Here is a 57,671-nt window from a genome sequence, read left to right as displayed (position 1 = left end):
GACCCCAATGCGAAAGTTCATTAACTTCATGGTCTGTTATTGCATTTTGAAATGGAGGAGTAAATACTAAGGAGGTAATTTCAGTAAGTTCAATTGTAATTGTTTGATTTGCATCTTCTGAAGTGAGCGAATATTCTAAAGGTTCATAACCATCTTTTGTAAGATAAATAGAAATATTACCTTCTATATTATCTATTGTACTAGGTGTTGTCCCAATAATTGTACCTTCTGGGCTTGAAAGATGAATTTCTGCCCCACTAGGGTTTGAATTGATAGTAACGGAATAACTTGTTGCAGTTGTGAAATTTAGATTTGAAACATTATCACCGCTACTTGAGAAATTTTTATAAGTTGGAGAAAAATTATGGTTCTCAAGAACTGGAGTTACTCTGTATGTTGTGTTTACATCGAATCCATCTTGTTCCCAATCACCTGTTGCACTTGTATAAACTGAATTTGGAATACTTCCTGACCCACTTACTCTGCTAAAATCCATTCTCACCGATTGAACTCCGTAACCATCCGTTGTTGAAGTAACATTTCCATTGGCAGAAAATGTACCTTCTGTGTAATTTATTTCTAAACGTGGCTTGTTAGAAGAATTTTCACTAGAATTAAACATTATAATCCCTGAGTTACTTTTCTCTAAATAAAATCCATTGTTTGATTCTCCAAAAGTTACCCACTCCTTTACAATATCTGTAACATCTATCTCCCACCACTGATTCGTTGATTGGGGTTTAGATAATTTAACCGGAGAATCTGAACCCGGTCTATTATTCCAGTTTACACTGCACTCGCCCCATCCTTCTGAAATTCTACTAATTGCTACATTACTATTTTCTGTTATCGTAGTACAATATAATTTTAATGTTGCATTATCTATAGTTGAACCAGAAGGAATATCATCAATTCCAATAAAAAAATAAATTAATCCAATAATGTCCTGATGAGTGCCAATAGCTACAGATTGTTCATTGCAATAATTAGTTCCCGGAGTATCAGATGCAACATAAGTGTCAGAATGAACACTAAATGTTTTTTCTTTTGCAGAGGTATAAAATGTAAAAAATGAAATGCAAAAGACTAAGATAAAAAGCTTTTTAAAGTCAGATTTAGTTGGGTCATAACAAGTTTTCATTTTGTTTGAGTTTTTGGTTTTTAAAAGATAATTTAAATCATATAATTAAACCTCACTTATAGTGGGTCTGAACTTGTTTATTTATTACTATTTTTTGTAAGTTTTGTTTCAAAATAATATTGTATTGCTGAGTCTTTCACAATGAACGCCAACGGTGGCGGTATGGTTAGTTGCCGATTTCGAAGCACTTTCCTGTCAAGTTACCACGAACTTTGATTCGAGCTGTGCCGCTCGAATACCCACTGCACCGGCAATTAACTATACCGCGTGTTATGTGGCGTTTTTTATTGATTATCAGTATTTTGGTCATCTTTTTTATCTTTATCTTTTTTAAAAATCATTGGAATTGCTCCAATAATTAAAAATACAATAATCCAACCGATTAAACCTAAACCAGCTTGTTGAGTTACAATTGTTTCCATGATTCTTTATTTTATGTTTGTAATTCTGAAAGATTTTAAAGTATTATTCAAAATCGAAGACCAATATTCTTTTTCCGAAATACGGTATGAAATTGTTAACGATATAATCCTATCATAATTCAAAAACCTATACAAGTCAACAATTACGAAAGGTTGGTCTTTAAATTGTCGTTTATAACTTGCATGAATACAAGGCATTCCGTTTATTTCATTAATTCTTAATGGATACCATTCAATAAGTTTTAAAGGTGTATTATAAAATCCTTGTTGAACTTGGTTTTTAAATTCAATATTAAGTTCTGATAATTCAGAAGATGTTATGTCAATTTTTTCATTAAGACGTTGAAATTCATCAGGATTTCCTGGGATTGTCTCAATAATTACTCTACAATATTTACTTAGTGATGTTTCGTCAAATTGATTTATCCCTTTTGGTTGAATAACTAATTTTGGTTCATCAAATTTAAGACCCCAAATTTCTTGAGCTTTATCCTTTATTTGAAGTTTCATTTCTTTGTATTTTCCAGATTGAATTTCAAGTTTTGGAGAAAGGTCAATAGTTCCAATATCACTGATTTCTATCCGCTTCCAATCTTTTAATGGCATTCCAATAGAAATTGGTAATTTATTCTTTATTAGAGCAATTTCCTTTGTTTTATTAAAAGTTGTCAAGAAAGAACCTGTATAAAGAGTAACATCAATTATTGTGTCATTTCGCAATTTAACAGAAAAATCACCTTTATAAGTTCTATACTTAAGTTCATTAGGAGATTTATCAAATGTAACTGTTCTTATTGTAAAATCTTCATTTTCAACCTGTCCGTCAATATTCATTTCAACTTTTATTGAGTTTTTATTGAAAATTATTTTGCCAAATACATCTTTATTTCCTGAATCTTCACTCTTTTTGTATTCTATATACATTACAGAGCCAAATTTATACTCCTGTTCTAATCTATCTTCGTTTTTTACTTGATTTGCACAGCTTCCCAGAATAAAGGCAAGCATTATTAAAAGATAATTTGATTTCATGATTTATAACGTTTAGAAGTGAAACTAAAACCCAATATTGAAAGCCCTAAAAAAATTAGTGACAAAACTATTTGAGGAATATCTCCGTAGTTGATACCTGAAATAAAAGAAAAAATTGCCGAAGCTCCAACTACTCCTGAAATTGCGTATATAACTGCCGTGCCTCCTTGTTTACCTGTTTCAACTATGATTTCGCCAATTAGTTTAGTAAAATCAGAAAATGACATTGACGCATATTTTTCTGCTTGTTTATTTGCTGTTGAAGTCCAATTATTTAAATCAGGGTCTTTGTAACTTGCTTTTTGTTTGTATGAACCATTACTGTTAGTGGATTGATATTCACCAAAAATTTGTTCTTCTTTTATTTCTGTTTTTGCAGCAAAATATAAATCATATTCAATGTTGTATTTATTTCTTACTTCGTCATCTGATAAAATTAGATAAGCCTCGTTTATTTCAATGAATTTATCATGAGCTTTTGGACTTTTATTCTTATCAGGATGCCATTGTAAAGCAAGTTTCCTATATGCTTTCTTTATTTCTTCTTTAGAAGCATATCGGTCAACTTGCAAAATATTATAAAGGTTAGGAATCATTGTTTTGTTATGTTGTTTTCACTATCATTATTTTGGGTTTTGTCAAGTTTAATTTCAGTCGATTCATCAATTTTCGGTTTCTTCCACATTTCTCGTATTCCGAAGAATAATCCTAATGCTAATAAGCCTGTAAATGTTTTACTTGCACCTGCTGCCGATAATAATATTCCGATAATAAAAAATCCTACAATTAACAGAATTGTAACCGCAATTTTTCCACCTTTATTCATGTTGTTTTGTTTTTAAAATTATTGAATAGTTTAAATTTGTTCGTGTCTGTAAGCCAATTGTATTCAGTATAAAATTTCGTTCCGCTTTCATCTTCATATTTTACTATAATTTTGGCATCCTCCATTAAAGTCTTAATATTTGTTTTTAGGTAGTCGTCTGCTTCTAAATGAGTTCCTGTCGTATTTTGAACAATTTTAATTTTAAAATCTCTCCTTTCGTTTGGTAATAAAGGTTCTATTTTTCCAATTTCTCCATTTATATAAGTTTTGGGAGGTGTATTTATGTATTTTATATCAATAGAATAAGCAGTCTGTGATGAATTATTCCTTATTTCCAAAATATGATTCCAGAAAAGTTCCCAATATTGATTTGGTATGTCAACGCCAAGTCTTATTATTTGAGGATTATTTGAAGTATAACCTTTGGTAAGTCTACCCCAATCAGTTTTTTTATGATGTAATACTATTTTGGGTCTTACAAACCATTTAGAAATCAAACTCGTTAACAGTCCAACACCACTAATAATCATTGCAATTAATGGTTCGTATTCATAAGTCTTAATATACCATAATGTCGAAAGAATCAAGACTATTATTTCAGCAAGAATTGTAATCGTGTTTTTTATTATTCTCATACCGTGTCAGATTGTTGTCTTTTAAAATGCCACATAACGTTTCACTTATAAGTTTATACTGTGGTTTGCGTGGCAGTTTCCAGTCCGCATACGTACAAAATTGAAGCGGGCTGAAAGGCTGAAATTAAGCACTGACCCCACAGTTAAATTTATAAAATGTTGGCGGTATGTTGTTTTTATGTCCTATCAATTCGTAAATCTTTTTTTTGATTTTTCACCCTCCCTTGATAAGAACGCCCTTTATTATTCTCCTTTCTCACAATTCTCAGGTTAGCTTTTTCCATATGGTAATCTCTGAATTTGCTTTCCAAGTCTTTATCGGCTAATAATGATTTATTGTCTTTGTCCGTTTCATACTCAATGTTTTTTAAATCAACTTTATGAAGTTCAATGAACCTGTCAATAATTATTGATAAGGTATTTGGTTGTCTATGGTCAACATTCAATTCTGTCCACGAACTTAATATACCAGTCTCCTGACATTTTACTTTTCCTTTAACAGAATTCTGGTCAAAATATTTTTGTTTTACATCATGTAAATCTTTATGTATCGCATTTCTGCAAGCATTGCTAAATTTTGTAAAAGGTTTAAGGTCTCCATTTATGCAATATACATATGAAAAATTTTCTATTGTTAAATCATACCTTATAATTTGGAAGCATTTCGTTCCAAATTGCACTTTACCAATCCGAATTTCCTTTATTCCGCAACCAATTTTATCTCTTCTTGTTTCATTTTCAAGTAGCAATGCTGTTACATCTGCAGTATCTTCTGCATTCAAAGTTTCTCCGAATTCATATGAGTTAAGTATCGACTTAAAATAAAAAAGAGCATCCTTTTTATATTTAAAAATCTTGTCTCTTATGATTATTGGTGTTTTCATTGATTGTTTTATCTATTCAATTTTATCTATATGCCGTGTCGTCTCTTACAATTACCGCCAACGGTTAGTATAAGAATAGTAGCCGACTGCGTGGCACTTTTCTGTCAAATTACATGGAAGTTGAAGCGGGCTACAACCCTTGAATTTACTACTATCTCGGCTATTATTTTTATACATTGTTACCTGCTGTTTTTCTATTTTTTCGATGCATATATAAATCTCAATCCGTGATATAAACTCTGAAAAGGAACATGTCCCTCGTCCTCATAGATTTTTAATTTGCAAACTATATTTTCTTTTGATTTAATCCGTTGACTAAAATCTATAAGTTGTTTCTTTATTACTCCTTCTGGGTCTAAAAAATCAGTCATACCGTGTGTCAAAAAAATATTTGTTGGCTTGATTTGCTCACCTTTTAGAAAATCATTTGTTAGGTCAATGAAATATTCTTCACATTCAGGAAATCCTCCACTACAAGCAATATATGAATCAAATGAGTTCGGACTTGTCAAAAAATAATATATTGTAAATATTGCACTTAAAGATTGTCCACATAGGAGTTTCTCATTTGTTGTCCTATAAGTACTATTTATATGTGAAACTAATTCATTTTCTATGAAATTTTTAAAATTGTCAGCACCAGGAACTGATGCGAAAAAGCTTGTTGTTGTAGGCATCATGTCACGATTCCTGTTTGTATTTTCAATCATAACCACTATCATGTCTGGTGTTGATTCATCCAAATAGACCAAGCGATTGATTGTTCCTACGGTTTCAGTGTACATGTCTAAATCTCCGTCTAGTCGATAAAGAACAGGATAGGTTTTTTCAGAGTTATTATAATCTCTTGGAAGCTTTACGATAAACTTTCTGGTCTCATTTAGTGCCTTTGATTGAATCGAATCTTTAAATCCAATTTTAATGTCTTGTCCGTATAATATTGCGGTCGATAAAAACAAAAGGGTTAAAAACAGTGTAGTTTTCATATCAATATTTATTGTTTATTATAGATTTATAGTTTGTCATTTAAAATAGCAGGTAACGGTTGGTACATGTTGTCGGGGCGGATTTCGAAGAGCGTTCCTGTCCGAAGGACACGGAACTGCGAAACGAGAATCCGCAGTTGGCGTACCACCGAACCCCGCCCTGCAATATGTACTTTGTTGTGTGGTCGTTTTTTAATATCCGCCGCCATCTAACATTTCATGCAATATTTTTTCAATGTCGCTGTGGGAATTAACAGGTTTTATTTGTCCAATATTTGTTTTGCCAGGTTCTATTAATAACCAAACGAATCCTTGTTCATCAATCTCGTATTCATATCTTTTGGAGTTATGAATTATGAAACCACGTTTTTTCATAATATTCTATTTTAAATTATAACTTACTCTTATTTTCATTTATTTTATCTTTTGTTTCATTTTCTTGTTTAATTTTCTCTTGCTTATATTGTTCTGCGTTCTTTTCTCGTAATCTCTCTCTATCTAAATATGTATCAAGCATTTCATATATTATTTGAAATTCACCTGATGCAACTTTATCTCTTTTTTTTCTGTCATCTGGTTCAAATCTTAATTTTCCACCATTCGCAAAAATATGTTCTCCATAGGGTTCTCTTGTCTTGGCATTATTAGCATAATACCAATACTTAACTTCCAATGTTATTGTTTTATAATTTTCGTCATTGATTTTTGTTTTCCATACGTTTGATTCATGTTCAATTCGTTCATATTTTTCATCAAAGGTATTTATAAGGTAATTTTCAATTTCCTCATAAAAACGACCTTGAGTTTTAGCTTGACTTCCCCAAACATAGTCTTCTGTTTCCAGTATGTCTATGTCTTTTCGATTAACCCAATGGTCGTCATTGTATTGAAGCAAAATTGATTTGTCTTTTCTGATAACGGCAAAAGGAACTTCCTTAAATGAAGAATTTCCTTCTGGGAGCATAAGAATAAAATCACCGTTCTTTAAATTTCCATTTTTTGTTTCTAAATCTTTTATTGATTCAAATTCATTTTCGTTTATGCCAGACCAAAAATTAAGGAATAAAATCTTGTTCTTATTTTTATTAATAAGGTCATCTGTATTATTAATAACTTGATTTGAATTTTTTCTTGAATTCGATTCTGAATAATTGCAACCCTGAAATATTAGAATTATGAGGAAGTAAATAGCTATATTTTTCATAGTTGTTTTTTAAATTTCAGTTTCAAGGTCTTCATTCCCATACCTATTGATTATGTCATTTTCTAATCGCTCGGCACTCCTATAATAAATTGTTTTTTGATTTCCATTAGTTATTTCAACACCAAGATATTTGTTGCGTTCTTTAGGAGTTTTTTTTATATAAAACTCACTCTCAATGTCAATTGCATTTGCAAAATAGAACAGCTCTCCATTTATTTCTTTTTCTCTTATTGTAAATTTTCCTTTTGTGCCGTCGGGCAAAATATGAACGAATGTTTTTATTATCATGATGTAAAAATTTAAGTTTTTAGCTCTTTTTTAAAATGCCACACAACGTTCAAGTGTAAGATTAGGCGCGGTTTTCGGGCATCGTTCCAGTCCGCATACACACCGGGGTTGAAGCGGGGCAGGAGGCTGAAATTACGCACTTCACCCGCGATTAATTTTACACATTGTTAGCGCCTGGCTATTTTTCATTAATCTTTACTTTAAATTGTGTTGGAAAATCACAAAGGTTCTCCAAATTACCTTGTAATATTTTCAAACTTGCCGTATTATCTTTCTCGTTAAACTCGTAAACTCTATAAAGATAGTATTTAGCACCATCACTTTTACTTCTCTCAAGTTCATTTCTCGAAATATAAAAGGCTTGATTAAAATTTCCAGTGGTCGTTTTTACCTCAATAAAAATTTCATTCCCTTTTTCATCAAAAGATTTTATATCAAATCCTGTCCCGTCACCTTCCTCTACTGAGATATGTTTTATTTTATCAATCTTGTTCTGTAATCCCGCATTAATTAATTTGTTTCGTTCTCTTTGAATCACCCATTTTTCTCCTAAATCACCAATTCGTTTATTTTCTTTTTCTATCTGCTCATAATTAACAATACGTCCTTTAAAATTTATCCCATGCGAAGAATTTTCAGGACTTAAGATTCTACCCTCTCCAATAATACGAAATCTTGTTCGTGGGATTTGTTCATCAACATCTAAATATCTATCCACGGCGTAAATAAAGTCTTGTGTCAGTATATTTAAATTTTCATCATAGAAACAATCATTTGTAAGACGGTCTTTATGAAGTTTTAAAATTTCTTGGTCTTTTATCAGTTCATGTTTGATATGTACACACAATTTTTGATATTGACCAATGTTTTCAAATCGACCTTTAACAGGAATGTAGTCATAATCAATCTTTTCTGCAAAATTCTTAAACATCGTGAATTTGTATAAAAAATATCTTTCAGGATATCTAAGTACTAAATAAACGATTATTGCTCTGGGGTCTTGATAATCAAGTCGACCTGCAAAATTTTTACTGTTTATTTTTGAAAAGTCGGTTTGAAATTGTCTAATCCTTTCAATTAAATCTTTTTGTTCATCAAATAAGTCAATAAATAAGGGCTTAATTAATTCAGGGTTAATTTTTGAATTATTGATTATCATCCTTTTGGGGAAATAATTACCCGAATCAAGTAAGTTTTTGGTCTGCAATAAGGATTTATCAATCATTGCTGTAAAATCAATAGCATTTATGTCCCAGTTCTCCTGAAAACATTTTACAGCTTGCCATTTATAAATCTCCTGTCGATGAACTGTTTTGAAGTTCAATTTATATTGGTCAATGTAATATTTGATTTTATCAATGTTCATTTTATGCAGGATGTATTTTTAGCTTGGCGCTAACGTATGTGCAACCCAACAAGTTGGGTTATTTCTCTATTGTTTGGTTGGGATACAATGCTTTTTAGGGTGTGTAACCCAACTTTCTTGCTAAAGTAGTTCATCCAGTGGATTTTTAAAGTTTTTAAAATTATGTTCTGAAACATGTGTGTAGCGTTGAGTCGTTTTCAAACTCTCATGCCCGAGCCATGCCTGAATATACCTTATATCCACACCCTGTTCCAACTGATGAGTGGCAAAGCTGTGCCTCAGCATGTGCGGATAAACACGCCTTTTAATTCCGGCTTTATAGGCTGCAGCCTTCAGCAACTTCGATATACTTTCTGTTCCATATTTTCCTCCTTTCTGCCCTTCAAATAACCAAATTTTTGGCTTATGTTCACTATAGTACTGACGCAATAGGTTTAATAATCCTTCTGATAACTGTACATAACGGTCTTTTTTACCTTTTGCACCATTTATTTTTATCATCATCCGTTTCGAATCCACATCAGTTATCTTAATATTTATGGCTTCACTTCTCCGTAATCCACACGAATAAATAACAGAAATTATAGTTTTGTGTTTCAGGTTATTGGTAGCATTTAAAATTTTTCCTACCTCTTCTTTGCTTAATATTCCAGGTAACAATTTTTCTTTACGGGGCCTTTCAATTTCATAAACATGTTTTTCTTTTCGCAGTACTTTTTCGAAGTAAAACTTAATGGCATTTATTCGTTGATTTTGTTCGCTGATTGATATGTCCCATTTCCTGATTAAATTTAAAAGGTAGTCGTTTATTTCTTCACTCGTAATCTTTTCAAGATTCGATTCGCTGAAATAATGAATAAAATCCTTAAAATAAGCCGAGTATGTTTTTATTGTGCTGTTGCTATATCGTTTCTGATGAAGCAATTCTAAATATCCTTTCGGCAGTTCAATATTACGGCGGTAAGTATAATCGCGCTTTTTTGGTTTGGGAATTTCCGGCTCGTCAACAATTTTTACCGCCGAATAATCAATCCACGCCAGCGGTTTCATGGCGTTAAAAAATTCGCCCAATACAAAGTTGTCTTTCGGTATGTACCAGCAGTTCATGGTGGCGCTCCAACGAGCGTTGGTGCGGGTTTTCAATGCGTCAATCAGTTCGCGGTTGTAAGAAAATTCGACTGTAATTACCGTTTGCTGGTGGTGTGTTGCAGTGCTGAGTGTTATTTTCGGTTTTTCGTTCAATTGCAGTTTTTTGGTTTTCGGCTTTTAAAACTACTAATCATTTGCTAAAAAACAATGCCTGCGGGCGGGTTTTTTCGGAAATATCCGGCACCAGGTCATTTTCACATTGAGGGAACCAAACAGGTAATTAATGGAACTGCTGTTCTTAGTACTTCCACCGGTTGGCCAAAGCCACCAGCGACAACATCACCGGGACTTCAACTAAAACGCCCACTACCGTTACCAATGCCGCCGGTGAGTTTAATCCGAAAAGGGCAATGGCCACGGCCACGGCCAGTTCGAAAAAGTTGCTGGCGCCAATCATGGCTGCAGGAGCACAAGTTTGGTGCGGAAGTTTCAGCTTTTTTCCACCAAACCATGCCAGGAAAAAGATGAAGTACGTTTGAATGACCAGCGGCACGGCAGCAAGTAAAATAATGAGCGGGTTATTCAGGATATTTTGTCCCTGGAAGGCGAAAAGCAACACCAGTGTAACCAAAAGCGCCACAATGCTTACCGGTTTCAGTTTGGGTAAAAATTCTTTTTTGAACCATTCTTCTCCACGGTGTTTTATCAAAATTCGCTGTGTAATGACTCCAGCAACCAGCGGAACCACCACAAAAATAATTACGCTGGCTACCAGTGTTTCATAAGGAATGGTAATATTGGTAATTCCGAGCAATAAACCAACAATTGGCACAAATGCTACCAAAATAATCAAGTCGTTGACCGAAACCTGTACCAGCGTATAATTGGGGTCGCCATCGGTGAGGTAACTCCACACAAAAACCATGGCCGTACAGGGTGCCGCCCCCAAAATAATAGCCCCTGCAATGTATTCGCCGGCCAGTGCCGGGTCAATCCAGGCGGCGTAGATTTTTGAGAAAAACACCCAGGCGAAAAAGGCCATGGAAAAGGGTTTGATGGCCCAGTTGATTATCAGCGTCCAGACAACTCCGCGCGGTTTTTTACCTACCTGTTTAATACTGCTGAAATCTACCTGGAGCATCATCGGGTAAATCATCAGCCAGATTAAAATGGCAACCGGAATGTTTACACGGGCAACTTCAAGGCTGCTGATAAATTCAATTCCATCGCCAAACAGATAGCCAAGGCCGATTCCACCAAGGATTCCGAGCGCCACCCAGATAGTCAAATATTTTTCGAAGAACCCGATGCTCCTTTTTTGCTTTTCCATACCGGTTATTTGTTTGCAGTTACGGTAATACTGAATACTCCGGTGCCGGAATGTTTGAATTGTTCAGCATCTTTTTCCCCTAAATACTTGTCAAGAATGGAGTCTGGAATTACAATTGGTTTTTCTTTTTGAATTTCAACCTGGGAAAATCCCTGTTTTTCTATAATTTTCAGGTATTTCTGCTTTTCGGTTGCACCCGATACGCAGCCGGCGTACATTTCCGCAGCTTCCTTCAGTCCCTCCGGTAATTCACCGCTGGTTACCACATCCGAAATGCAAAAATGGCCACCCGGTTTCAGCACCCGGTAAATTTCTGAAAAAGCCTTTTGCTTATCAGGAACCAGGTTGAGTACGCAGTTGCTGAGTATCACATCGAAAGTGGAGTCGGGCAGGGGCATTTTTTCAATATCGCCCTGAATGAATTCGATGTTTTTGAAACCGGTTTTGGCTAAGTTTTTTCGGGCTTTCTGAACCATTTCTTCGGTAAAATCGAGACCGGTCACTTTTCCCGTTTCACCCACGAGAGAGCGGGTCACAAAGCAATCATTTCCGGCTCCGGAGCCTAAATCGAGTACGCTGTCGCCTGGTTTTATCCCGGCAAATTCGGTGGGCAAGCCGCAGCCCAAACCCAAATCTGCATCCGGGTTGTAGCCTGGCACACTGGTATATTCGTCGCCAATCATGCTGAACTCCAATTCACCGCAACAACCCGACGAACCGCAGCATCCCTGTTGTTGTTCCAGTAAGTTGCTCTGGCCGGCAATGGAACCGTACTTTTCTTTTACTACCAATTTTAAATCATCTGCTTTCATTGTAATTGTGGTTTAATTTTTTCGATGTATAATTTCCAAAAAGCCTCTTTAATTTCGTCGCGCACCCGGTAATATTCAGTTTGAATAAATTCCGGGGTTCCGGTGGCAAACGACGGGTCGTCGAATCCGATGTGCAGCCGGTGTTTTACTTTACCCAAAAAAGCCGGGCAGTTTTCATTGGCACCGCCGCAAACGGTAATCACATAGTCCCATTCTTTGTCGAGGTATAAATCAACTGAATCCGAAGTGTGGTGACTGATGTCGATGTCAATTTCTTTCATCACTTCTACGGCTTTGTGATTCAGCTTTCCCGAAGCTTCCGTTCCGGCGGATTCAACTTCCAAACGATTGTCGAACGACTTTAAAAAACCGTGTGCCATCTGGCTGCGGCAACTGTTGCCGGTGCAAAGAATTAAAATTTTCATGGTGAAATTATTAAGCTGTTAAATTGCAAAAGTGTTGGATTTTTCTATTTCTGCTCGTTTCAAAAATTAATGTCTCATCCCAATTACGCAATCATTTTTTATTTCATGAATTTATAATGTACATCTGCAAACGCTTTGTGTGCAACCGATTCTGTATGGCAGGATGTGCAGCTCATTTTAACCGAGGTGTTTTTGATTTTTCCCTCATTTCCGTGGCAGGCCACACAGGTGTTTGCCGCTTCGTTGCTGTGCGTATTTGTTACATAAGCGTGGGTGAAAATTTCGTTAAGCGAATTTGAGACTTTTTGCGCCACGTCGGCGGTTAACCTGCGGCATCGTTCTTTTCGCTCTGCACTGCCAACACTGAATCCTGATGCTTTGCACCAGTTGGTGTTTGACGCATGGCACAACACCGAATTGGAAACGCTTTTCTCAGGCGTAAAATCTTCCACTGCATTTTTTGGTTTGAAAGCCGGCATGGATTCGCTTTCATACCACTGAAAAATATCGGCAATCATTTTATCCTGCACACTTTTGTCGGTAATAAGCAAGCCTATAAGCGCTGCTGCGCCGTTCAGTGTTCCGCAAATCGTACCATAGCCTCCAATCCCGCCATGTCCGTATTTGAACATGTGAAGGGGAAATGACGTAAACGGCTCTCCAAACTTTTCAGCCAGTTGTAACACCACACTGCTTACCGTGGCATACATACAACTTCCTTCGCTGTATTTATCGTAGGCCAGTTGCGCTGTCTCGTCAGGGGCCAGATGGAAATATTCCCAATTGGTTTCTGTTGGATTGTACTCCAGGTTCTGAGCTTCCGGAACCAATTGTTTTTCCGGTTTAAAAGCAGTGGTAAGTGTAGCCAGACCGGCTCCTCCTGCAGCAATAGCACCGGCAGCTATTTTCATTGCATTTCTTCTGTTCATTTAATGTTATTTTTTGTATTCTTCAAGTTTTTAAAAGAATGTTCCATATATTAATCCTGAAATGGTAGCCATTACAACCACCAGCAAAATATAAATCAATGTTTTTTGTGTGCCTATAACACCACGGATTACAAGCATGTTTGGCAATGACAGTGACGGACCTGCGAGTAACAGTGCCAGGGCCGGGCCTTTTCCCATTCCGGCGGCAATCAATCCCTGCAAAATGGGCACTTCAGTCAGCGTGGCAAAATACATGAATGCACCTACAATGGAGGCGAAGAAATTGGAAAAAACCGAATTTCCGCCTACCAGGTTGGCCACCCATTCGTTGGGGATAATGCCTGCCATCGCTGTGTCGCCGTGGGTTGAACCGAGCAGAAAACCGGCGGCAAGCACACCAATGGCCAGCAGCGGCATAATTTGCTTGGTGAAATCCCATGCCGAAATGGTCCACTCTTTATTATCCTGGTCCCGTTTATCGATTAATGTAATCACGCTTAGCCCTGCAATGGCAACCACCATAGGTATTTGAGGAGATGAACTTATAAAGGCAGAAGCTGCAGTGGCAACTGCTGCAAGCAGCACATGCTGCCATTTGATTTTCAGAATGGCAATTAAGGAATAAACAAGTACCAGCCCGAATGCCGATGTAAAGTACCATTTGTTGGCCCAAATCCAGTACCAGGCGCCATCAGTTACACCATCGCCCGGTTTTCCCCAGTTAGCAAAAACCAGAATCAGCACCAGCGTGAAAAAGTGAAGCGATGTTTGCCACATGGGGCGCTTTTCCGGAACATCAGGGAAACTCAGTTGCTCTTCATTTTTTGCTTTTTCCTCTTTTCGGTAAATGAGCGACATAACGGAGCCAATGACCACGGCAAAAACCACGGCACCAATTACACGTGCAACGCCCATCTCAAAACCCAGAATGCGTGCGGTGAGAATTATAGCCAGAATATTGATAGCCGGTCCGCTGTACAAAAAGGCAATGGCCGGTCCGAGGCCTGCACCGCGTTTGTGAATGCTCGAAAACAGCGGCAAAATGGTGCAACTGCACACTGCCAGGATTGTTCCCGAAACGGATGCCACTGAGTAGGCAACCCATTTTTTTGCCTTGGCGCCAAAGTATTTCATTACGGCGCCCTGGCTCACAAAAACGGCAATTACACCAGCTATAAAAAAGGCAGGCAGCAGGCACAAAATAACATGTTCCTGTGCATACCATTTGGCCAAATCGAACATGGCCATAATAGCTTCAGTGAATCGCGCGCTTTCGAGGGGCATAAAAAAAGCAAATACAAAAACGGCAACAATCCACCCCAGAATTTTAAATTCTTTTTTCCAGTCCATAATCTGTTTCAGGGTTTAATCTTCTCAAATAATCCCAGCAATTTGGAATTTAATGTGTTTTTAATTTCTTCTTCGTTTTCGCCGATGGGTTTTACCGGGATTAAATCCATTACTTCTTCTGGTGTCAAGCCTGATTTGTAATACAATTTGATGGCATTTTTCAACGTTGTCCTGATGATTTTCGCAGCTTCTTCTTTTGAGAGACCGGTTTTTTCTCCGATTGTCTCCAACTCCTGCCACTGAAACCAGAAATACGTGGGCAACATTCCTGAAATAATGGCATAACCTTCCAGTTTGTGCTCTTCGGTTTCGAAGGTTTTACCCAGCGGTTTAAATAGTTTTTTTATCTGCTTTTTCTCTTTTTTCAGCATGGCCGGGTGAAACGCCAGCGGATTGTAGCCTTCGTTGATGTATGAAGTTGCGTTTGGAATCATCCGCACAATGTTGGCAGTTTTTACTTTCGAAGCTATTTTTTCGATGGTGATTTTGGGCGCGAGCGAAACCACAAACGTTTCGTCGTTTACCACCCCTGCAATTTTTTCGAGCGTTTCCATAACCACCGGCGGGTGAACAGCAATTACCACTACTTTTGCCTGCGCTGCCTCTTCGGGTGTTCCGGCTTTTTTTACTGCCGGAAAGTCACTCGCCAGCGCATCGAGTGTTTCGTTGTTGGGGTCGTAAACCTTTACCGATTCAAATTCAACATTCTTGTTTTTAAAACCTTCGAGGAAAATTTTTGTAATTCTTCCTCCGCCGATAAATCCTATTGTTGTCTTCATATCTATTGATTTTTTATTGGGTTAATATTTAAAAGCTCTCGCAAAGGCGCTAAGGCGCCAAGAATATTCCAATAAGTTAAAACTGTTAAGAAAATCATTATTAATCCTTTTACAACTTTTAATCTGATTAATTATCAGAACTTTGCGTCTCCGCGTCTTTGCGTGAAATATTAGTTGTTTTTAACTGTTTTGCGATCATTTTCACAGATGGAACATATCCGCGGGCTGCCACTTTCCCGTTTATTACCAGTGTGGGCAAAATCCAGGTGGGGTATTTTATCATTTCGTCCATCGAATCTATTTTTTCAATTTTCCACGACTGACCTGAAATTTTTATGGCCTCCTCCACCCGGACAAAAAGTCGCGTGCATTTTCCGCATTTCTTTTTCGGACAAAATATTTTTATTCCCTTTTCCAAATCTTCTTCATTTTATTCTGTCAGTTGAAAACTTTTCACAGTTTCGAGTTGAGCTTTGTTTATCGAATTTTTACACCTGATTTTTTCTTTCGCAAGTAAATTTACCGCATCGCCAAACGATTCCATTTGCTGAATTACTTCGTTCAGCCGGTTTTCATTCAGCTTGTAATTCTGGCAAATACCAGCAGGACTGCACGAAATGAGTCCGGCTTCGCGCAGTTTGGCCATGTGCTGCGACACGGTTGATTTACTTAACGGCAGTTCGCTACTGATTGCCCCGGCCGGGCATTCGTGGTATTTGGCGAGATGCTCCACAATTTGCAGCCGCGCCGGGTGAGCCAGCGCCTGCAAAGCAGCAGCCAGTTCAATAAATGATTCGTTGTATTTTTCTGATGTGTTCATTTGCAATTTTAAAAAAATATGGTGACCACATAATAAATTCCAACACCGATAAACAACACCGCAATTACACGCCGGAACCATTTTTCAAATGTTTTCATCCGATTATAGAGTTGGCCGATTTTACCTACACTGAATGCAATCAGCCAGGCAAAAATGATGACCGGAATTCCGGTGGCCAGCGCAAACACAACAGGCAGGTAAAGTCCCCCTGCACTGCTGATAGTCATGGGAATGAGCATCCCGAAATAGAGCACTCCGCTGTATGGGCAAAAGGCCAGGGCAAAAACAATTCCCAAAAGGAACACTCCCCAAAAACCTCCTTTGGAATTGTTCTCCATTTTTTCGGTTAACGAACCAATTCCCGGGATTTTTAGTTTGATAACACCCAGCATAAAAAGTCCGATGATAATGAGCAGCGGGCCAATGATTTTTTCGCCCCAAATCTGGAAAAATCCGGATAACTGAAACTGGCTGGCGCTGAAAAAGAAAATTAATCCGATGACTGTATAAGAAATACCACGACCCAGGGTATAAATCAACCCGTTGTAAAAAACACGACGCTGACTTTGAATATCTTTGCTGATGTACCCGATGGCGGTAATGTTGGTTGCCAAAGGGCAGGGGCTTATGGCTGTCATAAGCCCCAGAATAAATGCCGAGAACAGCGGCAGTTGCGTATTTTCAAGAAAATTGTGCAGTACTTCCATTACAGCATTTTACTTCAGCGATTCAACGGTTTCCTTAATTTTTGCTTTGAGTTTCTCCGGGTTTCTCACCGCATTCATAAAACCGTCGGTAGTGATATCGATTTTTTTATTTCCGTTTACAAACAAAAGCGACTGTCCGCCTACTTCGAGGCTTTCAGCCAGTTCTTCGTTCTCTTTGTTGTCGAGATTTACCGATTTTAACTGTATTTTATCACCGTACAATTCCTTAAGCGATTCAGCCGAAACTTTTTCAACGGTTTTACAGGTCATACACCGCCGCGAAGTATGAAAATAGTAGGCTTTTACTGCCGATTCATTTTCCTCTTCGGCTAATGCCAGCGCCTCGGCTGAATTATCGGCTTGAGCGGTTTTGTTGCAGCACTGGGCATTCGATGTAAAAATGCCAATGGCAAAAATTAAGCTGATTAGTGCATATGCTTTTTTCATGGTTTTGATTTTTTTATTTGGTTATAAAATTCTTGATTTCGTCAATACCCGGAACGCGGCCTTTTACCACAACTTTCCCGTCAACTACCAGGGCAGGTGTAGTCATCACACCAAACTGCATGATTTGCATAATATCTTCCACTTTCGATACGGTGGCATCCACACCGGCAGCAGTAACCGCATCGTTGGCCGCTTTCTCCAATGCCTTGCATTTGGGGCAGCCTGTTCCTAAAACTTTTATGTCCATTTTTTTTAAATTAATAGTTCGTTGTTCGCAAAAATACGAACATATTTTTAACCAACAATAGAAGTGCAAATATTTTTTGAATTTCTTAAAAAAATGATGGGGAGAATCGAAAAAAATCAATCAGAAAGGGAAATCTGCATCATCATTAATTACTTTTTTCTCTCCAAAATCAGGCTTTTCGGCCAATTGATGCACAGCATTTCCGTTTACGTAGATAGCTTTGAACGGCGCGTCAACCGGACAGGCGTGTTCGCAGGCACCGCAGCCAATACAAATTGAATCGTCCACTTTAGGAATTAGCAATCCGTTTTTATAGGGAACCATATTCACTGCTTTTGTAGGGCAATGTTCCGAACAGGCGCCGCAATCGGTCCCGTCGGTATAAACCACACAATTTTGTTCCACAAAAACCGCTTTTCCCAATTGGGTTAAATGTTTTTCTTCCTTTGTCAGCGGCAATATTGCACCGGTTGGGCAAACTTCGCCGCATTTCACACAATCGAAATTGCAGAAATTGGTGATGTAATCCATGTGTGGTTGCATAAATCCACGTAAGCCGTATTCGGTGAGTGCGGGTTGTAAAACGTCAGTGGGGCAGGCGGTTACACAAAGCGAACAGCCGGTACAAATGGCATTGAAACGGTCAATGCTTTTGGCGCCGGGCGGGGCTACAGGATGGTCCTTCTCATTTAGCAGTAAATTTTTTTGCTGATCGGGCATTTTATTTTTTTTGAGGGCGTAAATACGTTTTCCTGCCAGCAGAGCCAGGAGGGTTACCAGAATTTTCCTCCGGTTTTTGTCGTGCCGGTGCGTTGAAACTGCGTATCCCGGAGCAGGTTCCGGTGTGCTTTTAAGGGGTTGTTTTAGTTTTACCGGACTGAATGAAAGTGCTGATTCAGGACACACATCGAGGCAGTTGAAGCAGGCAACACAGCGTGTGTAGTCTACTTTTTGGTTTTTTGTATCGATGCATTCGCTTTTGCAAACCGCTGCACACTTTCCGCAACGTGTGCAGGTGCTGTAATTGAACCTGACTTTAAACAGTGAAAACCTGGAAACTTCGCCAAGCAAGGTTCCTACCGGGCATATAGTGTTACAGAAAAGTCTTCCTCTTTTCCAGGCAAGATAGCCAATTGCAACTATCACTGCAAAAGATAAAATGAATGGCAGAACAGAAGGTTGCATCAGATTTTTATGAGAAGCTGAATACAAACCCGCATTGTTTAAAATGGGTGTTACGGTATTGTTTAGCCACACTGTCGCAGGTTTGAATAAATAGGTGAATGTCCTTCCGGCAATGCTGTACGGGTCGAGCCATGTGACAATAAAGCCTGCCCCAAAAATAATGGCCACCACCATAATTCCCAGAAAAATATACCGCAAAACAGGATGTGCTTTTTTAAATTTGAAAAAACGTTTTTTGCGCGATCTCCACCTGGAAATCCGGTTCACCACATCCTGCAAAATTCCCAAAGGGCAAATTACCGAACAATATATGCGGCCTGTAAGCAAAGTCAGCAATAGCACTGCAACAAATCCTCCTGCTGTTAAAAGAGAAAATACGGCAATGAAGTGTAACACTGAAGGCACAAACTGGAGATAAATTACGCTGTCGAACCATTTTTCAGGAAACCATTCGTAGATATCGGCAAATAAAATAAACGTCATTGCCAGCATTGCTGCTGCAATAATTATTCTTCCTCTTCTGAGAAATTTATACACCTTCATAAATGAATTTCTGATCTAAAAGGGTTTAGCCCATTTTAATTCTCTTGATTGCCAGATTATCGAGATCGGTAGTTCCTATGCCCATTTCATTGGCTATCCGGATATGGTTAATGTCGTTCGGTTTGCTTCCAAACATCAGGGTAGCAGCAGAATCAACAGCTACAATGTCCTTCCCGGCAATCAGAGCCTTCAAATCAGCAACATCATCTTCAGAAACTCCTTTGGGGCCATTGCGTGTCAGCATGCGGTAACCATCCACAATGTTGAGGTCGGGTTTGCGATAGGTGAGAAAATCGGCAATGCATTGGCTGAGGTCGTTGGCATGATAATACCTGCGGTCCCAAACCACTCCCATCAGGTTTTTCATGGAGAGAGTTACTGTGGTCGAGCTATGATGTTTGAGTATGGGCACATTAATAAAAACATCGGCGCTGGCCAAATCCTGATGTATTTTTGTCGTTTTTAAGCTTCTTCCACCCGGTACTGAAACTTCCTGAAAAAATGATTCATTGCTTCCGGTAACCACCTTTGCACCGGCATCGCGTGCAGCTTTCTCTATTCCGCTGTTTTGGTAACACCTGTCACCCTGGTCGCAGGTATGATCGAATACCACCACCTCGGAAGCACCGGCTCTCAAACAGTCTTTTATGATATGTGCCACCAGCTGCGGGTTGGTATTGGCTGCCCTTTCGGGAGGTGCGTCCCAGCCAATGTTTGGTTTTACCAACACTTTTTGCCCCGTTTTCACAAAACTTTCAATCCCTCCAAGTGCTTCCAATGCCTTGTCATACATGGCAGTAACTTCACCACCCCTTACGGCAGCCAAATCGTATTCTCCATTATTGGCCGGTAACCCTATGGCATTAAGTCCTCCAAAATTGGGCAGCAATGTTCCGCCTACTCCCAGTACAGTTCCTGTAACAAGAAAATCCCTTCTTTTCATGATAATCGGTTTTTTATTGTTTTTATTCAGAACGAGCCAATGTTCGTAATGAATTTATTCAAAATTAAGAAAAATGTGGGATATTTGGTAGTTATTTTTGTGTTATTGGTTTGCCATTATCCTGAATTGTGATTTAGGCAGGTGCTTTATTTTGGTACTATCCGCCAGATAATTTGCATCTCTGCCGTGAGTTCTTCAGATTTTCAACAGAATTTTAAAAAGACTCCTGGCTTTTTCCCAGTTCTCCGTGTTCACGCAGTATTTAATTTTTGGTGCTTCAATTTCGCCCTGGATTAAACCTGCTTCTTTCAGCTCTTTTAAATGTTGCGAAAGTGTGGATTTGGCAATGGGCAGATCTTCGGAAAGATCGCCACTGTAGCAGCACGACTGTTTCGACAGCAGTTCCATAATATAAATCCGGACCGGGTGCCCCAGTGCTCTTGCAAACCTGGCCAGCTGTTTTTGTTCACTTGAAAAAAATTCTGATAGCATGCTTTTAAATTTGACAACAAATATAACACAAATTACTTTTGAGTTAATTCCGGTTTTTTTGCCACTTTTGCACCTTCGAATTTTTTAATGGTAATGGAAAAATATATTGAACTGCTCAGAAACCTTATCGCAACCCCGTCGTTCAGTAAAGACGAAGCGAAAGCTGCTGCGCTAATCCGGAATTTTTTGGATAAAGAAAATATTCCTTATAAAACCCGGCAAAACAATACCTGGGCTTTTAATAAGCATAACAAACCCGGTAAACCCGTAATTATGCTGAATTCGCATATCGATACGGTGCGGCCGGCAAAAGGATATGAACTTAATCCGTTTAAGGCAATTGATGAGGGTGACAAACTTTACGGGCTTGGAAGCAACGATGCCGGCGGCCCGTTGGTTGCACTGCTGGCTGTTTTTATTCATTTTTATGAACGCGCGGATTTGCCTTACAACCTGGTTTTTGCCGCCACTGCCGAGGAAGAAATTTCGGGCAGGCACGGGCTGGAAATAACATTACCTGAAATTGCACCCGTCAGCTTTGCCATTGTGGGTGAACCTACCCGCATGGAACTGGCCATTGCTGAAAAAGGTTTGCTGGTACTCGATTGCTATGCTTATGGAAAATCGGGGCATGCTGCCCGCGAAGAGGGCGAAAACGCACTTTACAAGGCGCTGGATGATATTCAGAAAATAAGGGATTTTAAATTTGAAAAAATATCGGAAGTGCTGGGAGAAGTTAAGATGAGTGTCACCCAAATTGAGGCAGGTACCCAGCATAACGTGGTGCCCGATGTTTGCCATTTTGTGGTGGATGTGCGCACCAACGAGCATTACCCGAACAAAAAAGCAGCAAAAATTATTAAAGATTTGATCAGTTCTGAAGTAAAACCCCGCTCTTTCCGGCTCAATTCTTCGGGCGTGAGTTTAAGTCATCCGTTTGCCCGCAAAGCCGAAAAATTGGGCATTAAGGTTTACGGTTCACCTACCACTTCAGATCAGGCAATTATTCCTTTTCCCTCGGTGAAAATGGGACCGGGCGATTCGGCGCGTTCGCATTCGGCTGACGAATTTATATATAAAAGTGAAATACTGGCCGGAATTGATTTGTACATCAAACTGATTGAAGGACTTAAGGTTTGAAATGGATAACAGGCAGTAGGCAAAGAAACAGTTGGCAAAAAAAAATCAATTTCACAGTTCTACAATTTAACAATTTTTCAATATGTCACAGCCAAATAATCCGCTTCACGGAAAAACACTCGAGGCCATTGTTGTTTACCTGGTCAGTTTTTATGGCTGGGAAGAGTTGGGCAACCGTATTCGCATTAACTGTTTCCGGATTGATCCAAGCATTAAATCGAGCCTGAAGTTTTTACGCCGCACGCCGTGGGCACGCCAAAAAGTTGAAGAACTTTATCTCGAAACCATTCGAAAATCAGAAGCCTGAAAATTTGAATGATTTTTGCATACCCCAAAGTGTAGCTTGCAGTTGTTAATCAATCAAATACTTATTGTTGATAAATAAAGTAATTTCTGAATAAAAAACACTTCCGTTAACGTTAACGGTAAATAATAATTATTAGATTTGCGGGTAAATTCATCTAAATCAAACAAAATATGATTCTTGGATTATTAAAAGAACAAAGCAATGAAAACCGCGTAGCTTTGCTCCCTGAAATTGTTCAGAGCCTTTCCGATCTGAAAGTGGAGGTTTGGGTAGAGCAGGATGCGGGTGCAAATGCCCTGGCTACCGATGCCGATTACGAGAACGCCGGCGCAAAAGTAGTTTCGCGGAAAGAGGTTTTCGAAAAATCGGATGTGCTTTTACAGATTCAGTCACCGGTTGCTGAGGATATCAAAAAAATCGCGAAAAATCAGGTGTGGATTAGTGCTTTTAACCCGCTCTGGGACACGGAACTGGTTAAAACTTTTCTTGAAAAAGGAATTACCACTTTCAGCCTCGATTCCATTCCGCGCACCACACGTGCCCAAGCCATGGACATTCTGTCGTCGATGGCAACCGTGGCCGGTTACAAAGCAGTGCTCGAAGCGGCTATAAAACTTCCCACATTTTTCCCGATGTTTATGACAGCTGCCGGAACCATTCGCCCCGCCAACGTGCTGATTTTGGGTGCCGGTGTTGCAGGATTGCAGGGCATAGCCACAGCTCGAAAACTTGGTGCCCAGGTGCAGGTATTCGATGTGCGCTCGGCGGTGAAGGAAGAGGTGATGAGCCTCGGAGGAAAATTTGTAGAAGTAGAAGGCGCAACCGAAGACAAAGAAGCCGGAGGTTACGCTGTGGAGCAAACCGAGGAATACAAAAAGAAACAGCAGCAGGCTGTTAATGACCATGCTGCCAAAGCAAATGTCATTATTTGTACCGCACAAATCCCCGGCAAAAAAGCACCGGTGCTCATTTCAAAAGAAACCGTTGAAACCATGAAACCGGGCTCGGTGATTATCGACCTTGCTGCTTCAACAGGTGGCAACTGCGAACTCACCGAAAATGACAAAACGATTGAGCACAAAGGTGTGACGATTGTAGGCGAGTCGAACTACCCGTCGCAAATGCCGGTAGATGCCAGCCGCATGTTTGGTAAAAACGTACTCAATTTTCTGAAACTTATTATCGGAGAAGAAGGCGCTTTAAACCTCAATTTTGAAGACGATATTGTAAAAGGAACCTGTATTACGAATAAAGGAGAAATTTACAACGAGCGTGTAAAATCTGTAATCGAAAACAAATAAAAAAACCAGATATGGAACAAGTATTACAATTTTTCTTTGAATACAAAGAAGCCATTTTTATAATCGCATTATCCATCTTTCTGGGTATTGAAGTGATTTCCAATGTGCCCGCGGTATTGCACACCCCGCTTATGTCAGGCGCAAATGCCATCAGTGGTGTAATTATCATCGGGGGAATAATTTTAGTCGGTCATGCCGATCTTTCCCGTTTTTCGGTGGATCTCGTTCTTGGGATTCTGGCACTGATATTTGGTACATTAAACGTGGTGGGTGGCTTTGCCGTCACCGACAGAATGCTCGAAATGTTTAAAAAGAAAAAAAAGTAGGGAATCATGGATAAAGTTTTAGGAACATTCAACGGAATGCCATATACCGTAGGAGAATCAATACTCGAATTAAGTTATTTAATTGCAGCCCTGCTTTTTGTTTACGGGCTGAAATTATTGTCGCATCCCGAAACAGCCCGGCGCGGAAATCTTTGGGCTGCCGGCGGTATGGGACTGGCAATGATTACCACATTATTGCTCCATAAAGCCAACGGCGAAGGAATTTCATTAACCAACATCTGGATAATTCTGGCAGCAATTGGAGTGGGTGCCGCTATTGGATGGATGGTTGCCCGCAAAGTAAAAATGACTGCGATGCCTCAGCTGGTATCAATTTATAATGCTACCGGTGGTGGTGCCTCCATGCTGGTTGCACTGCTGGAGTATCCGGCCGCAGCGGCAGGTGATGTCGGCTCCATACTGGTAACCGTTTTAGGGTTAATTATCGGTGCCATCGCTTTTAGCGGAAGTTTAATCGCTTTCGGAAAACTGGATGGTCGAGTTGGTGATATCATGAAACCATTCATGACTTATCTGAACCTGGTTTTATTGGTTGCAACGATTGCACTGGGTATTTTCATCATCGTTTCGCCCAACCCGCCAACTGAAATGCTTTGGGCTATTTATGCATTAACGGCAATCTCGCTTGTTTACGGTGTGATGTTTGTAATGCCCATTGGCGGAGCCGATATGCCGGTGGTAATATCACTGCTGAACTCATTTACAGGTATTGCAGCCGCCATGGCCGGTTTTATTTACGGAAACCAGGCAATGATTCTGGGTGGTATTTTTGTAGGTGCAGCCGGTATGATTCTTACCATTCTGATGTGTAAAGCAATGAATCGCTCACTGATAAATGTAATCATTGGTGCTTTTGGTGGTGGTGGTGCTGCTGCTGCCGACCGCGAGCAGGGAAATATTAAAGAAATTAGCCTGAGTGATGCTGCGGTGCTGATGAGCTATTCACGAAAAATTGTGGTGATTCCCGGTTACGGACTGGCAGTTGCCCAGGCGCAGCACATTGCGCACGAACTGGACAACCTGCTCGAAGGAAAAGGCGTGGAGGTGAAATATGCCATTCACCCGGTTGCAGGAAGAATGCCAGGGCACATGAACGTGTTGCTGGCCGAAGCGGATGTGCCTTACGAAAAGCTGGTTGAAATGGACGACATCAACCCGGATATGCCCAACGTGGATGTGGCCATTGTGGTAGGAGCCAACGATGTGGTGAACCCCGCGGCATACGACGATCCGTCGAGCCCGATTTACGGAATGCCAATTATAAACGCCCACGAAGCCAAAAACATCATCATTATGAAACGCGGAATGGGTAAAGGATATGCCGGAATCGAGAACGAATTGTTCTTCAATGATAAAACCCGCATGCTGTTTGGCGATGCCAAAAATTCAATAACCAAACTGGTAAACGAAATAAAAAACATGTAAAAGTTGAAAAAATGCAAAATAAAAATGAGGCTGTCTTTTAAAGGCAGCCTCATTTTTTTTAGTTGATTTTGCAATGCTATTTTTCCGGGCGAAGTTTCCGGACTTCAGCACCTGCTTTCCACATTTCTGATTCACGCAGTTCTTTTAACTCAGCTTCCAGTTTCGGACGGTAGTCGGGTTGACTGTTGGAATCAATGGAACGTTGAGCTTCGCGGCCGGCGGCCACTTCTTCGTAAAGATTTTCAAAAACCGGCTTGGTGGCATCCCTGAATTTTTTCCACCAGTCGAGTGCCCCGCGCTGTGCGGTGGTCGAGCAGTTGGCATACATCCAGTCCATTCCGTTTTCGGCTACCAGCGGCATCAGCGACTGGGTGAGCTCTTCCACGGTTTCATTAAAAGCTTCGGAAGGGGAGTGGCCATTTTCACGCAGCGTTTCATACTGGGCGGCAAAAATGCCCTGAATGGCTCCCATCAGCGTTCCGCGCTCGCCGGTTAAATCGCTGTAAACTTCTTTTCTGAAATCGGTGGGAAATAAATAACCGGAGCCAACGCCAATACCCAAAGCAATTACACGGTCTTTGGCTTTTTCTGTGGCATCCTGGAACACGGCAAAGCTGGAATTCAGTCCGCGGCCTTCCAAAAACATTCTGCGCAACGAGGTGCCGGAACCTTTTGGTGCTACCAGAATGACATCCACATTTTCAGGTGGGATAATTCCGGTGCGTTCTTTATAAGTTATTCCAAATCCGTGCGAAAAATAGAGCGCATCGCCGGGGTTCAGTGCTTTTTTAACCGTGGGCCAGATTGCGATTTGCCCGGCATCGGAAAGCAGAAACTGGATAATGGTTCCTTTTTGAGCCGCTTCCTCGATTTCAAACAGTGTTTCGCCGGGAACCCAGCCGTCTTTCACGGCTTTGTCCCAGGTAGTTGAATTTTTGCGCTGGCCAACAATTACGTTAAATCCGTTGTCTTTCAGGTTTAGTGCCTGTCCGGGGCCCTGAACGCCGTAGCCCAATACCGCAATGGTTTCATCTTTGAGTACTTCACGCGCTTTTTCAATTGGAAATTCCTGTCGGGTTACTACTTCTTCTTCAACTCCGCCAAAATTTATTTTTGCCATAACTTTTTTATTATTGTTTTAATTTTATTCTTTTTGAATGCAGTTGATGCAAATTTATTAATTTTTAATCAGTTTTTGTGTTGAATTGATATTCAATGATGTTGTTAATAAGAAGTTAATCTATTTGCTCGAGCACCGCATCTCGTTCTTTCAGGAATTCGGATAAGCGCTCGATGGGGTCGCGTGTTAGTGCCACTCTTCCCGAACGAATAAACTGCATCACTTTAAATTTGTTCAGCTCAAAGAACAATTCCTGCGTTTCGGTTTTGTGTCCTGTTTTTTCAATCACCGTGTATTCCCGGGTAATTTCGAGAATGCGGGCCCCGGCATTTCGCACAATTTTTTCAATGGTGTCGTTTTCATAAAGTGCCTCGGTTGCTACTTTGTAGAGCGCAATTTCCTGGTAAATCATTTCATCGTTGGTATGATAAAATGCTTTCAGTACATCAATCTGTTTTTCAATCTGTCCAACCACTTTCACAATTAAATCAGGAGTAGATTTAATAACAATGGTGAATTTGAAAATTCCTTCGATTGCTGATTCTGAAACTGTAAGACTATCGATGTTGATTTTTCGGCGTGTGAAAACCAAAGTAATCCGCGAGAGCATTCCAATGTGGTTTTCAGAATAAACCGTTATTATATATTCCTGTTTCATTTTATTTCTTTTTTTATTGATTTAAATCCTTTGTCTTGTTATTTTACTACAGTTCGAGCATTATGTCGGATACTGATGCGCCGGATGGAACCATCGGAAATACATTGTCTTCTTTTTCAATTACCACTTCGAGCATGTAAGGCCCCGGGTGGTCAATCATTGTTTGGATGCTGCTTTCAAGGTCGTCCCTCACTTCCACCTTATGGGCATCAATGCCAAAACCTTTTGCAATGGCAATAAAATCAGGGTTTTGCAGCTCGGTGAATGAGTACCTTTTTTCGAAAAATAGTTGTTGCCACTGGCGTACCATGCCCAGGAAATTATTGTTCAGCACCACAATTTTTACCGGTAGTTTATTCTGGGCAATGGTTCCCAGTTCCTGGATGGTCATTTGAAAACCGCCGTCGCCGATAAATGCAATGACTTTTCGGTCGGGTGCGCCAATTTGAGCCCCCATTGCTGCGGGTAAGCCAAATCCCATGGTTCCCAGTCCGCCGGAAGTGACATTGCTGCGGGGATGCCTGAATTTGAAATAGCGCGATGCAACCATCTGGTGCTGACCAACGTCGGTGACCAACACTGCTTCATGATTTGTTTTGTCTCCTGCAATGCGGACTACCTCGCCCATTGTGAGGCCTGGTTTTTCGGGGAATAACTCTTTCTGAATAATTTTTTCCTGTTCGGTTTTGTCGCTCTCCCTGAAACGGGCGAGCCATTCATCGTGCCTGTTTTCTTTTACCTGGTCGGTAAGGAGTTTCAACGATTTTTTCGAGTTGCCTAAAATCGGCACATCGGCCCTGATTATTTTATGAATTTCTGCCGGATCAATTTCAAGGTGAATAATTTTGGCTTCGGTAGCATACGAACTGACTTTTCCGGTTACCCTGTCATCGAAACGCATTCCCACAGAAATGATTACATCGGCATGGTTGGTCAGTTGGTTGGGACCGTAATTTCCATGCATTCCCAGCATTCCCACATTCAGCGGATGGTCGGTGGGCAATGCCGACAGGCCAAGGAGGGTCCATGCGGCAGGAATTCCTGTTTTCTCCACAAAAGCTTTCAGTTCCTCTTCTGCCCGGCCAATTATTACGCCCTGCCCGAACAGAAGTAGCGGGCGTTCAGCATTGTCGATTATGTCGGCAGCTTCCTTGATTTTGAACTTATTGATGGGCTGTTCAGGCAAATAGCTTCTGATTTTAGTGCATTTTTTATATTCAAAATCAAATTCGCCAAACTGGGCATCTTTGGTTATGTCGATGAGTACCGGTCCCGGTCTTCCGGAGTTGGCAATGTAAAATGCTTTTGCAATGGTTTCCGGAATTTCTTCGGGAGTTGTAATCTGGTAATTCCATTTGGTAACCGGCATTGAAATACCTACCACATCCGATTCCTGAAATGCGTCGGTTCCCAGCAGCGGCGAGGCCACCTGGCCAATAATACAAACCAGCGGAACGGAGTCGAGCATGGCATCGGCAATGCCGGTAATAAGATTAGTGGCTCCCGGGCCTGAAGTGGCGAAACAAACTCCTGGTTTTCCGGTTACCCGTGCATATCCTTCGGCAGCATGAATGGCTCCCTGCTCGTGGCGTGTCAAAATGTGTTTCACATGGTCGTTGTGATCATACAAGGCATCATAAATGGGCATAATGGCGCCGCCCGGATAACCAAAAATGGTATCAACCTCTTCTTCCAGTAACGAAAGGATTACGGCTTGTGAACCGGTAACTTTTTTTGTTGTCATATTCTGAATTTTTAACTGTTTATATCTTTTTTTTAATCTATCAATCTTACTGCTCCGCGGTCGGCAGAAGAAACGATGCTGGCATAGGCTTTCAGTGCTTTCGATACATTTCTTTCCCGTCCATCCGGGGTAAAAGCTTTTTTGCCTTTGGCTTCTTCTTTTTTCCGGCGGGTTTGAAGTTCTTCTTTTGAAACCAACAGGTTGATGGAGCGGTTAATAATATCGATTTCAATTTTATCGTTGTTTTCAATCAGTCCAATGGCACCGCCGGCACCTGCTTCGGGCGAAACATGTCCAATTGAAAGACCTGATGTTCCTCCTGAGAATCGTCCATCGGTAATTAAAGCGCACTCTTTATCGAGTTGCATCGATTTCAGGTACGAAGTAGGGTAGAGCATCTCCTGCATTCCCGGTCCTCCTTTGGGGCCTTCGTAACGGATAACCACCACATCGCTTTTTTGAACGGTGTCGCCCAAAATGCCGTTTACGGCTTCATCCTGCGAGTTAAAAACTTTTGCTGTTCCGGTAAATTTAAAAATGGAGGGATCCACTCCCGCTGTTTTTACAATACATCCGGCTTCTGCAATATTTCCATAAAGCACGGCCAGTCCGCCGTCTTTGTTATATGCATTTTCCAAATTCCGGATGCAGCCGTTTTCGCGGTCGGTATCCAGTTCGGTGTAATAATTTTCCTGGGAGCCGAGTTTCAGGTTGCGGGTTCCGTCGCCCGGCGAGGAGAGGAACCTTGTTTTAGCATCGCTGGTTGCCGAGTCGAGTGTGATGTCGTATTCTGAAATGGCTTGTTTCAGGGTTCTTCCGTCAATCCGGCTCACGGAAGTATCTATCAGTCCTGCCCGGTTGAGTTCTCCCATGATAGAAAGAATTCCACCGGCCCGGTTTACATCCTGAACATGATAATGTGAACTGGGTGCAACTTTGCAGAGGTTGGGCGTTTCTCGTGAGAGTTTGTCGATATCTTCCATCGTAAAATCAACACCGGCTTCGTGGGCAATGGCCAGCAAATGTAAAACCGTGTTGGTGGAGCCGCCCATGGCAATATCGAGTTTCATGGCATTCAGGAAAGCATGGCGGTTGGCAATTTTACGTGGCAATACTGAATCATCGCCTTCGAAATAGTATTTTTTTGTGGCCGCCACAATTTTTTCCACTGCCTCTTCAAACAGCTTTTTACGGTTGGTGTGCGTTGCAACAATCGTCCCGTTTCCGGGCAGTGCCAGCCCGATTGCCTCGGCCAGGCAGTTCATGGAATTGGCGGTGAACATTCCGGAACACGATCCGCATGTGGGGCAGGCGTTTTGTTCGATAACCGAAAGTTCCTGGTCGGAAACCGACTGGTCGGCCGCCATTACCATTGCATCAACCAGGTCGAAATGTTTTCCGCCGATTTCTCCGGCTTCCATTGGGCCTCCCGAAACAAACATGGCTGGAATATTCATTCGCATGGCCCCCATGAGCATTCCCGGTGTAATTTTATCGCAGTTTGAAATGCAAATCATTGCATCCACTTTGTGGCCGTTGCACATGTACTCCACACTGTCGGCAATCACATCGCGCGAGGGAAGGGAGTAAAGCATTCCGTCGTGGCCCATGGCAATTCCGTCGTCGATGGCAATGGTGTTGAATTCTGCGGCAAAAAAGCCATGCTTTTCAACCAACCCTTTCAGGTATTGACCAATATCGTGCAGGTGAGCGTGGCCGGGTACAAACTGGGTAAAGGAATTTACAATGGCAATTACGGGTTTCCCAAAATGTTCTTCTTTCATGCCATTGGCACGCCAAAGACTGCGTGCTCCGGCCATTCTCCGGCCCTGGGTTGTGGTGTTGCTTCGCAATGGAATTTGCATACTTCTTTGTCTTTTATTTTAAATTTTCAATTAAAAAAGCCTTCCCCGTTTTCCGGGAAAGGCTTGTCAATATTTTACAATTACATATACTATTAACCCTCCCCGGTGAATCCTGGAATGACTACGAGAATGACTAGAATATATGCAGCAAATAATTTCATTGTTTACTTTTCTGTAATTTTGATGGAGCAAATGTAAAAATTATATCGAAACTGAAAAACGATTTGAAAGTATTTGTGCTTTTTTTATACGAAAGTTAAATTTTATTCCTTGTTTTTAATTCAATTCAGTAAAAAAAGAGTAATCCATCCCTGAATAATTTCACCGGTTTCCGGATCGAGTTGCGACCCGTACATGCTGTGTGGAATAGAATAAATTATGAGCATAACCACTGAAGCGGCAATGGTATATGCTGGTCGTTCTTTCTTACGGTTCATAAGTAGGGCCAAAAGCCAGAAAATAAACGCGATGAGGGTTTTGTTATCGGTTAAATCCCAGGCAAAAGGGATGCCTGCCCATGCTTCTCCGAATGCGTGCCACTGCACCCACGGGCCAAAAATTAGCCCACCGGCAAGGAGTGCCCAAAATGTAATCCGGGTAAATAACCTGTATCGTGCATGCTTGAATAAAGCCATAATACCTGCAAGATTGCTCAGGAACATGGCCACAAACATTAAAATGATGTGGGGTACCAATATTGTAGCGGGCACATCACCCTTAAATCTTATAATAACCGGTTTATTATTGTTTAATGGAAATATTGCACCCTCTTTTTCTAAAACAACTTTGTATTCGTATTTCCCTGCTGGTGGTAAATGTGGGAGGTCAGCCGAGAGGATGTCGCCTGTACGCACCATTTCTGTTATGATCCATTCATCGTTTGTAGGGAATTTCCGGTAATGAATTTCACCGGAGATGTTTTTATCAGCCACCTGCAGCACCACCGGACAATCGGTCTCACCCCCATGGCTTCTCACCAGTTTAAAATTGTAGCGCTGATTGTCGATGGTGATTTCAGTTTTTTTATCGTATGTCGGGCCGGTTGTACGCTGATAAATAATGGCAGTAAATGTGATAATTAGTGCCAATGTCCAGTATAATATGAGTTTCATAATTTCTTTCAGTTTTAAATTTATCAGATACAATTGTAAGCTTTTTTTTACGAATGTGATATTAAAATTACCAATAATGAGTATTATTCGATAAATGTAAAAATTACATTTAATAATTTTTAAATGAAAGATTATGTTTTTAGTTTACAGGCACATATATGTATGTTTATGTTCTTTGAGTGTTTTGCAATATAGTAAATGTTCAAATTATTTTGATCATTTTTTTTTATTCAAATTATTTTATTATAAGTTTGATGGTACTAAAACTAATTAAAACCAATATTGCCTATGAAATGAAAATCCTTTCAAGACTTCAAATTTCACTGTCGTATTATTTTATCTAATATTTAATCACTTACAAAACTTAAAATCTATGAAAAAAAGACATGTAAGGGGGTTTTTGCCCTATCTTTTACTTGTTGTATTTATGGCCTTTACAATGGGTGTAAATGCACAGCAAAAAACAATCCAGGGAAACGTTACCGATGAAACCGGTGCTCCGTTGCCTGGTGTAACTGTGGTAGTTAAAGGTACTACGCAGGGAACAATTACCGGTGTTGATGGTAATTATACTCTTGATGTACCTGTTGATGCTAACGTTCTTGTATTTTCCTACATTGGAATGACATCCCAGGAGGTTGAGATTAGCAATCGCACATCAATTAATGTAGAACTTCAACCAGACGTTATTGGTATTGAGGAGGTTGTGGCAGTGGGGTACGCTACAAGAAAGGCCGGTGAAGTAACAGGATCGGTTTCATCTGTACAAGCTGCTGATATTGAAGAAATGACAGTTGTCGATGCTTCTGAAGCATTGAGAACTGCATCTGGTGTTACTGTGTTAAAATCAAATACTCCAGGCGAAGGGGCTTCTATTCGTGTTCGTGGTTTGGGTACCATTAATGATAACGATCCGCTTTGGGTTGTTGATGGTGTACCGGGAGGAAGTGTTACACCCAACAATATTGAATCTATTACTATTCTGAAAGATGCTGCCGCGCAGGCTATTTATGGTGCCAGGGCAGCAAATGGGGTGGTTTTAGTTACAACAAAAACGGGAAGGCGTAATCAAAAAGCACAGGTTAATGTGAATGTTAAAACAGGGGTATCAAAAAATTCAAATTATTATGACCTCCTTAATACACGGGAGTATGGAGAAATGCTTTGGTTGGAAGCGGCTAATGATGGTGTTTCTCCGAATCATGCTTTGTATGGTTCTGGTTCTGAACCGGATATTCCTGAGTATATAAGACCGGCGAGAGCTGAAAATGTTGATCATAGCTTGTATGATAATAAAATGATTCACGAAGATGGGGATGATACCTATCTTATTACGAAAGCAAACCAAGAAGGAACAGAATGGCTAAAGGAAGCTGATCGCAATGCACAATTTAGGGATATTTCTGTCGATTTGAGTGGCGGAAGCCAAAATACATCTTATGCATTCCAACTTGGTTACATGCTTGAAGAAGGAATTTTGAAACATACTGGTTTTGATCGGTATAATCTCCGGTCAAATGTTACTACCAGCCCCGTAGATTGGATAGAAATTGGAGAAAGACTTGGTGTTACTTATAGCCAGGACTACGGACATCAAGAAAATAATACTGAAGCATCAATCGTGTCATGGGCTTATCGTATGCAACCAATAATTCCTGTGTATGATATTGCCGGTAATTATGCAGGTACCAGAGCAGAAGGCACTGGTAATTCTCAAAATCCAATATTCCTGCTGGATTCAAATAAAGATGATAAGACAAAACGAATGAATGTAAGTGGCAATACATATATTAAATTAATGCCAATTGATGGATTATCTATTCAAACCCTTTTTGGAATTGATTATACAGCACGGCATTACCGTAATCCAAATTTTGTTGAAAAGGCCCATGCAGAACGAGGTAAATATGCATCGTTAAGTGAAGAAACCAGTTTTAATATGCAATGGAACTGGACCAATACCTTGCAATATTCAAAATTAATTGCTGATGAGCATGATTTAACTGTTCTACTTGGTACAGAAGCAATCGATTATTCATACAATTTTATTAATGCATCAAGATCTGAATTTTTCTCAAAGGAAATTAACTACATGCAATTAGCAACTGGATTACAGGGTATTAATAACGATGGTAATAATAGTTCATGGGCATTGTTCTCTATGTTTGGTCGTTTAAATTACAACTATCAAAATAAATACATGCTCGAAGCGGTTGTTAGGCGTGATGGCTCTTCTCGTTTTGGCGGTGATAACAGGTATGGTGTTTTTCCGGCGTTTTCTGCTGCCTGGAGGATTTCTAACGAGAATTTTATGGCTTCTACATCCAGCTGGCTTGATGACCTCAAAATTAGAGCAGGTTACGGGACAACTGGAAACGACAGAGTTGGAAACTATAATAGTTATACGAATTTTGCAATTGATTATGTTGATTCATTTTATGCTATTGATGGAGCTAATGTAACAACTGGAACTACTGGGTTTTACCAATCTACTTTTGGAAACCCGGATGTGAAATGGGAAACTACTAAAACTACAAACCTGGGTATTGATGGAGCATTCAATAATAATTTAACTGTTTCGTTAGACCTTTGGCAAAGGGTAACATCGGATATGCTTTATCCAAAGCAAATACCAATGGTTCTTGGAAGAGCATCCGCTCCTTCAATAAATGTTGGTGAAATGAAAAACCGGGGATTTGATATTGAGCTTGGTTATTTGGGGAATGCATTAAATGGTGATTTAACTTATGATGTAAATTTTAATATCTCACATTATAAAAATGAAATTGTAAAATTATCTGATAATGAAGATGAATTTTTAGGTGGCGATGCATTTAGAGAAATGGTATATACCAGGAGTCAAATAGGTACTGCTTTTCCCGAATTTTACGGTTATGTAGTGGAAGGTATTTTCCAGGATCAGGCTGAAGCTGATGCCTGGCCAACCGCTTTTGGAGAAGATGGCACTTATAATGAACCAGGACATTATAAAATTAAAGATGTTACTGAAGATGGTGTAATTAATTCCGATGATCGCACTTACATAGGCTCGCCGCATCCTGATTTTACAGCTGCTTTAAATTTTCATGTAAACTATAAAGGGTTTGGTGTAGTTGCCCACTTTTATTCAAGTTATGGAAATGAAATGGTTAATTATGTGAGACGATTTATTGATTTTAGACAATTTCAAGGTGGCAGAAGCAAAGACCGTCTTTATAGTTCATGGGGAAGTCCATATTTAGACAACAATGAAAATGCAAAATTACCCAAAGCAGAATCAAATGACAATGAAAGTCAATTACCTTCAACTGCTTTTGTTGAAGATGCTTCCTATCTGCGTTTAGAAAATTTGCGGATTAGTTATGATTTAAACAGAGTTTTACACGGTGATTATTTTAGAAATTTACAGGTTTATGGCCAAATGTCTAATGTATTTACAATCACCAAATATTCAGGATTAGATCCTGAAGTTAATAGCGGAGGAAGAAATTTAGGAGTTGATTCAGGTGCATGGCCAACACCAAAACAAATAATGTTTGGAATCAATATTGGTCTTTAACCATTTTTATTAATCAGTATAAATTTTAAAACTATGAAGAAAATATTGAATATATTATTATTAGGAACTTTAACAGGATGCTTACTTGTTACATTTTCCTGTAGTGAAGATTTTCTTGAAAAAGAACCCCCCGGAGCTGCTGCCGGTTCTGTAATGGAATCGCCAGAGGGAGTTGAAGCTCTTTTGATAGGAGCATACAGTAATTTAAATGGTACTGATGCTAATCGTTCCGATTTTGGCGGAGCAATGGCTACAGATTGGACTTATGGTAGTGGAGCGTCAGATGATTGTTATAAAGGAACCTCTTCCGGTGACCAGAATGATTTTAATTATGTTGAAAGGTATTCTGCTTTACCATCAAATTTGTACATGGAGGTTAGGTGGAGAGACTGTTTTGATGGTGTTTCCAGATCCAACCAAGTAATGGATTTTCTTTGGGCTACCCAAGAAGGTGAAAATCCAATTGAAGCAAACCGTGCGACAGTAATTGAAGCTGAAGCTAAATTTCTAAGAGCCTGGTATCATTTTAAAGCAACTCGTGTATTCTGGAAAATACCTTATATCAAAACGCAGAGTGAATTGGGTGAAATATTGCCGGAAGAAGTACCGAATGATACAGAAGGTTGGGATGAAATTGAAGCAGATTTACAGTTTGCAATTGATAATTTGCCAGAAACCAGTCCTCTGGGAGAACCAGGTAGGTCCACAAAGTATGCAGCAATGGCTGTTAAAGCACATGCTCACTTGTATCAAAATGAATTAGACCTGGCAAAACCACTATTAGATGCAATTATTAATAGTGGAAAATATGATCTTGTTGATAATTACTATGATAATTACGATCAGTCTACAGAAAATAATGAAGAATCCATTTTTGAAATACAGGCATCTTCCAGTGGAAGTAGCCAAACTGCCCTTTTGATGGCTGGCCCTTGTATGCCGCAAGCTGGTCCAGCTGGTATTGGCTGGGGTTTTTATCAACCTTCCCAAAACTTATATGATGCTTTTCAGGTAACTGAAGATGGATTACCAGTACTTGATGTTGAAGATCGTGTTCATCTTGCTATCGATATGGGAATACCAAGTAGTGATGAATTCCAGCCAACCGATAAACCTCTTGATCCGCGTTTAGACTGGACTGTTGCTCGTCGTGGAGTTGATTTTCTGGGCTGGGGAATCATGGAAGGTCAGTCATGGATAAGAGAACAACCGAATGGTGGTCCTTTTATGACCAAAAAATTCATGCATGCATTTAAAAATCAAAGTCTCAATGTGAATGGGAGTGGCTTTAGAAATGGGCAAAATTTTCGGGCTTACCGTTATGGTCATGTCCTTTTGTGGAGAGCTGAAATTGCGATTGAAGATAATGATTTAAATTATGCACGCGAGTTGGTAAATATGATTCGAGAACGCGCGAAAGGTAGTGATGTTGTGATGGGAAAGGTTTCCAATACAAAATTTGATGGTAGCCCTATAGTTGTTGATTGGGATCAACCAGCCGCAAACTATTTAATCGAGCCTTACCCTGTAGGAGCAGAAGCTTTTTCTTCTCAGGAAAATGCAAGAAAAGCGGTTCGATTGGAGCAACGACTTGAATTTGCTACTGAAGGTATGCGGTTTTTTGATCTTCGCCGGTGGGGTATTGATGATGAAGTTTTAAATGCCTTTATTGAGCAAGATACCAAGTTTAGAGACTTTCTTAAAGGAGCTTCCTATAATCCCGATAGAGCTGATTATTGGCCGCTGCCTGAAAGCCAGTTAGATCTTCAGGATGTGCTTCAGCAAGATCCTGACTATGAATAATATCAAAATAGGCTGTGAATTTCACAGCCTATTTTTTCATAAATATGTTTATAATATTGTTAGTAAATATAAAATATGGAAACCAAAAGAGAATTTTTGAAAAAACTGGGGCTGCTTACTGTAGGTGGTTTGGTTGGAGGGTCATTAAAAACAGCCCAGGCTTCATCATCACAGAGTACCCTTTTCCCATCACAAAAAAGTATAGGTTTACAGCTTTATTCTTTGGGAAGAGAATTTTCTGAAGATGTGCCAAATGGATTGAAGAAAGTAGCTGAAATTGGTTATGCATCAGCCGAGGCAGCCGGGTATCGCGAACGGAAAATATATGGTTATGATATGACTGAATTTCGGAAATTGGCTGATAATGCAGGATTGAAGGTAACCGGTTCACACGTGAACCCTCCTGTTCGTAAATATACAAAAAGCAATGCCGGCGAAATTGCTGATTTCTGGAAAGCAACTGTTGAAGATCATGCAAAATTGGGCGTTACTTCGTTGGTGCAGCCTGGAATGCCGACCATTGAGAATCATGATGATGCGGCCTTAGTTTGTGAGGTTTTTAACAAAGCAGGCGAAATTGCTAAAGATGCCGGGATACTGTGGGGCTACCACAACCACAGCGGAGAATTCAGGCGTGTGGTAAAAGAGGAAGATAAAGGGAAAGAAACCAACCGAAGAAATCCTGTGGGCGATGTTATTTACGATTTAATGCTTGAAGGAACTGATCCAAAGCTGGTATTTTTCGAAATGGATGTGTACTGGACTGTAATGGGACAAAACGATCCACTGGAATATTTTGAAAAACATGCCGACCGTTTTCCAATTTTGCACATTAAAGACCGTTCAATTTTAGGAGAATCGGGAATGATGAATTTTAAAAACATTTTCAATAAAGCGTATGAAAATGGTTTGGATGAATTCTACGTTGAACTGGAAAATATCAGGGAAAATATTACCCAGTTTGAGGGCGTGAAACGTTGTTTTGATTACCTGAATAACGCACCGTTTGTTCGTTAAAACAACATATTATCCTAAAAAGGGAGGTAAGGGGTTAAAATTTTTTCCTTTTATTTCCCTTTTTTTATTTGAAATGAAAATAAAACCAGAAAGTATTTTGATACTTGTTTTGCATTATATTTTTTTGGGTTGAAGGGTTCTGACGTGTTTGTTTAAAATCAGAAATATACTGGTTAAAACGTAATATAGTTTCGTTGCTAATTGTAAGGCCGCCTAAATCAGGATTTTCGCCCGTGCTGTTGGTGTAAGCAAGGGTTGCTTCCTCGATATGGCGGGGAATTTTGTTGTAATTCAGATTATTGAGCTTTGGTAAATTATTTATTATGCCTTCTACATTTTTAGATAAAAGAAACCAGGCCATCATGTATTCGAAGGCTTTTTGGTTTTCAGGATTTGATTGAAGTAGTTTGGGAATGTTGTTCTGTGGTGAAACTATTTCTGTGAAAAAATCATCTTGGGGCATAATATTTCGTTTTAAGCCAAATTCCGGATGTACTGCAATTAGTGTAGTGTCTGCAAGTAATTCTTCATATTCATTTCCTCGATCGCGGTAAAAAGCTGTATTTTTTAAAATATCCACATATTTATACGCACGCTTATAGTTCCCGTTAATAATATTGGTTTTTGCCAACAGTGAAATATTTTGTGGACGATAACCGTAAACAATCATTTCTTCGTAGGCCCAACGGTGTGCTTCGTTGATTAAACCTACTGTATAAAAAAAATGCGCTCCCCAGTTTAAATGCTCTTCGTTCCAGGGGAGGATTAGTGCATTTACATTAAAATCCTGCCGCCCGTAAAATAATCTGCTTGCCAACTGGTCTGTTTCCGAAAGTGCAATATTGTAAAAATATTGTGCTATCAAATTTTGAGAAGGATATTTTTCGTGAAAATTAATTGCCTGGTTGTATTCCTCATCAAGCACCATCTTTTCTAATTGAATCACTCTTGAAGTTTGATTGTTATAAGAATTGAACAGCGAAAAAATTGAAAAACCAAAAATAACAACCACGGCTGCTGTGCCAATAAATTTCGATTGATGGAGTTTTGTTCTAAAGGTGGTTAAGGCTTTGGTAATTAATGGATAAACTGCAATAAAGCCAGTGGTTATATAAAGAAAAAGGTGATGGTTTTTATTTTCTACTGAAGGAAAAGGATAGGTAATTAATTGTTCAAAAGGTTGAAAGAAAAGAACTTTTTTGCTGAAAATTACCGTAATGACAGCAACCCCCAATAGTATAGAAGAATTGATGAATCGTTCATTACCCTTTTTATAAAAAAGATTAAGAAGGATAAGCATCATAATTAAAATCCAGGCATAAACACCTATGAAGTAGTAAACTAACGGAAACAGAATTAGTGGAACATAAGAGGTTTTATTTTTGAGAAATGTCAAATAAATGTAGAAAAAAAACAGAATCAGAAGAAATCCAAAGTTGAATTCAAGCATGTGGTAATAATGAGTCTGCATCAACAGTAACAAAAAGGGAGGAATTATCATCAACGGTAATGATAATTGAGAATGAGGAAGAAGGTGCTTGTTGATGTGATAAATCAGAATTGCAGGTAAGGTTAGGGTAGTTGCAAGAATTATAACCCCAATTATTGCATGGAAATAAAACTGAGTAAAAAATTTACCTGTCAGCACCAAAAGACCGCCAGGTTGTGTGAAATAATCATCTAAGTAAAATTTTGAAAAAATGAATAGATGATTGTTTTCCTGAAAGAATAAAATGTGGTTAGCAATCCCAAAAAAGTAACTAAATGCAGTTGCAAAAAACAGCAAATTAATAATATAAAAACCTGGATTTTTTAATGTTCTATTCATGTACTCCCTTTTCAATCTTAGCACGTTCTTTCTCATTTTCCAATTTAATCCATCGGGGTGTAGTATCATTCGGATTCCCGGGACTGGATATTAATGGTTTTTTATTTGCAGCTGATTCAAAATCCGTTGGATTAAATTTCACTTTACTTGTTACAAACTCAGGGATATTATAGGATTCCAGTATTTTATTGTAAAAGTTCGGGTTTTGTTGTGGAAGCACAAAAGGTTTTCCGATACTATCCCCGGAATTAATATAGGCAAAGTGGGGTCTTGCACTTCTTCCATCTATTCTTTTGCTACTAAAAACAAGCCATTTGCCATTCGATGACCAGGTGTGGTAACTCTCAGTTTTGTTACTGTTTAGTTCCATTTTTTTAAACTTTCCGCTTTGTAGATTTAGCAAATACAGGTCAGCCTCTTCGTGCCATATTGGAAAAGTTCCATAATCGGCCATGGTAAATACGATGAATTTTCCATCCGGAGAAATTCTGGGAAATGAAGCACTTTTTTTCATTTTTGATGCATCAAAAACAAGTTCATCTTTTCCAAATGTGCGTGAAATCGGATCGAATGATTTTCGAACCAAATTGTAATGTATATTCTTAATATCGTCCAGTGATAAATTTGAACCGGCTTTCCTGCAACCGGCACTGCAGAAATATAAATATTTTCCATCGGGTGACCATGAAGGAAAAGTTTGCAGCGGGTTGATTGAATCTTTTTCTGTAATGTTTAATATTTCATTTGTTTGAGTGTCATATAATATAAGAGACGAAACCAAATCGAAAACCTCGATACTTTTTTCCTGATGTGCATAAAAATTTTGCCTAACCTGATTTGATGAAAAGGCTACAAATCTACCCCCAGGATGCCACGAAGGGTACGTAGCTCCTCCTGGCATACTTTCAATTTTTAAATCTGTTTTCAAAATTTGTTGGTCATCAGTAAAGTAGGTTCCACCTTTTGAGCCCCGAATATGAATTAAGAATCTTTCAGGATTGTTTTGGTTAAACGCATGACAATTTACACAGTTTTTTTCAATCAGCTCATTTTCAACTATTGATGCTTGGTTGAAGCTTTCAACTGAACGTTGTTCAATTTTAATAGATGACCAGTTGTAATATCCCGGATGAATTAATCTGTAAACTAAAAAGGGATCAATCTTTTCTTTGGCAATATACATATGAAACGGTTCGAATTCACGGGTGATTTCATTTTCTTCTTTTTTTACAAATATCTTGATTTTTAATTGCCCCTCCTGATTGTTTTTTATTAGTTTTTTCCATCGTTTTTCCTGGAATTTTATAACACCATTTTTAGATCTAATGAGTAATTCTTCATTTCCTGACGAAATTTTTGCCCAAAAAAGATCACCTTCTTCTTTAATAGAAAAATTCATTGGTGCAATATTTACTGGGATGGTTACATTGATATAATTGGGAAAAATTTTGGGTAATTGATTAGCTTTTTGAACTTCACCTATTTGGGGAGATTTACATCCAGTAATAAATGTAATCAATAAGATATTCAAAAAAAACAGAAATCTTTTTTGAGTTGGCATGTTTAAAAATTTACATAAATGTTTGTTTTCAATAAATTGTAAAACTACAAAAAATAGCAGAAATCTTATTGCATTTGAAATGCTAAACTTTGCTTATTTAATTCCCATTATTCCTCCTTTTTTGGCATATTGGCGACATTTTGTGTTTAAATAATTTTTGAGATTATAAATGAATTCAAAATTAAATTGTGGTAGTTTGCTGCTGTTTTAACCATTCAACTTTTTACATTTGTCTGGAATTATACCTTGAATTATGGCTTTAAACTATATCTGGATATTTTTCTTTTTGGCCGCGTTTGTAATCGGGCTCATCCGCCTCCTGTTTTTTGGCGATTTGGAAGTGTTTCCCAATATGGTAAATTCCACTTTCGACATGGCCAAAACCGGTTTCGAAATTTCGCTTGGCCTCACCGGGGTGCTCACACTCTGGATGGGGATTATGCGGATTGGCGAAAAGGGCGGAATCGTGAATGTGTTTTCCCGGCTCATCGGGCCGTTTTTTAACAAGCTTTTTCCAGAGCTTGGGAAATCGCACCCTGCGTACGGTTCCATTATGATGAACATTGCGGCCAACATGCTCAACCTCGACAATGCCGCAACGCCCACCGGTTTGCAGGCCATGAAAGAAATGCAGCAAACCAACCCCGATAAAAAAACTGCTTCCAATGCGCAAATTATGTTTCTCGTGCTGAATACTTCGGGGTTAACGTTGCTGCCCATCAGTATTATGGTTTATCGCGCTCAGATGGGGGCTGTAAATCCGTCCGATATATTTATTCCCATTTTGCTGGCCACCTATTTTTCAACCCTGGCCGGTTTAATTGCCGTTTCATTCTATCAGAAAATTAACCTGCTCGATAAAGTGGTGCTTTCCTATTTAGGCGGATTAACAGCCGTTATCCTTGGGATAATCTGGTACTTTTCAACATTGGATCAGGAAGCCGTTACCCAGGTTTCAAGACAGGCGAGTAATTTTATTTTGTTTTCGGTGATTATTGCCTTTATACTGATGGCGTTAATCCGAAAAGTGAATGTATATGAGGCTTTTATCGACGGGGCCAAAGATGGCTTTAAAACGGCCGTGAAAATTATTCCCTACCTCGTGGCCATTTTGGTTGCCATCGGGGTTTTCCGGGCTTCCGGGGCAATGGAATGGCTCATTTCTGGTTTTACCTGGGTTTTTGAGCTGGTGGGCATCAATACCGATTTTACACCGGCTTTGCCAACTGCACTGATGAAACCACTCAGCGGCAGCGGCGCCCGTGGAATGATGGTGGATGCCATGAACACGCATGGTGCCGATTCGTTTATCGGGCGTGTGGCAAGTACAGTGCAGGGAGCCACCGATACCACATTTTACATTCTGGCGGTGTACTTTGGGGCGGTGGGAATTAAAAATACCCGCTACGCAGTGGTTTGTGGTTTAATCGCCGATTTTACCGGAATTATTGCCGCGATTTTAATGGCGTATCTGTTTTTTCATTGACCGGGAATTTGAGTTTTCTAACTCGAAATGTCGGAATTGTTTTACAGGGATTCCTTCGGGAAAAGTCCGTCTTCCCTGGTTAAGCATCCACCGAATCGTAAACCACTACTTTTCCCCACAGATGTTCGTTCTCTTCAATAAATTTCAGGTGCAGCGGATGTTTCTGATAAATGTTTTGATCTTTCAAACTGTCGAACATTACCATGTAGGAATAGGTGTAGGAGTTTTCAACTACTCCGCGCTCTTCAGTTTCAGCCGGAACTCCAATGTGACTCACTTTTATGGTATCCACTTTTATTAAATCTTCCAGTGCTTTTTCAAACTGTTTTCTGTGCGCTTTATTACCCGGCTCTTTTAGCCAGAAAAATACATGGTGAATTAATGCGCCTTTGAGTTGTACTTCGCCGGCTGAGGCTTTTTTTGTAAAAGACAGGAAACCGGCCGCAACTGTTCCGGCCGCAAGTTTTTTCAGGAATGTTCGTCTGTTTTTCATCGTATTTTATATTTGCTCAATAAATTCTTTTGGTGAAATAATTTGAGTGCCCCGGAAAGGATTCAATTCAAGTAAATCTTTATCACCGGTAATAATAAGATCAGCTTTTGCAGATACAGCCAATTCCAGAAACATGTTGTCTTTTGGATCGCGGCAGGCATTTATAACTTCTTCAACTTTAACGAAAGTAGCCCTGTTCTCAAACGATTCCATAAATTTCTTGCGTCGATAGCGACTAATATACTTGTCAAATTTTGGAAGCATTAATGCTTTGACAAGTTCACCATAAATTTTGTCTGAACATAAAATATCGTGATATTTTTCGGCTTTCGTCAAAGCTATATCTGTAATACTTCCTTCAATTAGTATCGAACTGATTAATACATTTGTATCGAGGACAATCTTCACTTGTTTTCGTTAAGGATTTCATCCAGGATTTCCTGTGTCAAGCCGTTATCTTTCGCTTCACGTTGCATTTCTCTGACAGTTTGCATGAATTTGGATTCTTTTGTTACAAACTCTTCAACTTTTTTTAATAATTGTTTACGTTCAACAGCATCCATTCTGGAAAATTTTTCTGCAACTTTATCTTTTACCTTTAATTCTATTGTTTTCATTGCTAAAGCTTTTGTGCAAATTTATACAATTCAGACAGATTCTCCAACAGCGGTTCCAGCTGGTCAAGCTTCAGCATATTTGCGCCGTCCGACTTTGCTTCTGCCGGATTGGGATGTGTTTCAATAAAAATACCGTCGGCACCCACTGCAATTCCGGCGCGGGCTATGGTTTCAATCAGTTCGGGCTGGCCGCCTGTTACACCGCTAACCTGGTTGGGTTGCTGCAGCGAGTGGGTGATGTCGAGTACAACCGGAACTTCCATTTTTTGCATTTCGGGAATTCCGCGGTAATCCACCACCAAATCCTGGTAACCAAAAGTGGTTCCCCGTTCGGTAAGAATCACATTATCGTTTCCACTTTCTTTTACTTTGTTTACAGCAAACTGCATGGCCGCGGCAGACAGAAACTGGCCTTTTTTAATATTTACCACTTTTCCTGTTTGGGCAGCTGTTACCAGGATGTCGGTCTGGCGGCAAAGAAAGGCCGGAATTTGCAGCACGTCAACATATTCAGCTGCCATTGGTGCTTCTGCGGCTGAATGAATATCAGTAACAGTTGGAATAGCAAACGTTTCATTTATCTTTCGCAGAATTTTCAGCGCTTTTTCATCGCCAATTCCGGTAAAAGAATCGAGCCGTGAGCGGTTGGCTTTTCGGTACGAGCCTTTAAAAATAAAAGGAATTTTAAGCCGGTTGGAAATTTCTACAATTTGTTCAGCAATTTCCATCGCCATTTTTTCGCCTTCAATTGCGCACGGGCCGGCCATCAGAAAAAAATTATTCTGATCAGTGTATTTTAATTTTTCTATTGTGGGAAGCATTTTAATTATTTTAATCTCTGAGCAAATGTAGGAAGTAGTTGGTCAAATGGCAATATCATCTGCAAAAATAAAGGTAATCATTTTAAAAAATTAATTAATTTTGGGTCACGAATCCCTAAGGATTTATGATGATAAACAGCTTTTTATATTATTTCAGCAGAGAAAATTTTATTGAATTGATTGCAGCACTTGTTGCAGTTGCTACAATTTTTGTCCTTTGGAAATACCGCAAGTCACCCGATGTTAAATATTTAATTTTTGTTGAGTTGTTTGCTGCGGTTTGGGCTACAGGTAACGGGATTGAATACACTATTTATACACTTCAGTCAAAAATTATCTGGACACAATTTTCCTATGTGGGAATAGTATTCTTGCCGGTTAGTTATTATTTATTTACAGCGGCTTTCAGTCAGAAAGTAAATGTACTTACTCCCCGAAATATTTCACTCCTCCTGGTTGTTCCATTTATTACGCTGATGCTGGTTTTTACCAATCACTTACACCATTTGGTTTGGATAAGTATTGAGTATGACCCGGAAATTAATATGGTGTACTATTACCACGGAGTTTGGTTCTGGTTTTTCTGGGTTTACTCGATCCTGTTAATTTTGATGGGGGTTTTCAATCTTGTGCAATCCATCTATAAATTTACCGCCTATTACAAATCGCAGGTAAGTACTTTGCTTGTTGCAACTGTTATTCCTCTCACCGGTAATTTGATGTATATTACAGGTCTGAATCCAGTACCTGGTTTTGACTGGACACCTGTTCTGTTTGTTTTTACTGGGTTGATCATTACATTCGGTATTGTTAAGTATCGAATATTCGACCTTGTGCCTTTTGCCCGCAACAAGCTCATTGAAACCATGGATGATGGCGTTTTGGTTGTGAATTCAGAAGGTTTTGTTGAAGATTGCAATTCAGCGGTTCATTCGATTTTTCAACTCCGGCAAAAATCAATCATACGCGAATCTTTTACCAAAGTGTTTTCAGATTATAAAAATTTTGTCACTGTAATTGAAAATGAAGGTACCGGACCAAAGGATTTGGAAGTTTATTTTGATGGCACCGACAAATATTACCAGGTTCGCGTGTCTCCTGTTTTTAACCGGGACCACAAAATTTCGGGCCATTTCATTCAGGTTCACGACATCACATCTATGAAACTGGGGGAAGTTGAATTGAAAGAAACCAACCAAAAACTCAGGGCAGAAATTGAAAAGCGAGGAAAACTCATTGAGGATCTCGATGCTTTTTCGCATACCGTTGCACATGATCTTAAGAATTCACTCGGCTCCATTTTTTCTTCTACCGAAATTTTAGTTGACAGCATTGAAGGAAACGACCCTGAACAACTGAAAGAGATTATTGGGTTGGTAAGAAGTTCGGCTGAAAAAGCAATGCACATTACGCAGGAGTTGTTAATTCTGGCCACCGTAAGCCACACCGAAATTGAGATGAAACCACTGAACATGAAATCGATTTTCAGGGAGGCTCAAAAGCGGTTGCATCAAGATATAACGGCGAGCGGTTCAAAAATTAAACAACCCGAAAACTGGCCTCAGGCAATGGGTCATGCCCCATGGATTGAAGAGGTTTGGACCAATTACCTTAGCAATGCCATAAAATATGGTGGCACTCCTCCTGAAATCGAGGTGGGGGCCGATTTTCCGGAGAATAACCACGTGAGATTCTGGATTAAAGACAATGGAAAAGGACTGACAAAAGAGGAGCAATCGAAACTTTTCCGGAAATATGCACGGCTCGATCCGGGGAAAGCTGAAGGCTACGGATTAGGGCTTTCCATTGTAAAAAGAATTGTAGGCAAGCTGGGAGGCAAATTTGGTGTTGAAAGCAACGGAAAAACCGGGCAGGGCGCACTTTTTTATTTTATTCTTCCGCGGGTAACCGACTGATTTTTTTACTGCCTGATTATTCTTTCAATGCGGGCATCGAGTTGTGCCTGGTCGTTGGCAAAACTGGCCAGCCCGGCCAAATTCAGTAAGGTGTCGATTGCCAGTTCACCGCTTTCAATGCGTTCGGCCCAGCGCCCATGGTTCGGAATTTTGCCGTCAGCTGAAATGTAATTCAAATCTTTTTCGCTCAGGTAAGGAAACATGTCGCCGCATCCTGCTGCATGAACACGGTCAATAAGTTCATTCCCGTTGGCCGGACAGTTGTCATCCATGCTTTTTGCCAGTTCAAGTTCGTGTTCGGTCACTTCCCAAAGTTTACCGGGGAAATATTTCCCTGCTTTTTTGTTGAGTCCAACCGGATAAACTTCGTGTAACTTCGGTTTGAAATCTCCTGTGAGCTTTTCTTTTCCTTCGGCAGCTACTTTTATTGGCATGGTAAAAACATCACATCCGGCAAGAGCCTCCAGTTGTTCATAGCTTCGTAAACTGGCTGCTATTAATTTTGAAGGTTCTTTATGATTTTCCGAAATTTTGGTGACCCATTTCTGCGTTTCCAGCACGGTGCGTTCGCCGGCACCGGTTCCGTCACCAAGGTGGTTGTCTTTTATGTAGGCACCAATTCTTCCCAAAAAAACATTTTGATAATTGGGTTTTGTAATGGCTGTTACCATCACATTTTGCCGTGCCGAAAACTCGAGTGTGAAATTAATTTTTACACCCATTTCGCGTAGTTTGCGGGCAGCCAGCAAGCCTGCAGCGGTGTAAGGTACTTTTATGATGAACTGTTCAGGGCAAATTTCAAAATATCTTTTCGCATACTCAGTGGTTGCTTCTATATTATGCGCGGTGTCGGTATGAAGTTCAACACTCACAAAACCACCGAACTTTTTGGCTAGCCGCAAACCATGCCGGGCATTCAAAATAAAAGCAATTTCAATAATTTGTTCCCTGGGCGGCAACGAACTTACAATCTCTTTCGCGTCGGAAATAAATTCATCGTAAATACCTTTTTGAATTTCTTTGTTAACCAGCGTGTTGTTGGTAGTGAGTGCGGTCATTTCGGCTGTCCAGTTTTTTTCGGCTTCCACCATGTCGCCGGTGTCGAGCCACAATTCAGTGCCTGTATTTATAAGGTTTTCCCAGAACTTATCGGGATTAGCTTCAACTGGTTTTTCATGAACTCCTTCGGTTATAAAACTGCGGATTTCTTCTTTTAGCGATTTTTCCATGATTGTTTTATTTAATCCTAAAAATTACGGAAAATTTGAGTGCAATAAAAAAATAGGCTTAAAAACTTTCCAACATTTTGGAAATAATGTGGGGGGAGTGTAGCTATAAATGATAATTTATGCGGGAATTCATTTTTTATTAAATTCACGCTATAAACTATAATCAATAAAAAATGAAACAAGTTACGCTGTTACTTGCTGTTTTAACCCTTTCTTTTTTCCATTTAAATGCCAATCCGCCTTATCCGGTAAAAGGGCTTTGTATTGCTGCGCCGCCACCTGGTTTGGTAGATGACTTTGTTGAATTTATTGACAATGAATTGGCTGATACTGAGTTGAATCTGCTCATTTTACGGGTTGATTGGGAATACGATTACCAGTCGCACCCCGAACTGGTGGGGAACAATCCGCTGAAAAAAGAGGATGTGAAAAAACTGGTTGAAGTTTGTAACGCCAATAATATCAGGCTGATTCCGCAAATTAATTTGCTGGGTCATCAGTCGTGGCATGGTACACCGGGTAAGTTGCTCGAAGTGTATCCCGAATTTGATGAAACACCCGAAGTTGAACTTCCGGATGATTATGAATGGCCCAACGACGATGGTTTGTATTGCAAAAGTTACTGCCCGTTGCATCCCGAAGTGCATGAGGTGGTTTTTGCGTTGGTAGATGAAATTACTAAAGTCTTTGAAACCGATGCATTTCATGCCGGAATGGATGAGGTGTTTTACATCGGGCACGAGCAATGCCCGCGTTGTTATGGGCGCGACAAAGCTGAACTTTTTGCCGGCGAAGTATCAAAAATAAGAAATCATTTAAATGAATCGGGAAAAGAGCTCTGGATTTGGGGCGACCGGCTGATTGACGGAAAAGCAACAGGAATTGGATTTTGGGAAGGAAGTTTTAACAACACCCACCGTGCAATCGATATGATTCCGAAAGATGTAGTAATATGCGACTGGCACTACGAACGTCCTGACCCGACAGCTGTTTTGTTTGCTGCAAAAGGGTTACAGGTGTTGACCTGCCCGTGGCGAAATGCAGAAAATGCTGTGGAACAGGAAAAAATGATGCGCTTGTTTATTGATGGAGCTACCGAAGAAATGAAACCTATGTATCGGGGGATGTTACAAACGGTTTGGGGACCAGCCGGTACTTTTATGGAAAGTTACCGTGGAACAACGAGCGATGAACGGCACGACAATTCAGCCGACTGTTTTAAAGCACTGGTGGATGCCTGGAAAAATTAAAAGGATTTTGTTTTTTAGCCGAAACAATTGCTATTTTTACTGCTCGGAAAAATCAATTAAACCAAAATAAAATGATTTCAAAAATTAAAACTGCTCGTATTACCGGATTTGCATTTCTGCTATTGTTTATTTTAAATACACTTGCTTCAGCTGAAAATCCTCCCGCAGCACCGGATGAATTGCCCTCCCTGGAAGGGAAAAAAGTGTTGATGGTTTGGGGCGGATGGGATGGCCATTACCCTAAAGAATTGACTGAAAAAGTACACAACTGGCTGAAAACGCAGGGGGCAATTGTTACAGTTTCTGAATCGCTCGACGTTTATACCAATAAAGAGGTTATGGAAGAAACCGACCTGGTTTTTCAGTCGTGGACCATGGGCCAGATTTCGCAGGAACAGGAAAAAGGCCTGCTTGAAGCTGTGAAAAACGGAGTTGGCCTGGCAGGAACTCATGGCGGACTGGGCGATTCGTTCAGGAACAATACCGAATACCAGTTTATGGTTGGCGGCCAGTGGGTAGCCCACCCCGGTGGTGTTATTGATTATACCGTGGAAATTACCGACAAAAACGACCCGCTCACAAAAGGAGTCAGCAATTTTGAGATCAATTCAGAACAATATTACATGCATGTAGATCCGAATGTAAAAGTGCTTGCCACAACTACATTCAACGGCGATCATGCGGAATGGATTGACGGAGCTGTCGTTCCAGTGGTATGGAAAAAAACCTATGGCAAAGGCCGTGTATTTTATATTTCGGTGGGGCATACACCTGCCGATTTTGATATCCCCCAGGCCTGGGAGATTTTGCAAAGAGGAATTAAATGGGCCAGCGGTAGCAAATATTTACCCAAAGAGGAGTGGATGAGTCCGGTTTATCCGGGTAAATAATTTTTTTATAGTAGTGTCCAGTCCAATCACAATTCATCGTTGACACGACAGTAGAATATTTTGAATGGATCAGGATTAATGATTTTTCGGAATACATTTTGTGTTGTTAACCGAGGCTAAAAAAAGCATATATTTGACGCGATGTTGTATCACAAAATATTCAGACATAAAACATCAAAAACCTGGGTGGTTTTTGTACACGGAGCAGGAGGGAGCAATGTGGTTTGGTTCAGGCAGTTGCGCGACTTCAAAAAACAATTTAATGTTTTACTGGTCGATTTGCGGGGGCACGGAAAATCGAAAAAACAATACTCTAAGGAAGAGATATACAAATTTGATGAAATAGCAGCAGATGTAATCTACACCATGGACCACCTGAACATCGAAAAGGCACATTTTGTAGGAATATCGCTGGGATGCATTGTAATTCGTGCTATGGATAAACTGGCACCGGGAAGAGCGGAGTCAATAATTCTGGGAGGTGCAGTTGTTCAGTTTAATAAAAAGATAAATGGATTGGTTAGCGTGGCCAAATTGTTGAATTCCATTCTGCCATACATGTGGTTGTACAGGCTGAATGCCTGGATTTTAATTCCTTCGCGCAAACATACCGCGTCGCGAAACCTGTTTATTAGTGAAGCTGTGAGGCTGGGAGACAGGGAGTTTAAAAAGTGGCTGCGCATGTCGGGCGAGATCAGGGATAATCTCAAAGAATTTTTGGTCAAAGAAGCATCGGCCCCTGTTTTATATTTAATGGGAGAGCGCGATCACATGTTTCTGCCCATGGTTTCCAACCTCGTGAAAAAACACCTGAATTCGAAGCTGGAGGTAATCCGAAATAGCGGGCATGTTTGTAACCTCGATCAGCCCGAGGTTTTTAACGAACGCTCCATTCAATTTATTAAAAAAGTATCGGGCTAACATTTATTTAATTTCTTTCAACTCAATCTGAGGCGTTTTGTTTTGACAATCCTGCTTCAGTCTCACTAAAATATTTTGAACTGATGTAACCGCGGCGCAATGCAATAAGTGCAGCTTCGTGACTGTTTTTTACTTCGAAATAACCGGTTTGTACTTCGGTCAGTTTGGCTGTATGCTCTTCATTTTTATTCAGAAAACTCCGTGAACGAATTTTCCGGATGAAGATGGTTTCTATACGTCCTGGAAATTCAAGCGCCAGGCGCGAGTAAATTTCCGGATCGCGTTGTCCGCTGTCGCCAATTAAAATAAATGCGCGGTTGGGATAAAACTGCAGCAGGTGCCTGATTTTATCAAATTTGTGCTGATGGTTTCCGCCTCCCGATTTCCAAAATTTCAGAATGCTGTGCTCCAGTCTTTTCAATAAAAAAACACCACGGGGCAACTGATTGTAGCTGAAAAAATCATCGAGCAAATCATAAAGGTTCCATTCACTGCTTGAAACATAGAAAAACGGATGGGAAACAGCAGTGTCTGTCCCTTTTGCCAGCGCTTTGTAAAAAAAAGAAATCCCTGGAAAAGGAGCACGGGTGAGGGCATTTTTAAACAGCATGAGCCTGAGTTTTTTGAGGGTTTGGGTTGAATGCGAAACCATTACCGTGTCATCAACATCGGATACAATAATGTGCTCATTTCCTTGCGGAATAAATCGGATATAACCGGTTGCAGTAGTTTTGGGCTGGTTCTCAACAATTTCATCTACAAGTTCAAATTGCACAGAAAGCCAGTCGCCAACAGTTTGTTCTTCGTTATTATCTATTTTAAAGCTGAAAAGAAAAAATCCCTGTTCATCGGTTTCGGCAAATTGGGTTTGCTCCCGGAAGGTGGCTTTTACATTCACCCCGGCAATTTCGTCACCCGAAAATCTTTTAATGGTGGCCAGCATATTTTGCCAGAATTTTAATTTGTCATGGGGTTTTGTGAGGCCTTTGTCCTCAATCACCATTCCCTGGATGATAATTTCTTTTTCATTTCCGTATCCCTTGAAAGGCATTATTTTAGGAATATCTAACCATCCGGCTTTTTGTTTAAAATAGACTTTCAGCCGTTTTATTGGTTTGTAGGCTCCTTTTATTATGGGTTTAAGGTATTTCATCCCTAATTTTATTTGTTTTTTTTATAATATTACAACTTTATGGAATAAGAGCAACAGACATCAGAACCTGGGTGTCTCTGCTTTTAATCACGTTTAAATTAGTAAAATTGAATAATCATACAAATTTAAAAATACTGTTTGTTGTTAACCCAATGTCTGGAAATGCCCTGACAGACGATTACCGGTCGATTATTTCAGAAACTGCTGAAAAATTTAATTTTCAGTGGAAGGTTTTTGAAACCACGGGCGAAGACGATCCCAATAAAATCAGGTCGCAAATTAACGATTTTGAACCTCAAAAAGTGATTGCCGCAGGAGGCGACGGCACAGTTAACATGGTTGCTGTTGAACTTTTGGGAACCGATATCGAACTGGGAATTATTCCATCAGGTTCAGCAAATGGACTGGCTTATAACCTCGGGATCCCTGAAAAATTCCGGCGGGCTCTGAATTTCAACCTGGAGAATCCGGCAAATCCAATGGATGTTATTAAAATTAACGACCGGTTCTATTGTCTGCACCTGAGCGATGTGGGAATTAACGCCCGCATTGTTAAGCGGTTTGAGAAAGAAGGTTCAAAAGGACTTATAGGATACGGCAAGCAATTGTTTAAAGAACTGATGGAAGGGAAAACCTATTTCCCTTTTTATATTGAAATTCCCGGGCAGCGGCGCAAAAAAATGAAAACTGAAATGCTGGTAATTGCCAATGCACAAAGTTTTGGTACGGGGGCAATAATTAATTCAACCGGGAAAATTGATGACGGCAAATTTGAAATCGTAATTATCAGGCCCTATCCGTGGTGGTTTGTTTTTACCTTCATTTTTGCGGCTTTTACAGGCAGTTTACACCACATGAAATATGTTAAAGTATATTCCACCGACAAAGCAACTATTAGTTTGCCAGCCTCCCACGAGTGTCAGGTTGATGGGGAAATTATTCCTGAAACAACTTCCCTGAAGATTGAAATTATGCACCACGCAATAAAAGTTTGTGGTGTGTAATTTTAATGCCTGCCGAGGTCAATAACAAATTCCTTTTTTTCTTTTCTTTCCCTGGGTTCCAACTCCCGTTTTTTCAGGTCGTCGGGCAATTGATTTGCATCCCCCTCGGCGCCAACAGCAATGCACGTCACTGGCTCAAAGTTTTCAGTGTCGAGATTCAAATAAGCTGTTGCCTTTTCTTTGTCGAAACCACCCATCTGATGAATTTGCAGTCCCATTTCTGCGGCCTGCACTCCCATTAATGCGCTGGCAGCTCCCATGTCGTGAAGTGCCTTGCCGTTTGGGAGGTTGTTAAATTCATGTTTTCTTCTCATTACTGTAATGATGAGTACCTGTGCATGTTGTGCCCATCCAGGATTAATTCCCGTTAAAATATCGAGAACCTGCTGAAATGTTTCCTTGTCTTCACGTCTCACATAGTAATAATGCCAGGGTTGCCCGTTTCTTGATGAGGGGGCCCAGCGGGCCGCTTCAAAAAGTAAATCAAGCATTTCGTCGGTAACCTTTTGGCGTGAGAATGCACGCGGACTCCAGCGGTTTTTTATGGCTTTGTTTAATTGCATCTTTAATTGTCTTTTGTTTAATTGTTTGAACAGTTTGGTGGACAAAATGTTTTTCGGATTTTGTGGAATATCAATAAAAAAGCCGGCTTTGAGCCGGCTTCTCTATAGAAAATATGTTAACATTTCTTGTTGCTCTTTTTCCCTTCCACTTTATCGCGGAACCATTCCAACGGATGCGAAGTTGGCCTTTCAATGGGCATTCCGTAAACACGGTCGTTTACAAACGATGCTAAAACCCCAAGGGCTCTGGAAACACCAAACAGTACGGTGTAGAAGGTGTATTCTTCTATTCCGTAGTGGTAGAGCAGGGAGCCGCTGAATGCATCGACATTTGGCCATGGATTTTTAATTTTACCAACATTCGACAAAATAGGAGGAACAATTTTATAGAGTTGATTTACAATGTCAATCATTGCGTCATCCTTAATGTATTTTTCTGCAAAATCTTGTTGTGCTGTAAATCTTGGGTCAGTTTTACGGAGCACTGCATGACCGTAGCCCGGAATAACGCGGCCTTCTTCCAGTGTCTTTTTACAATAGGTTGCCACCTGTTCGTCAGTAGGCTTGTCGGTATCCAAATCTTCAATCATCTGAGAAATCCAGTGAATCACATCCTGGTTTGCAAAACCGTGGAGTGGCCCTGCAAGGCCTGTCATTGCTGCCGAATATGCGTAATATGGATTACTCAGTGCCGAACCTACAAGGTGTGCGGTGTGTGCCGATACATTTCCTCCTTCGTGGTCGGCATGAATAACCATGTAAAGACGGAACAGTCTGCGAATATCTTCTGAATCAAATCCCATCATGTGAGCCAGGTTTCCGGCCCAGTCTAAACGTGGATTAGGTTCAATCTGTTCGTTGTTGTAAAAATTACGGCGATAAATATAGGCCGCCACCCGGGGCAGGCGTGCAATCAGGTTCATTACATCTTCGTAGGTCGAATCCCAGTAGTATTTTTTATTTACCCCGGCCCTGTAAGCTTTTTGAAAGATTGACTCGGTGGCCATGGCCAGAATTGCAGCGCTGAACTGTGTCATCGGCCTCGAATTCATTGGCATTGCATCGATAACATCGAAAACATGTTGCGGTACGTGAGCACGAGTTGCAAAATCTTTCGAAAGATTCATTACGTCTTCATGCGTTGGTATTTCGCCAATCAGCATCAGGTAGAAAAGCCCTTCAGGAAGCGGTTCTCCTGTTGATGATATTTTGGGAAGTTTTTCCCGCAGTTCAGGAATTGAATAACCTTTGAAACGAATTCCTTCATTCGGATCGAGCTTCGAAGTATCGGTAACCAGTAAAGGAATTCCTTTCATTCCTGTGAGAACCTGTCCTAATGTAACTTCAGCAATCACTTTATCGGCATGTTCATTTTTAATACGTTGAAACTCTTTCGAGCACTTGCTTGCTTTTTGAAAAAAACGGTACTTAATATATTCCATATTCTTTTGTTTTTTGTATTAATAATCAAAATGAATTAATGCATGTTTTTTATCACTTCATCCGAAAAATCGGAAGTGGTTAAAAGCGTGGCGCCCTCCATTTGGGCATACAAATCGGAGGTAACTTTTCGCTTGGCAAAAACATGCTCCATGGCGTCGTACACATGTTCGGCAGCTTTAATCCAGCCGATGTGTTCGAGCATCATGACAGCCGAAAGTATCAGCGAACTCGGATTTGCTTTTCCTGAACCAGCAATATCGGGAGCTGTCCCGTGGGTAGCCTCAAAAATGGCATAGCCACTTGAAGAGTTGATGTTGGCTCCGGGCGAAATTCCAATTCCACCTACCATTGCTGCCAGTTGATCCGAGATGTAATCGCCGTTCAGGTTCATGGTTGCAATTACCGAATGGTCGTAAGGTTTTAACAGCGATTCCTGTAAAAAGGCATCCGTTATCACATCTTTTACAATTACTTTGCCTGCTTTTTTTGCATCCTCCAGTGCTTTCTCGGCATCGAGGCGGCCTTTTTCTGATTTTATTTTCTCAAACTGCCGCCAGGTAAAAGTATAGTCACCAAATTCATTTTCAGCTAAATCGTATCCCCATATTTTAAAAGCTCCTTCGGTATATTTCATGATGTTGCCTTTGTGTACCAGCGTTACCGAAGGCAATTCGCGCTGAATGGCATATTGAATTGCTGCCTTGATTAATCGCTCAGAGCCTTCTTTTGAAACAGGTTTTATACCGAAAGAAGAACTTCCGGGGAATCGGATTTCTTTAACGCCCATTTCCTGAATTAGAAAGTTGCTTAACTTTTTTGCATCAGCACTGCCATCCATATATTCAATACCTGCATAAATATCTTCAGTATTTTCGCGAAAAATATGCATGTCAACCAGTGTGGGATAACGGATGGGTGAGGGGACACCTTTAAACCAGCGAACCGGGCGCAGACAAACAAATAGATCGAGTGTTTGCCGCAGTGCCACGTTAAGCGAACGGATTCCTTCACCAACAGGAGTTTGTAATGGCCCCTTTATCCCAATCAGGTATTTCCGGAAGGCTTCAATGGTGGCATCGGGCAGGTAACTGCCGGTTTGCCTGAAAGCTTTTTCGCCGGCCAGAACTTCTTTCCAGATTATTTTTCGCTTGCCGCCGTAGGCTTTTTCAACTGCAGCATCAATTACCTTTTGCGATGGCATGGTGATGTCGTGCCCGATTCCGTCGCCTTCAATAAAGGGAATGACCGGTTTGTCGGGTACCTGCAACTTGCCATTTATGTTTTTTATTTGTTCCATTTTATGGTTTAAAAGAAAGTCATTGAATGCCATTAAGATAGCAAAAAATTGTGAATATTTTGTTCTCTAAGTGGCGTAGCTGAAAATCAGTATTTGCAGTCTTGCTCTACAGAAACTGTATAGCCGCAATTCTAATCAGTTCAGTTTCTTGTTCAGGTTTTTGTCCAATGCTTCCAAAAAATCCTGTGTTGTAAGGTAGTGTGCTTCTTTGAGATCTTTACCATGTATTACGAGTGCCAAATCTTTGGTCATTTTACCCGACTCAACGGTTTCAATGCAAACCTGTTCCAGGCTGTGGGCAAAATTTACCAGCTCGCTGTTGTTGTCCAGTTTGCCGCGGAATTCGAGACCGCGTGTCCAGGCAAATATGGATGCAATTGGATTGGTAGAAGTTGGATTGCCCAGCTTATGCTGCCTGAAATGGCGTGTTACTGTTCCGTGAGCAGCTTCGGCTTCCATGGTTTTTCCATCGGGAGTTACCAGCGTTGAAGTCATAAGTCCGAGCGAGCCAAATCCCTGGGCTACTGTGTCGCTTTGTACATCGCCATCGTAGTTTTTGCAGGCCCACACAAATCCGCCGTCCCATTTTAGCGCAGCAGCCACCATGTCGTCAATCAGGCGGTGCTCGTAGGTAATTCCAATTTCTTCAAACTTATCCTTGTATTCGTTTTCGTAAATTTCCTGGAAAATATCTTTAAACCGCCCGTCGTATTTTTTCAGAATGGTGTTTTTGGTTGACATGTACAAGGGCCATTTTTTCAGGATAGCCTGGTTCATACATGAGCGGGCAAAACCACGAATCGACTCGTCGGTGTTATACATGGCCATGGCTACACCGTCGCCTTCAAAATCATAAACATTGTAGCTTTGCGGCTCGCTGTCATCGTCAGGTGTAAACGTAATGGTGAGTTTGCCTTTT

General features: G+C 40.1%; 58 protein-coding genes (2 of these 58 only partly in view). 14 read left to right on the top strand and 44 right to left on the bottom strand.

Annotation, left to right across the window (positions count from 1 at the left end; genetic code table 11):
* From BUC07_RS03330 to BUC07_RS03200, 27 genes are all read right to left on the bottom strand, one after another.
* Positions 1-1,141, bottom strand: the 5' end (the start) of a protein-coding gene (locus tag BUC07_RS03330; RefSeq protein WP_073165491.1) for a DNRLRE domain-containing protein. Its footprint begins 2,858 nt before the window's first position; only the first 1,141 of its 3,999 coding nucleotides appear in the window; it begins with the start codon at positions 1,139-1,141; its stop codon lies off the left edge, out of view.
* Between the two features lie 284 nt (positions 1,142-1,425).
* Positions 1,426-1,563, bottom strand: a complete 138-nt coding sequence (locus BUC07_RS20845) for a hypothetical protein (RefSeq protein ID WP_175552451.1) — start codon at positions 1,561-1,563, stop codon at positions 1,426-1,428.
* A gap of 6 nt (positions 1,564-1,569) precedes the next feature.
* On the bottom strand, positions 1,570-2,595 hold the full coding sequence (locus BUC07_RS03325) for a hypothetical protein (protein ID WP_073165487.1): 1,026 nt from the start codon (positions 2,593-2,595) through the stop codon (positions 1,570-1,572).
* On the bottom strand, positions 2,592-3,191 hold the full coding sequence (locus BUC07_RS21515) for a J domain-containing protein (protein WP_073165484.1): 600 nt from the start codon (positions 3,189-3,191) through the stop codon (positions 2,592-2,594). Before BUC07_RS21515 ends, BUC07_RS03325 begins: the two co-directional genes overlap by 4 nt.
* Positions 3,188-3,421 (bottom strand): hypothetical protein, encoded by a 234-nt coding sequence (locus tag BUC07_RS03315; RefSeq protein WP_073165482.1) that lies wholly within the window; start codon positions 3,419-3,421, stop codon positions 3,188-3,190. Before BUC07_RS03315 ends, BUC07_RS21515 begins: the two co-directional genes overlap by 4 nt.
* On the bottom strand, positions 3,418-4,056 hold the full coding sequence (locus tag BUC07_RS03310; protein WP_073165479.1) for a hypothetical protein: 639 nt from the start codon (positions 4,054-4,056) through the stop codon (positions 3,418-3,420). The genes BUC07_RS03315 and BUC07_RS03310 overlap by 4 nt, the downstream gene beginning before the upstream one ends.
* Positions 4,057-4,232: 176 nt before the next feature.
* Positions 4,233-4,940: a DCL family protein gene (locus tag BUC07_RS03305; protein ID WP_073165476.1), complete on the bottom strand. Its 708-nt coding sequence runs from the start codon at positions 4,938-4,940 to the stop codon at positions 4,233-4,235.
* 194 nt (positions 4,941-5,134) lie between these two features.
* Entirely contained in the window at positions 5,135-5,926 is a 792-nt protein-coding gene (locus BUC07_RS03300; RefSeq protein WP_073165473.1) for an alpha/beta hydrolase, read from the bottom strand.
* A gap of 192 nt (positions 5,927-6,118) precedes the next feature.
* Complete coding sequence (locus BUC07_RS03290; protein ID WP_073165467.1) at positions 6,119-6,301, bottom strand: hypothetical protein; 183 nt, start codon at positions 6,299-6,301, stop codon at positions 6,119-6,121.
* 16 nt (positions 6,302-6,317) lie between these two features.
* Positions 6,318-7,130, bottom strand: a complete 813-nt coding sequence (locus tag BUC07_RS03285; RefSeq protein WP_073165464.1) for a hypothetical protein — start codon at positions 7,128-7,130, stop codon at positions 6,318-6,320.
* Positions 7,131-7,139: 9 nt separating this feature from the next.
* Positions 7,140-7,418: a hypothetical protein gene (locus tag BUC07_RS03280; protein ID WP_073165461.1), complete on the bottom strand. Its 279-nt coding sequence runs from the start codon at positions 7,416-7,418 to the stop codon at positions 7,140-7,142.
* 178 nt (positions 7,419-7,596) lie between these two features.
* Positions 7,597-8,784 (bottom strand): protein NO VEIN domain-containing protein, encoded by a 1,188-nt coding sequence (locus BUC07_RS03275; protein WP_073165459.1) that lies wholly within the window; start codon positions 8,782-8,784, stop codon positions 7,597-7,599.
* A gap of 120 nt (positions 8,785-8,904) precedes the next feature.
* Positions 8,905-10,026: a site-specific tyrosine recombinase/integron integrase gene (xerA, locus tag BUC07_RS03270; protein ID WP_073165456.1), complete on the bottom strand. Its 1,122-nt coding sequence runs from the start codon at positions 10,024-10,026 to the stop codon at positions 8,905-8,907.
* A gap of 145 nt (positions 10,027-10,171) precedes the next feature.
* Positions 10,172-11,203, bottom strand: coding sequence for an ACR3 family arsenite efflux transporter (gene arsB, locus BUC07_RS03265; protein ID WP_073165453.1), 1,032 nt, complete (start codon positions 11,201-11,203; stop codon positions 10,172-10,174).
* A 5-nt stretch (positions 11,204-11,208) separates the two neighbouring features.
* Positions 11,209-12,015, bottom strand: coding sequence for an arsenite methyltransferase (gene arsM, locus BUC07_RS03260; RefSeq protein WP_073165450.1), 807 nt, complete (start codon positions 12,013-12,015; stop codon positions 11,209-11,211).
* Positions 12,012-12,440: an arsenate reductase ArsC gene (locus BUC07_RS03255; protein ID WP_073165447.1), complete on the bottom strand. Its 429-nt coding sequence runs from the start codon at positions 12,438-12,440 to the stop codon at positions 12,012-12,014. Before BUC07_RS03255 ends, arsM begins: the two co-directional genes overlap by 4 nt.
* A gap of 98 nt (positions 12,441-12,538) precedes the next feature.
* Positions 12,539-13,369 (bottom strand): C-GCAxxG-C-C family (seleno)protein, encoded by an 831-nt coding sequence (locus BUC07_RS03250; protein WP_073165444.1) that lies wholly within the window; start codon positions 13,367-13,369, stop codon positions 12,539-12,541.
* Between the two features lie 30 nt (positions 13,370-13,399).
* The gene (locus tag BUC07_RS03245) at positions 13,400-14,719 is read right to left on the bottom strand and encodes a permease (RefSeq protein ID WP_073165442.1); all 1,320 of its coding nucleotides are present in this window, start codon (positions 14,717-14,719) and stop codon (positions 13,400-13,402) included.
* 8 nt (positions 14,720-14,727) lie between these two features.
* The gene (locus BUC07_RS03240) at positions 14,728-15,498 is read right to left on the bottom strand and encodes a pyrroline-5-carboxylate reductase family protein (RefSeq protein WP_073165439.1); all 771 of its coding nucleotides are present in this window, start codon (positions 15,496-15,498) and stop codon (positions 14,728-14,730) included.
* 127 nt (positions 15,499-15,625) lie between these two features.
* Positions 15,626-15,916 (bottom strand): thioredoxin family protein, encoded by a 291-nt coding sequence (locus BUC07_RS03235; RefSeq protein WP_083578071.1) that lies wholly within the window; start codon positions 15,914-15,916, stop codon positions 15,626-15,628.
* Positions 15,917-15,928: 12 nt separating this feature from the next.
* Positions 15,929-16,318 carry an ArsR/SmtB family transcription factor gene (locus BUC07_RS03230; RefSeq protein ID WP_073165436.1) on the bottom strand — a complete coding sequence of 130 codons (390 nt, stop codon included), beginning with the start codon at positions 16,316-16,318 and terminating at the stop codon, positions 15,929-15,931.
* An 8-nt stretch (positions 16,319-16,326) separates the two neighbouring features.
* Complete coding sequence (locus BUC07_RS03225) at positions 16,327-17,025, bottom strand: aromatic aminobenezylarsenical efflux permease ArsG family transporter (RefSeq protein ID WP_073165433.1); 699 nt, start codon at positions 17,023-17,025, stop codon at positions 16,327-16,329.
* Between the two features lie 9 nt (positions 17,026-17,034).
* The gene (locus tag BUC07_RS03220; protein WP_073165430.1) at positions 17,035-17,472 is read right to left on the bottom strand and encodes a nitrophenyl compound nitroreductase subunit ArsF family protein; all 438 of its coding nucleotides are present in this window, start codon (positions 17,470-17,472) and stop codon (positions 17,035-17,037) included.
* A gap of 13 nt (positions 17,473-17,485) precedes the next feature.
* Positions 17,486-17,719, bottom strand: a complete 234-nt coding sequence (locus BUC07_RS03215; RefSeq protein ID WP_073165428.1) for a thioredoxin family protein — start codon at positions 17,717-17,719, stop codon at positions 17,486-17,488.
* Positions 17,720-17,839: 120 nt separating this feature from the next.
* Positions 17,840-19,447, bottom strand: coding sequence for a 4Fe-4S binding protein (locus BUC07_RS03210; RefSeq protein ID WP_073165425.1), 1,608 nt, complete (start codon positions 19,445-19,447; stop codon positions 17,840-17,842).
* 25 nt (positions 19,448-19,472) lie between these two features.
* Complete coding sequence (locus BUC07_RS03205) at positions 19,473-20,390, bottom strand: DUF362 domain-containing protein (RefSeq protein WP_073165423.1); 918 nt, start codon at positions 20,388-20,390, stop codon at positions 19,473-19,475.
* Between the two features lie 195 nt (positions 20,391-20,585).
* Positions 20,586-20,882 (bottom strand): ArsR/SmtB family transcription factor, encoded by a 297-nt coding sequence (locus BUC07_RS03200; protein WP_073165420.1) that lies wholly within the window; start codon positions 20,880-20,882, stop codon positions 20,586-20,588.
* A 93-nt stretch (positions 20,883-20,975) separates the two neighbouring features.
* Here BUC07_RS03200 and BUC07_RS03195 point away from each other — a divergent pair, with 93 nt between their 5' ends.
* From BUC07_RS03195 to BUC07_RS03175, 5 genes are all read left to right on the top strand, one after another.
* On the top strand, positions 20,976-22,022 hold the full coding sequence (locus BUC07_RS03195; protein WP_245792619.1) for a M20 family metallo-hydrolase: 1,047 nt from the start codon (positions 20,976-20,978) through the stop codon (positions 22,020-22,022).
* Between the two features lie 82 nt (positions 22,023-22,104).
* Entirely contained in the window at positions 22,105-22,329 is a 225-nt protein-coding gene (locus BUC07_RS03190; protein WP_073165414.1) for a VF530 family protein, read from the top strand.
* A gap of 170 nt (positions 22,330-22,499) precedes the next feature.
* A complete protein-coding gene (locus tag BUC07_RS03185) occupies positions 22,500-23,630 on the top strand; it encodes a Re/Si-specific NAD(P)(+) transhydrogenase subunit alpha (protein ID WP_073165411.1) in 1,131 nt (376 codons plus the stop codon).
* A gap of 11 nt (positions 23,631-23,641) precedes the next feature.
* A complete protein-coding gene (locus tag BUC07_RS03180; RefSeq protein WP_073165409.1) occupies positions 23,642-23,956 on the top strand; it encodes an NAD(P) transhydrogenase subunit alpha part 2 in 315 nt (104 codons plus the stop codon).
* 6 nt (positions 23,957-23,962) lie between these two features.
* Positions 23,963-25,402, top strand: coding sequence for an NAD(P)(+) transhydrogenase (Re/Si-specific) subunit beta (locus BUC07_RS03175; protein ID WP_245792617.1), 1,440 nt, complete (start codon positions 23,963-23,965; stop codon positions 25,400-25,402).
* A gap of 76 nt (positions 25,403-25,478) precedes the next feature.
* Here the strand turns inward: BUC07_RS03175 and ilvC are convergent, their stop codons facing one another.
* The 5 genes from ilvC to BUC07_RS03150 all read right to left on the bottom strand — a co-directional run bounded on the left by ilvC (position 25,479) and on the right by BUC07_RS03150 (position 31,901).
* Complete coding sequence (gene ilvC / locus BUC07_RS03170; protein WP_073165406.1) at positions 25,479-26,522, bottom strand: ketol-acid reductoisomerase; 1,044 nt, start codon at positions 26,520-26,522, stop codon at positions 25,479-25,481.
* Between the two features lie 115 nt (positions 26,523-26,637).
* Positions 26,638-27,180: an acetolactate synthase small subunit gene (gene ilvN, locus BUC07_RS03165; RefSeq protein WP_073165404.1), complete on the bottom strand. Its 543-nt coding sequence runs from the start codon at positions 27,178-27,180 to the stop codon at positions 26,638-26,640.
* Between the two features lie 46 nt (positions 27,181-27,226).
* A complete protein-coding gene (gene ilvB / locus BUC07_RS03160; RefSeq protein ID WP_073165401.1) occupies positions 27,227-28,924 on the bottom strand; it encodes a biosynthetic-type acetolactate synthase large subunit in 1,698 nt (565 codons plus the stop codon).
* Between the two features lie 32 nt (positions 28,925-28,956).
* On the bottom strand, positions 28,957-30,789 hold the full coding sequence (gene ilvD / locus BUC07_RS03155) for a dihydroxy-acid dehydratase (RefSeq protein WP_073165398.1): 1,833 nt from the start codon (positions 30,787-30,789) through the stop codon (positions 28,957-28,959).
* Positions 30,790-31,070: 281 nt separating this feature from the next.
* Positions 31,071-31,901 carry a cytochrome d ubiquinol oxidase subunit II gene (locus BUC07_RS03150; protein ID WP_139279453.1) on the bottom strand — a complete coding sequence of 277 codons (831 nt, stop codon included), beginning with the start codon at positions 31,899-31,901 and terminating at the stop codon, positions 31,071-31,073.
* Between the two features lie 373 nt (positions 31,902-32,274).
* Here BUC07_RS03150 and BUC07_RS03145 point away from each other — a divergent pair, with 373 nt between their 5' ends.
* From BUC07_RS03145 to BUC07_RS03135, 3 genes are all read left to right on the top strand, one after another.
* Positions 32,275-35,460: a SusC/RagA family TonB-linked outer membrane protein gene (locus BUC07_RS03145; RefSeq protein WP_073165395.1), complete on the top strand. Its 3,186-nt coding sequence runs from the start codon at positions 32,275-32,277 to the stop codon at positions 35,458-35,460.
* A 33-nt stretch (positions 35,461-35,493) separates the two neighbouring features.
* Complete coding sequence (locus tag BUC07_RS03140; RefSeq protein WP_073165393.1) at positions 35,494-37,263, top strand: RagB/SusD family nutrient uptake outer membrane protein; 1,770 nt, start codon at positions 35,494-35,496, stop codon at positions 37,261-37,263.
* Positions 37,264-37,338: 75 nt separating this feature from the next.
* Positions 37,339-38,280: a sugar phosphate isomerase/epimerase family protein gene (locus BUC07_RS03135; protein ID WP_073165390.1), complete on the top strand. Its 942-nt coding sequence runs from the start codon at positions 37,339-37,341 to the stop codon at positions 38,278-38,280.
* A 64-nt stretch (positions 38,281-38,344) separates the two neighbouring features.
* Here the strand turns inward: BUC07_RS03135 and BUC07_RS03130 are convergent, their stop codons facing one another.
* Together BUC07_RS03130 and BUC07_RS03125 are read right to left on the bottom strand one after the other, a co-directional pair.
* A complete protein-coding gene (locus tag BUC07_RS03130) occupies positions 38,345-40,108 on the bottom strand; it encodes a DUF6057 family protein (RefSeq protein WP_073165387.1) in 1,764 nt (587 codons plus the stop codon).
* Positions 40,101-41,669, bottom strand: a complete 1,569-nt coding sequence (locus BUC07_RS03125) for a TolB family protein (RefSeq protein WP_073165384.1) — start codon at positions 41,667-41,669, stop codon at positions 40,101-40,103. The genes BUC07_RS03130 and BUC07_RS03125 overlap by 8 nt, the downstream gene beginning before the upstream one ends.
* A 253-nt stretch (positions 41,670-41,922) precedes the next feature.
* On the opposite strand from BUC07_RS03125, the gene BUC07_RS03120 reads away from it, so the two are divergent.
* On the top strand, positions 41,923-43,155 hold the full coding sequence (locus BUC07_RS03120) for a nucleoside recognition domain-containing protein (RefSeq protein WP_073165380.1): 1,233 nt from the start codon (positions 41,923-41,925) through the stop codon (positions 43,153-43,155).
* A 79-nt stretch (positions 43,156-43,234) separates the two neighbouring features.
* Here the strand turns inward: BUC07_RS03120 and BUC07_RS03115 are convergent, their stop codons facing one another.
* The 4 genes from BUC07_RS03115 to kdsA are packed head-to-tail and all read right to left on the bottom strand — an operon-like array spanning position 43,235 to position 45,086.
* A complete protein-coding gene (locus tag BUC07_RS03115) occupies positions 43,235-43,648 on the bottom strand; it encodes a Dabb family protein (RefSeq protein WP_073165377.1) in 414 nt (137 codons plus the stop codon).
* A gap of 6 nt (positions 43,649-43,654) precedes the next feature.
* Positions 43,655-44,056, bottom strand: a complete 402-nt coding sequence (locus BUC07_RS03110; RefSeq protein ID WP_073165374.1) for a putative toxin-antitoxin system toxin component, PIN family — start codon at positions 44,054-44,056, stop codon at positions 43,655-43,657.
* Complete coding sequence (locus BUC07_RS03105) at positions 44,053-44,265, bottom strand: hypothetical protein (protein ID WP_073165371.1); 213 nt, start codon at positions 44,263-44,265, stop codon at positions 44,053-44,055. The genes BUC07_RS03110 and BUC07_RS03105 overlap by 4 nt, the downstream gene beginning before the upstream one ends.
* 2 nt (positions 44,266-44,267) lie before the next feature.
* A complete protein-coding gene (gene kdsA, locus BUC07_RS03100) occupies positions 44,268-45,086 on the bottom strand; it encodes a 3-deoxy-8-phosphooctulonate synthase (RefSeq protein WP_073165368.1) in 819 nt (272 codons plus the stop codon).
* Positions 45,087-45,211: 125 nt separating this feature from the next.
* Between kdsA and BUC07_RS03095 the strand changes: the two genes are divergently transcribed.
* Positions 45,212-47,002: a histidine kinase N-terminal 7TM domain-containing protein gene (locus tag BUC07_RS03095; RefSeq protein ID WP_083578068.1), complete on the top strand. Its 1,791-nt coding sequence runs from the start codon at positions 45,212-45,214 to the stop codon at positions 47,000-47,002.
* Between the two features lie 5 nt (positions 47,003-47,007).
* On the opposite strand, the gene BUC07_RS03090 is transcribed toward BUC07_RS03095, so the two are convergent.
* Complete coding sequence (locus BUC07_RS03090) at positions 47,008-48,231, bottom strand: transaldolase family protein (RefSeq protein ID WP_073165362.1); 1,224 nt, start codon at positions 48,229-48,231, stop codon at positions 47,008-47,010.
* 173 nt (positions 48,232-48,404) lie between these two features.
* Here BUC07_RS03090 and BUC07_RS03085 point away from each other — a divergent pair, with 173 nt between their 5' ends.
* From BUC07_RS03085 to BUC07_RS03075, 3 genes are all read left to right on the top strand, one after another.
* Positions 48,405-49,481 (top strand): family 20 glycosylhydrolase, encoded by a 1,077-nt coding sequence (locus BUC07_RS03085; RefSeq protein ID WP_073165359.1) that lies wholly within the window; start codon positions 48,405-48,407, stop codon positions 49,479-49,481.
* Positions 49,482-49,552: 71 nt separating this feature from the next.
* Positions 49,553-50,371 (top strand): ThuA domain-containing protein, encoded by an 819-nt coding sequence (locus tag BUC07_RS03080; protein WP_217652633.1) that lies wholly within the window; start codon positions 49,553-49,555, stop codon positions 50,369-50,371.
* Positions 50,372-50,512: 141 nt separating this feature from the next.
* Positions 50,513-51,292, top strand: coding sequence for an alpha/beta fold hydrolase (locus tag BUC07_RS03075; protein WP_073165355.1), 780 nt, complete (start codon positions 50,513-50,515; stop codon positions 51,290-51,292).
* Between the two features lie 22 nt (positions 51,293-51,314).
* On the opposite strand, the gene BUC07_RS03070 is transcribed toward BUC07_RS03075, so the two are convergent.
* A complete protein-coding gene (locus BUC07_RS03070; protein ID WP_073165352.1) occupies positions 51,315-52,445 on the bottom strand; it encodes an App1 family protein in 1,131 nt (376 codons plus the stop codon).
* 107 nt (positions 52,446-52,552) lie between these two features.
* Between BUC07_RS03070 and BUC07_RS03065 the strand changes: the two genes are divergently transcribed.
* Entirely contained in the window at positions 52,553-53,449 is an 897-nt protein-coding gene (locus tag BUC07_RS03065) for a diacylglycerol/lipid kinase family protein (RefSeq protein WP_073165349.1), read from the top strand.
* A gap of 2 nt (positions 53,450-53,451) precedes the next feature.
* Here the strand turns inward: BUC07_RS03065 and BUC07_RS03060 are convergent, their stop codons facing one another.
* The 4 genes from BUC07_RS03060 to BUC07_RS03045 all read right to left on the bottom strand — a co-directional run.
* A complete protein-coding gene (locus tag BUC07_RS03060) occupies positions 53,452-54,012 on the bottom strand; it encodes a nitroreductase family protein (protein ID WP_073165560.1) in 561 nt (186 codons plus the stop codon).
* Positions 54,013-54,128: 116 nt separating this feature from the next.
* On the bottom strand, positions 54,129-55,454 hold the full coding sequence (locus tag BUC07_RS03055; RefSeq protein ID WP_073165346.1) for a citrate (Si)-synthase: 1,326 nt from the start codon (positions 55,452-55,454) through the stop codon (positions 54,129-54,131).
* A 35-nt stretch (positions 55,455-55,489) separates the two neighbouring features.
* A complete protein-coding gene (gene icd / locus BUC07_RS03050) occupies positions 55,490-56,752 on the bottom strand; it encodes an NADP-dependent isocitrate dehydrogenase (protein WP_073165557.1) in 1,263 nt (420 codons plus the stop codon).
* Positions 56,753-56,887: 135 nt separating this feature from the next.
* Positions 56,888-57,671, bottom strand: the 3' portion of a protein-coding gene (locus BUC07_RS03045) for an isocitrate dehydrogenase (NADP(+)) (protein ID WP_073165343.1). 443 nt of this gene lie beyond the right edge of the window; 784 of the gene's 1,227 nt are visible here — the last part of the coding sequence; the start codon falls outside the window, past its right edge; its stop codon occupies positions 56,888-56,890.

This window comes from Tangfeifania diversioriginum (assembly GCF_900141875.1).
GTDB classification, from domain to species: domain Bacteria; phylum Bacteroidota; class Bacteroidia; order Bacteroidales; family Prolixibacteraceae; genus Tangfeifania; species Tangfeifania diversioriginum.
Note: the sequence above shows the minus strand (reverse complement) of the source record. Positions and strands in the feature narration are given on the sequence as shown.

Excerpts from the sequence above, each read along its gene's own strand:
- BUC07_RS20845 (WP_175552451.1), bottom strand. The coding sequence starts at position 1,563 with ATGGAAACAATTGTAACTCAACAAGCTGGTTTAGGTTTAATCGGTTGG.
- BUC07_RS03325 (WP_073165487.1), bottom strand. The coding sequence starts at position 2,595 with ATGAAATCAAATTATCTTTTAATAATGCTTGCCTTTATTCTGGGAAGC.
- BUC07_RS21515 (WP_073165484.1), bottom strand. The coding sequence starts at position 3,191 with ATGATTCCTAACCTTTATAATATTTTGCAAGTTGACCGATATGCTTCT.
- BUC07_RS03315 (WP_073165482.1), bottom strand. The coding sequence starts at position 3,421 with ATGAATAAAGGTGGAAAAATTGCGGTTACAATTCTGTTAATTGTAGGA.
- BUC07_RS03310 (WP_073165479.1), bottom strand. The coding sequence starts at position 4,056 with ATGAGAATAATAAAAAACACGATTACAATTCTTGCTGAAATAATAGTC.
- BUC07_RS03305 (WP_073165476.1), bottom strand. The coding sequence starts at position 4,940 with ATGAAAACACCAATAATCATAAGAGACAAGATTTTTAAATATAAAAAG.
- BUC07_RS03300 (WP_073165473.1), bottom strand. The coding sequence starts at position 5,926 with ATGAAAACTACACTGTTTTTAACCCTTTTGTTTTTATCGACCGCAATA.
- BUC07_RS03290 (WP_073165467.1), bottom strand. The coding sequence starts at position 6,301 with ATGAAAAAACGTGGTTTCATAATTCATAACTCCAAAAGATATGAATAC.
- BUC07_RS03285 (WP_073165464.1), bottom strand. The coding sequence starts at position 7,130 with ATGAAAAATATAGCTATTTACTTCCTCATAATTCTAATATTTCAGGGT.
- BUC07_RS03280 (WP_073165461.1), bottom strand. The coding sequence starts at position 7,418 with ATGATAATAAAAACATTCGTTCATATTTTGCCCGACGGCACAAAAGGA.
- BUC07_RS03275 (WP_073165459.1), bottom strand. The coding sequence starts at position 8,784 with ATGAACATTGATAAAATCAAATATTACATTGACCAATATAAATTGAAC.
- arsB (WP_073165453.1), bottom strand. The coding sequence starts at position 11,203 with ATGGAAAAGCAAAAAAGGAGCATCGGGTTCTTCGAAAAATATTTGACT.
- arsM (WP_073165450.1), bottom strand. The coding sequence starts at position 12,015 with ATGAAAGCAGATGATTTAAAATTGGTAGTAAAAGAAAAGTACGGTTCC.
- BUC07_RS03255 (WP_073165447.1), bottom strand. The coding sequence starts at position 12,440 with ATGAAAATTTTAATTCTTTGCACCGGCAACAGTTGCCGCAGCCAGATG.
- BUC07_RS03250 (WP_073165444.1), bottom strand. The coding sequence starts at position 13,369 with ATGAACAGAAGAAATGCAATGAAAATAGCTGCCGGTGCTATTGCTGCA.
- BUC07_RS03245 (WP_073165442.1), bottom strand. The coding sequence starts at position 14,719 with ATGGACTGGAAAAAAGAATTTAAAATTCTGGGGTGGATTGTTGCCGTT.
- BUC07_RS03240 (WP_073165439.1), bottom strand. The coding sequence starts at position 15,498 with ATGAAGACAACAATAGGATTTATCGGCGGAGGAAGAATTACAAAAATT.
- BUC07_RS03230 (WP_073165436.1), bottom strand. The coding sequence starts at position 16,318 with ATGAACACATCAGAAAAATACAACGAATCATTTATTGAACTGGCTGCT.
- BUC07_RS03225 (WP_073165433.1), bottom strand. The coding sequence starts at position 17,025 with ATGGAAGTACTGCACAATTTTCTTGAAAATACGCAACTGCCGCTGTTC.
- BUC07_RS03220 (WP_073165430.1), bottom strand. The coding sequence starts at position 17,472 with ATGAAAAAAGCATATGCACTAATCAGCTTAATTTTTGCCATTGGCATT.
- BUC07_RS03215 (WP_073165428.1), bottom strand. The coding sequence starts at position 17,719 with ATGGACATAAAAGTTTTAGGAACAGGCTGCCCCAAATGCAAGGCATTG.
- BUC07_RS03210 (WP_073165425.1), bottom strand. The coding sequence starts at position 19,447 with ATGAAGGTGTATAAATTTCTCAGAAGAGGAAGAATAATTATTGCAGCA.
- BUC07_RS03205 (WP_073165423.1), bottom strand. The coding sequence starts at position 20,390 with ATGAAAAGAAGGGATTTTCTTGTTACAGGAACTGTACTGGGAGTAGGC.
- BUC07_RS03200 (WP_073165420.1), bottom strand. The coding sequence starts at position 20,882 with ATGCTATCAGAATTTTTTTCAAGTGAACAAAAACAGCTGGCCAGGTTT.
- BUC07_RS03195 (WP_245792619.1), top strand. The coding sequence starts at position 20,976 with ATGGAAAAATATATTGAACTGCTCAGAAACCTTATCGCAACCCCGTCG.
- BUC07_RS03190 (WP_073165414.1), top strand. The coding sequence starts at position 22,105 with ATGTCACAGCCAAATAATCCGCTTCACGGAAAAACACTCGAGGCCATT.
- BUC07_RS03185 (WP_073165411.1), top strand. The coding sequence starts at position 22,500 with ATGATTCTTGGATTATTAAAAGAACAAAGCAATGAAAACCGCGTAGCT.
- BUC07_RS03180 (WP_073165409.1), top strand. The coding sequence starts at position 23,642 with ATGGAACAAGTATTACAATTTTTCTTTGAATACAAAGAAGCCATTTTT.
- BUC07_RS03175 (WP_245792617.1), top strand. The coding sequence starts at position 23,963 with ATGGATAAAGTTTTAGGAACATTCAACGGAATGCCATATACCGTAGGA.
- ilvC (WP_073165406.1), bottom strand. The coding sequence starts at position 26,522 with ATGGCAAAAATAAATTTTGGCGGAGTTGAAGAAGAAGTAGTAACCCGA.
- ilvN (WP_073165404.1), bottom strand. The coding sequence starts at position 27,180 with ATGAAACAGGAATATATAATAACGGTTTATTCTGAAAACCACATTGGA.
- ilvB (WP_073165401.1), bottom strand. The coding sequence starts at position 28,924 with ATGACAACAAAAAAAGTTACCGGTTCACAAGCCGTAATCCTTTCGTTA.
- ilvD (WP_073165398.1), bottom strand. The coding sequence starts at position 30,789 with ATGCAAATTCCATTGCGAAGCAACACCACAACCCAGGGCCGGAGAATG.
- BUC07_RS03150 (WP_139279453.1), bottom strand. The coding sequence starts at position 31,901 with ATGAAACTCATATTATACTGGACATTGGCACTAATTATCACATTTACT.
- BUC07_RS03145 (WP_073165395.1), top strand. The coding sequence starts at position 32,275 with ATGAAAAAAAGACATGTAAGGGGGTTTTTGCCCTATCTTTTACTTGTT.
- BUC07_RS03140 (WP_073165393.1), top strand. The coding sequence starts at position 35,494 with ATGAAGAAAATATTGAATATATTATTATTAGGAACTTTAACAGGATGC.
- BUC07_RS03135 (WP_073165390.1), top strand. The coding sequence starts at position 37,339 with ATGGAAACCAAAAGAGAATTTTTGAAAAAACTGGGGCTGCTTACTGTA.
- BUC07_RS03130 (WP_073165387.1), bottom strand. The coding sequence starts at position 40,108 with ATGAATAGAACATTAAAAAATCCAGGTTTTTATATTATTAATTTGCTG.
- BUC07_RS03125 (WP_073165384.1), bottom strand. The coding sequence starts at position 41,669 with ATGCCAACTCAAAAAAGATTTCTGTTTTTTTTGAATATCTTATTGATT.
- BUC07_RS03120 (WP_073165380.1), top strand. The coding sequence starts at position 41,923 with ATGGCTTTAAACTATATCTGGATATTTTTCTTTTTGGCCGCGTTTGTA.
- BUC07_RS03115 (WP_073165377.1), bottom strand. The coding sequence starts at position 43,648 with ATGAAAAACAGACGAACATTCCTGAAAAAACTTGCGGCCGGAACAGTT.
- BUC07_RS03105 (WP_073165371.1), bottom strand. The coding sequence starts at position 44,265 with ATGAAAACAATAGAATTAAAGGTAAAAGATAAAGTTGCAGAAAAATTT.
- kdsA (WP_073165368.1), bottom strand. The coding sequence starts at position 45,086 with ATGCTTCCCACAATAGAAAAATTAAAATACACTGATCAGAATAATTTT.
- BUC07_RS03095 (WP_083578068.1), top strand. The coding sequence starts at position 45,212 with ATGATGATAAACAGCTTTTTATATTATTTCAGCAGAGAAAATTTTATT.
- BUC07_RS03090 (WP_073165362.1), bottom strand. The coding sequence starts at position 48,231 with ATGGAAAAATCGCTAAAAGAAGAAATCCGCAGTTTTATAACCGAAGGA.
- BUC07_RS03085 (WP_073165359.1), top strand. The coding sequence starts at position 48,405 with ATGAAACAAGTTACGCTGTTACTTGCTGTTTTAACCCTTTCTTTTTTC.
- BUC07_RS03080 (WP_217652633.1), top strand. The coding sequence starts at position 49,553 with ATGATTTCAAAAATTAAAACTGCTCGTATTACCGGATTTGCATTTCTG.
- BUC07_RS03075 (WP_073165355.1), top strand. The coding sequence starts at position 50,513 with ATGTTGTATCACAAAATATTCAGACATAAAACATCAAAAACCTGGGTG.
- BUC07_RS03070 (WP_073165352.1), bottom strand. The coding sequence starts at position 52,445 with ATGAAATACCTTAAACCCATAATAAAAGGAGCCTACAAACCAATAAAA.
- BUC07_RS03060 (WP_073165560.1), bottom strand. The coding sequence starts at position 54,012 with ATGCAATTAAACAAAGCCATAAAAAACCGCTGGAGTCCGCGTGCATTC.
- BUC07_RS03055 (WP_073165346.1), bottom strand. The coding sequence starts at position 55,454 with ATGGAATATATTAAGTACCGTTTTTTTCAAAAAGCAAGCAAGTGCTCG.
- icd (WP_073165557.1), bottom strand. The coding sequence starts at position 56,752 with ATGGAACAAATAAAAAACATAAATGGCAAGTTGCAGGTACCCGACAAA.